This window comes from Rahnella sp. RcJ3 (genome assembly GCF_009498575.1).
In the GTDB taxonomy this organism is placed as follows: Bacteria; Pseudomonadota; Gammaproteobacteria; order Enterobacterales; family Enterobacteriaceae; genus Rahnella; species Rahnella aceris.
Genome location: NZ_QSNX01000004.1, coordinates 1 through 48,295, shown reverse-complemented (window position 1 = coordinate 48,295; position 48,295 = coordinate 1). Strand labels below are relative to the sequence as shown.

The following is a 48,295-nucleotide window of genomic DNA, read 5'->3' as shown; positions in this document are numbered from 1 at the left end:
CAGGTGTCGCTGTCGTCTTCATTAATTTTTTTGCAGTTAGCCACCAGATCGCGGATATCGCAGAGCTGATCCACAAAAGGGATCATGGAAATCACCGTCCCTGTGACGACCTGTCCGGTAGTTTGTCCGGTATTGAAATCTCCCTGCAGGGTTTCCCAAATCCATTGGCCTGCGGCCTCAATTTTTCTTTGTCCGCTGCAGACCCAGCTGTCAGGTGGCGGGGTGAAAAATGCCAGCGCCTTTTCGAAATTGTCATCCATTGGTGATTGTCCCTGTTATTTCGTTAAAAGGCTGTCCGTTGCCGCATCAAGTGAGGTGTAGCGTTCCCAGTCCGGATCCGGTACAGGGTTTCGTCGGCGGAGGTGGACAGGCGCTGAAAGTCACGGATAACGCCGTACACGACGCGTTCAGGCTGGAAAGGCGTGCCCAGGGTAAAGCAGGTGAACTGGCGCAGCATCTGCGCGGCACCGATATCCGGTTCGGGGCAGGTGACGTCAACGGTGTAGGAAAAAGTCTCGCTGAGATGTTCCTCGCCGCGAAAGCTCAGCACGTCCAGATGGTACGGGCTGTTCCAGATATCGAGAGAATAGCGGGAAAGTGTGTTCATTCCGGTCCCTGGCTGACATGTGAAAAGCATCCTGCTTTTCGGGGTGTGAGGAAACTGTATTCACATGGTGAAATTGTGGGAATAGAGTTTACTCAGAATTGGGAATTCGGGAAGTGTTAATAATAAGAGGTACCAGACAAAAGCTAGTGAAGCCCTTCTGTTATCTGACCACAACAGAGGCTCTTTAGACCCGCCCCCCGGTTACGCCCTGCGGGTAAACGCAATCATCAGGGAAAGGGCATAGACGACGCTGCCCAGAAATACAGCGGGGGCGAGACTGTCAAACAGATGTCCGGGTTGGGCATCTGAGTACAATACCAGCGCGACGACGGAAATCCCCATCATAGCGCCGGGTATGTGGATCCAGCGGGTCAGGCGTTCTTTTTGCTTTTTGTAGGCAGCAAATTCCTGATTTGTTCTTTCCAGCGCATTACTGAGCCGTTCGCAGTCTTCTTCGTTATCACACAAGCGTTCGGCCAGGCGGCTGTTTTCATCTTCCAGCTCGGCCATCTGCTTCTTCAGTTTTGCCTTTTCGGTCTTCGCGTTCTGCCCTTCATACTCTTCGAGTTTCAGGCTGGCACGAAGCTGCGTGATTTTACGGTTCGCCTCAGCCGTCAGTTCTTTCTGCTGTCCGAGCAGGGCGTAATTCCCGTCAGCACGGCGGTTGGCGGCATGGCGTTTATCTTCTTCCTCACGCACCCGGCGTTCCGACTCGGTTTCCAGCCGGGTTAAACGCTGTTGCAGCGCATCACGCGCCGCCGCCATCGCGGTCATCTGACTGCCGGTATACGCAATCAGGCTGTTGGCGGCATCGAGTTCTGCGGAGTTTGAATGGCCGTCTGCACGCTGGCGCGAACGCAACAATGCCAGTTCATCGGCGTGCTGCTTTTTCTGTATGTCAGATTGTCGAAGCAGTTCGCTGATGCGGGTGTTAAGACGCAACAACTCCCCTTTCATCCGCTCAGCGTCTTCTGTATTGCCTTTGCCTGTTTGGTTACGCGCAACGGCCAGTTCATTCTTCAGGCTGTACACCTGTTTTTCCAGTGAGGCGAGCTTTTCGAGCGTGACGGCGGTGTCTTTATAAACAGTTTTTACTTTTGCCTTATCTGTCTCGGCGCGGCTGAAACTGATGCCTCTGAGCGCGCTTTCCACTTCGCGGGCGATGGTTGTTTTATCCATGGCTTTCATCCGGTTGCACGCACTGGCCAGGAAAGTGGCTGCTTCGTTGCTGTTACCGGTTCCAAATGCTTGTTTGATAAGGCTCTGTATCACGCTCATGGTTGCCGCACTCACTTGCCGTAAAAAGTCAGGGCACGCCCGTTGTGCACCCGTTTACTGATTGTATCAGATAGGATTTATTTTATTTACAGGAGTTATTTTAAGCGGGATGAGTACAGCAGGATCCGTGGGTTTTCGGACTTAAAGCGCGATCACCCGCAGGCTTTGGACGCCTTTGGCACCCAGCATCAGCGCACTTTCGCTGTCGGCCATCGCCGCCGGGCCGGTGATCATAATGGTGTAGCGGGCATTGAAAGGTTGCGGCTGACGGTGGGCGAGATGCAGATGTTCGATGATGTGGTTAACGTCGAGCAGCACGACCAGGTTTTTAGCCATCGCGCTGAGGGTGTTCACACAAAGTTGCGGATCACTGAGAAAGACGGCGCCGGTTTCTGCGACACCAAAACAGGCACGGACCACGCCGACATCAACATCTTTCAGCGATGCCGCCTGAGTACGGGCGTCGAGACTCCTCTCTGCGATAATCTCCGGCGTGGCGGAGCAAAACAGCGAGTCTGCCGGATATAACCCGCGCAGATAGGCATTCAGCGTGGTGTAGCCATTTTGCGGTGCCCGCAGGAACCGGTCATCCCAGATACCGCCCATCAGGGTCAGCGCACGGCCAAATTCTTGCTGCGGATGGGATTTTTCAGCCGGTGGCGGGAACAGCGTTTGCATGAATTTATGCTGACGAATGCCGGTCAGGAAATCGTTGCGGCTCATGGGGTTTCCTTGTCAGGTGAAAGTCAGCAAAACCGGAGTCAGGTTCCCCTGCTCCGGTCACAGTGTGTTAATTAATGGAACTGCAGGTACGCGACATGCGTTTGCAGATATTCCTGCAAGCCATGTTTACCGTCGGCACCACCGACGCCCGACTTACGCCAGCCCGCATGGAAGCCCTGCATGGCTTCGAAGTTTTCACGGTTGATGTAGGTCTCGCCGAATTTCAGTTGTTTCAGCGCTTTCATCGCCGTATTTATATTGCTGGTGTAAATCGATGACGTCAGGCCATATTCGCTGTCGTTTGCCATGGCAATCGCCTCATCCAGCGTTTTGAACGTGGCGACCGGCAGCACCGGACCAAACACTTCTTCATGCATGATCGGCATGTCCTGCTTCACATCCACCAGCACCGTCGGCTGATAGAAGAAACCTTTGTCGCCATGACGTTTGCCGCCCAGCAGCACTTTTGCGCCCTGTGACACGGCTTTCGCCACTTTATCTTCCACACGCTGCAATGCCGCCGCGCTGATCAGCGGCCCCATATCCAGCTCTTTTTGCTCGGCGGTATTGCCGAACGTCACTTTTCTCATCGCTTCGCTGATGCGCGAAATGAATTCGTCGTATACGCCTTCCTGCACGTAAACACGCTCCGCGCAGTTACACACCTGCCCGGTATTGATGACGCGCGAGCTCACGATGGCTTTCACCGCCAGATCCAAATCGGCGTCATTCATCACGATGGCTGGTGCTTTACCGCCCAGTTCCAGTGAGACTTTAGTGACGTTCTGTGCCGCCGCAGTCATGGTGGCGATACCTGCAGCCACGCTCCCGGTCAGACTGACCATGCCGACTTTAGGATTCGCCGCCAGTTCCTGCCCGACGGTCGGGCCATAGCCGGTGACAATATTCAGCACACCTTTTGGCAGGCCAATTTTGTGAATAATTTCCGCGAAAATCACCGCGTTGTTTGGCGTGATTTCACTCGGTTTGATGACGATGGTATTGCCGGTGATCAGCGCCGGGGCGGCTTTACGGGCGATCAGGAAGAACGGGAAGTTCCACGGCAGAATACCGGTGGTCACGCCGATGGCTTTGCGGAACACAAAGATGTTTTCATTTGGCCGGTCACTCTGAATGATTTCGCCTTCGTAACGGCGTGCCCATTCCGCCATGTAATCAAGGTAGTCGGCGGTGAACAGTACTTCGGTTTGCGCCAGGCCGTAGGTTTTGCCGCCTTCCGCAATAATGGTTTCCGTCAGTTCGGCTTCGCGCTCACGAATACCGTCGGCGATTTTATGCAGCCACACGCCGCGCTCTACCGCAGGTAACGCTTCCCAGCCCGGCTGCGCCGCTTCTGCTGCATCAATGGCTTTTCTGGCGTCTTCTGCTGAGCCTTCAGGGATCTGCGAAATCACCTGTTCTGTCGCCGGGTTCACAACGTCGATCCACTTACCGCCGGTGTTTTCAACGAACTCGCCGTTGATGTACATACGTTTCTGAACTGTGCTCATGTAAGGGTCTCCAAAATACGGATAGAGTTGATGAACGAGTTGTTAATAAAAAAGTTCTTTTTTGTGAAGTTTTAACAGCCTGTTCTATCCGTCTGGTTTTTACCTTTCCGTGATTGCCACTTAATTTTAAGAAATGGCAAAAATGTCATGGTCGGACGGCCCGACATAACAATTTTGCAAAATACAGGGTTCCGCTTACTGATACTGACGAACACTTCTGGGTGCATAGCCAAATTCACGTTTAAACAATGTGGAGAAGTAATTGCTGTCGCAGAAACCACAGTTGTGGGCAATCTCGGTGATCGGGCTGTCGCTGAAACGCAGCATGTTGCGCGCATTGAGCAGACGCAGGCGGTTGAGGTAATTGAGCGGTGTGCAGCCGGTTTGTTGTTTCATCTGACGATGCAAGGTACGCAGCGACATTGAGAACTGCGCGGCCAGTGCCGGCCAGTCGATTTCCTCATCATAATGCTCATTCATCCAGTCCAGCACATTGTTCAGGTCACCGCCCTGCCCGCGATATCCGACATCACGGCTGCCTTTGCGCAGCAATAATAAGAGCTGCATAAAATATAATTCCTGCTGAGCCTGAGATTCCGGCGATTGCGTGGCGGGTTGTCGCGCCAGCAAATTAATCAGCGTTTTGGCCTGCACAATCTGAGTCGGGCTGATGCGCCAGTGCGCCGGATACACCCCGTCCACTTCCTGCGGCAATAAATCACCGACGCCATTAAGGAAACGAAACGCGTTCGGGCTGCGATACAGCACGTTGGTCAGATGCAGGTTTTCGGTATCTTCATAAAGATGATGGTCGCTGTGACGCACAAAACAGACGCTCCCCGCGCTGAGGATCAGCGGCTGGTCATTAAAAACGTGCGTGCCGGTACCTTGCTCGACCAGGACAATTTCATTGAAATCCTGATGATGATGTTCAGGAAAAGTTTCCTGCGGATAACGGGGTTCAATGGCGACCGGGAAATCTCCTGAGGGGAAATACTCACTACTGCGTAACACGGTCATTTCCGACTCCTTATTAACACTATCGTAATATCTTAGTCGCCGCCGGGGCAGCCATCGGGCTGAAACTGTGATCCGCCAGCCGCTTTTGAACAAAACATTTCCCGCCTGATGAAATCCGGTGCAATCCGGCGTACTGCGTAGCTTTATGCCTTATTTCAGTGCGGTCTTCTGAAACCGGTAATGTGTGTTTTTCTGACCGTTTAGCCTGCCTGAAATAAGATTGTTATCAAATTGTGAGGTTGTTCGCTCAAACCTTTGCGTCTTTGCCATAGTTCGCACTGAACTGGCACTCGCGGAAAGGTGAGGCTGTCAGCAACCTCCTAGAGTCGTGATCATGCGCCTGGCGCGTCGGCAACTTTTTGGTCGTTAAACTTTATGCGGACTTATGCGGAGTACAAAAAATGAAATTAAAACACGTACTGAGCCTTACCCTGATGGCGAGCAGCATCCTGCTGGCAGGCGCGGCATCGGCAGAAGTGAAAATCGCCCTGGTAGCAAAATCGCTGGGTAATGGTTTTTTTGAAGCAGCAAACGTTGGCGCACAGCAGGCAGCTAAAGAACTGGGCGATGTGAAAGTGATTTATACCGGCCCGACCACCACCACCGCCGAGGCGCAAATAGAAGTGCTCAATGGCCTGATCGCCCAGGGCGTCGATGCCATTGCTGTCTCCGCCAATGACCCGGATGCGCTGGTGCCGGTGCTGAAAAAAGCCATGCAACGCGGCATTAAAGTCGTGTCGTGGGATTCCGGTGTCGCCAAAGAGGGCCGCCAGATCCACCTTAATCCGTCTAACAACGCGCTGATTGGCGAAACCAACGTCAAACTGGCCGCCGATGCGCTGAAAGCCCTGAACGTAGAAAAAGGCGATGTAGCCATCCTGAGCGCCACGCCAACCTCCACCAACCAGAATCTGTGGATTGCGGAAATGAAAAAAGTGCTGCCGAAATACCCTTCGGTGAATCTGGTAACGGTCGCTTATGGCGATGATCTGTCAGATAAAAGCTACCGCGAAACCATTGGCCTGCTGAAATCCTATCCGGACCTGAAAGTGATTATTTCCCCTTCTTCCGTGGGTATCGTGGCGGCCGCACAGGCAGTGAAAGATCAGGGCAAAATCGGCAAGGTTTACGTAACGGGACTGGGTCTGCCGTCTGAAATGGCGGGCGCAGTAAAATCGGGCGCCACCAAAAGTTTTGCCATCTGGAACCCGATTGATCTGGGTTACGCCGCCACTTATCTGGCTGATGATTTAGTGAAAGGCACCGCCACTAAAACCGAAGCCAGCATGGGCCGTTTAGGCAAAGTGAAACTCGATGCAGACGGCAGCGGCGCCATGGCTGAACCGTTTGTCTACGACGCCAGCAACATCGATAAATTCTCTAAAATCTTCTGATCCTGAATGCGGCTGACCGGGTTACCGTTCAGCCGTTTTGTTGTACTTAGCCAGACAGGGGAAACTCCATGAGTGATTCAGCGACACCGTTGTTGTCATTGAAGGGCATCAGCAAAGTCTTTCCGGGTGTCAGGGCGTTAAATAACGTTCATGTGGATTTGTATCCGGGAAAAGTAACCGCCCTGATTGGCGAAAACGGCGCGGGGAAATCGACGCTGGTGAAAGTCATGACCGGCATTTATCAGCCGGAAGAAGGCGAGTTGCACTATAAAGCCATTCCGATAAAACTGCCGAATCCGGAATCCGCACACAAAATCGGCATCACCGCCATTCATCAGGAAACCGTGCTGTTTGACGAGCTTTCCGTGACCGAGAATATCTTCGTCGGTCACTATCTTTACCGCGGCATTTTTAAACGTCTGAACTGGCCGGCGATGCATCAGCAGGCACGCGATATTCTGACGCGTCTGGAAGTAAACATTGATCCGCATGCCATTCTGAAAGAGTTAAGCATTGCGCAGCGCCATATGGTGGCCATCGCCCGTGCGCTGTCGTTTGATGCGCAGGTGGTCATTCTCGACGAACCCACCGCCGCCCTGTCTCAGCATGAAATCGTTGAGTTTTATCAGATTGTCGAACGCCTGAAACAGGAGGGTAAAGCGATTCTGTTTATCTCGCACAAATTCGACGAGATCTTCTCCATTTCCGATTACTACACCGTTTTGCGCGACGGCAGCTATGTCGGATCCGGCAAAATCAGCGACATCAGCGAACAGCAGATGGTGACCATGATGGTAGGACGTGAAGTCAGTCAGGCTTACCCGAAAGTGAACTGCAAACCGGGCGACACGGTACTGGAAGTGCAAAACCTCAGCCATCCGACCGAATTCGCAGGCATTAACTTCTCACTGCGCAAAGGCGAAATCCTCGGTTTTTACGGGCTGGTCGGTGCGGGAAGAACCGAACTGATGCAGGCGTTATTTGGCGTCACGCAACCGAACGGCGGCAAAATTCTGATCAACGGCAAAGAACACCATTTTTCCCGCCCTTCTCAGGCCATCCGCGCGGGGATTGTGTATGTGCCGGAAGAGCGCCAGAAACAAGGCGCGATTATTGATTTGCCCATCAGCCAGAACATCAGCCTGCCGCAGCTCAGCCAGCTTAATCCGCGCGGCGTGCTCAACGACAAAAAAGAGTGGGCGCTGGCCGATGATTACGCCAGACGGTTGCAGGTGAAAGCGTCAAGCTGGAAACAGGCCGTCGGCACGCTGTCGGGCGGAAATCAGCAGAAAGTGGTGATCGCCAAATGGCTGGCGACCAAACCGGACATCATCATTCTCGATGAACCGACCAAAGGCATTGATATCGGCTCGAAAGCGGCAGTGCATCAGTTTATGTCTGAACTGGTCGGGCGCGGGCTGGCAGTGATTATGGTGTCTTCCGAATTACCGGAAGTCATGGGCATGGCCGATCGCATCATCGTGATGCACGAAGGACTGATGGTCGCCGAATTCAACGCCGGTGAAGCCAGCGCAGAAATGATTGTCAGTGCCGCCAGCGGCGCGGGCGAGGAGGCAGCATGATCAGAAACCTGCTGAAATACCGCGAGCTGCTGCTGGCGGTGGTGATAGTGCTGATGGTGCTGGGCGTCGGCGTGCGCTCGCCGGAGTTTATCGGTGCCGGAAACCTGCTGGAGATGTTTAACGATACCTCGATTCTGATCATCCTGGCGCTCGGGCAGATGATGGTTTTGCTGACCAAAGGTATCGATTTGTCGATGGCCGCCAATCTGGCGCTGACCGGCATGATCGTCGCGCTGATTAACTTCCATCATCCGGATATTCCGGTGTGGTCACTGGTATTACTGGCAACCGTACTCGGGCTGGTGATGGGCGCAATTAATGGCCTCCTGGTATGGAAAGTCGGTATTCCGCCGATTGTGGTGACGCTCGGCACCATGAGCATTTATCGCGGCATTATCTTCCTGCTTTCCAACGGCGGCTGGATCAATGCCCATCAGATGAGCCCGGAATTCCTCAGTCTGCCACGCGCCACCTTTATTGGTCTGCCGCTGCTTGGCTGGTGTGCGATTGCCGCGCTGATTCTGGTGGCGTATTTCCTGCGTTACAGCCGGACCGGACGGGCACTTTACACGGCTGGCGGCAACGCCACGGCGGCGTATTACACCGGCATCAACGCAGGCAAAATGCAGTTCGTCAGCTTCTGCCTTTCCGGCGCGCTGGCGGGTTTCTGCGGCTATCTGTGGATCTCACGCTTCGCCGTGGCTTACGTGGACGTCGCCAACGGCTTTGAATTACAAATTGTTGCAGCCTGCGTCATTGGCGGGATCAGCACCATGGGCGGCATCGGCTCGGTGGTCGGTTGCCTGCTGGGCGCGCTGTTCCTCGGCGTCATCAACAATGCCCTGCCGGTGATTGAAGTGTCGCCGTTCTGGCAGATGGCGATTTCTGGCGGCGTGATTGTCATTGCCGTCATCCTCAACGAACGTGCCAACAAACGTAAAGGACGGCTGATTCTGCGCCACTCTCCCGCCGTCCAGCCTGTGCGAACTGAAACCGGGGTAAGATCATGAACAAGACCTTAACGTCGCGCAACACGCCGCATTCCGCTGCCGGAGAAAACACCACCATGGCTGTCACGCCGTTTTTCCGCCGCCTGATGTGCTGGGAAGGATTTTTACTGCTGGTGACGCTGCTGGTATTTGTGGTGAATGCGTTCGCCTCGCCGTATTTCCTCAATATATGGAACCTGTCGGACGCAACGTTTAACTTCACCGAAAAAGCCATCATTGTGCTGCCGATGGCGATGCTGATTATCGCCCGGGAAATCGATTTGTCGGTCGCTTCAACCATGGCGCTGAGTTCCACCATTATGGGATTCTGCGCGCAGGCCGGTTTGCCAACACCGGCGCTGGTGGGTGTCGGATTGAGCGTCGGCCTGTTGTGCGGGCTGATTAACGGCCTGCTGGTCACCCGGCTGAATCTGTCGTCTATCGTGATTACCATCGGCACCATGAGCTTGTTCCGTGGCATCACCTACGTGCTACTGGGCGATCAGTCGCTGAATAAATATCCCGCCAGTTTCGCGTGGTTTGGTCAGGGCTATGTCTGGGGGCCCTTGTCGTTTGAATTCGCGCTGTTCCTGGTGCTGGGCGCGGTGTTTTATTTCCTGCTGCACAAAACTAACTTTGGACGCCGCACCTATGCCATCGGCAACAATCCGGTCGCCGCGTGGTACTCCGGGATTAACGTGAAACGCCATAATCTGACGCTGTTCGTGCTGGTCGGCGTGATGTCCGGACTGGCGGCCGTTTTGCTGACGTCACGCCTCGGCAGTACGCGGCCAACACTGGCTCTCGGCTGGGAACTGAGCGTGATTACCATGGCCGTGCTCGGCGGTGTCAGCGTGCTCGGTGGTTCCGGCAGCATGACCGGCGTAATTATTGCCGCGTTTCTGATGGGGCTGCTGACTTTCGGCCTCAGTCTGCTGAATGTGCCGGGCATCGTGATGTCGGTGATTGTCGGTGCGATGTTGATCGTGGTGATTTCACTGCCGGTGCTGTACCGCAAGGTTCTGGCGCGGGGGAAATAGCGGTGTAACTCCCCCGTCTTCGGGCGGGGGGTGTCGAATGAGTCATTGACGTTCAGTGTGAGGATTGCGTTTCAATGCCTTCACGTAATGCTTCCGCCAGTTTATCGAGCATAAAACTGATAAATGCCGTGCAGTCACTGGCACGATCGCATTCGCCAAGAATGCGGTAGTAATCCTGCTGCTGATTATGGATCAGCGTTTCTACCGGCAGCCAGGCGAGCTCTGAACGCCACTGGCTGAGGATCAGCGTCTGCCATAAGCGCCCCATCCTGCCGTTACCGTCGGCAAACGGGTGAATAAATTCAAACTCATAATGGAAAATCGAACTGGCGATGAGCGGGTGGATATCCGTTTCCTTCAGCCAGTTCAGCAAATCTGATATCAGACGCGGGAGTTGCCCGGCCGGTGGTGCCATATGAATCAGCCGATTGTCACGATACACACCCACATTGCCGCTGCGCAGGTGGCCGGGCGCATCCACCAGTCCGAGCATCAGCGTCTGGTGAGCTTTCAGAACATCCTCAAGACGATGACTTTTCAATGCCGGTAACTGTTCGTACGTCAGAATGGCGTTACGCACTTCCTGAATATCTTTTTGCGGCGCCAGCACGCGTTTGCCTTCCATAATGGCGGTCACCTGCGGTGTCGACAGGCTGTTGTGTTCGATAGCGAGTGAAGCCTGAATCGTGCGGATACGGTTTTCTTTTCGCAGCAGCACAGATGACTGTTCAGCATGCGCAGCCCAACGCCCCAGCAATTCCCCGACGTCCACAACCCGGTTGAGGATCTGCGGTGTGATACTGTACGGAGGCTGATAACCTGCCATTCAGTGCTCCTTGTTGAAATAGTGATGGGGCATAGTATCACGCGGCAAAATCTTCAAAAATCCCTCATTCATCATGGCTCTTGATCCCTGCCGCCCTCCTCCCGTAGTTTAAACAAACACAGGGTTTCTGAATGTCTTGATAAAAAAGGATAACGCATGAGAATTTTAGTGGTGGGAGCTGGCGCGACCGGCGGATATTTTGGTGCGCGGCTGGCGCAGGCCGGGCAGGATGTGACGTTTCTTTTACGTGAAAAGCGCGCGCTTGTGGTTGAGCAAAACGGGCTGACGATTCACAGTCCGCACGGTGATTTCCATTTCCAGCCCAATGTCTTACAGGCATCGCAGCTGACCGGGCCTTATGATCTGATTTTACTGACTGTAAAAAGTTTCGGGCTGGAAGCGGCAATGAAAGATATCGCACCGGTTGTCGGTGAAAACACCATGGTGATGCCGGTACTTAACGGGATGAAACATATGGAGACGCTGAGTCTGCGTTTCGGTGAACACGCCCTGATCGGCGGCTTATGTAAAATCAACGCGACGCTGGATACTGACGGACATATTCACCAGATGACGCCAATGCATCAGATTATTTACGGTGAACTCTCCGGCGAAAAAACCGAACGTATTCTGAAAGTCGACGAGGCATTTCAACGTGCCGATATCGACGCCGTGCTGTCTGAAACGATTATCACGGATTTGTGGGAGAAATGGCTGCTGCTCTCGAGCTTCGGCGCGATCACCTGCTCCATGCGCGGCAATATCGGTCAGGTGGCTTCTGCGCCGGGCGGGACGGAGTTTGCGAATGCCATCGTCACCGAGGCGCTGACCACCATGAAAGCCTTTGGCTACGCGGAACGCGCGGCGGCCGTGGCAAAAGTCAGGGAAGCGGTAACCGATAAAAGCTCGCCGCAAACCTCTTCCATGTACCGCGATATGATGCAGGGTTACCCCATCGAAGCTGAGCAGATTATTGGCGATCTGGTTGAGCGCGCAACGCGTGTGGGGATTACTATTCCGCTGTTACAGGCGGCGTATACGCATTTGTGTGTTTATCAGAAGAACGGCGTAAAACAGTAAAGTTTTTGCGCCTGTTTATGCAAATTAAAATGCTGAACGGGCGCATTCAACATTCATCCCAATGATAACCCGCCATGAATAATAAACATCTGAAAATCAGTCTATTACAACAGTCGCTAATTGTGCCTGGCTGAACAAAGGAATAATTTTAAGCCTCACTTTTAAAAAGGAATTTTCGGAAATGGCAATCCCGGCATATTTATGGCTTAAAGACGACGGCGGAGCACTGATTAAAGGCGGTGTGGATGTTAAAGATCGGGAATACAGTATTGAGGTTCGAGGTTTTCACCACAACTTAATGATTCCCACTGATAACGCTACGGGCAAAGTGACGGGTACACGGATGCACTCACCATTGCTTGTGGTTAAAGAGTTCGATTTGTCCAGCCCATACATCTACAAGGCAGTGGCAACGGGTCAATGCCTTGCTTCAGCTGAAATCAAATGGTATCGGATAAATGATGCTGGTCAGGAAGTGGAGTATTTCAACATGCTGTTGCAAAAGGTGCGTATCGTTTCGATTACACCAGCAATGGCCGCAGCCAGCAATCCGAATGAAAATCATATGGAAACTGTTGAGTTGCGTTACGAGAAAATCACCTGGAAGCATAATGATGGGAACATTATCTTTGCTGACTCGTGGAATGATCGCCAAACCGCATGATTAAAAAAGGGGCTAAAGCCCCTTAATCATAAAGCCATTTACCCGCCTTAGCCGATTCTGCGAACATTCTTACAGTTAAGGGCTTTCTGGTCTTTTCTATGTCCTTACGCTTAACCTTAAACCAGCGAGTGAAAAACGGAAGGTTTTCCCAGGGAAAGTAGAAGGACCAATTTACGACTGACAGGTCCACTTTAAAGGTTTTTTCATAAGCTTCGAGGGCATATACGAAATCATCACCTGGAGCAAAATCTTGTAGCTCGGTATCAAACTCAAGCGGAACCTCTCTTTTCAAATCGAAATCGTAGTAGCCAGGTATTTCCTCGCGGAACATTGATAAGACTTTTTCTTCCATTAAAAGTATGTCCATGCAATACGATCTTCTGGACGGGCTATTAAATTATATTTTGATCTGGTTTCGGCGGCCACCTGCTGGATTAATATGACCGCCATTGCATATCCAACAAAGGGGACATATCTATCTATCAGCGCAGCCCATTTTGTGGTTTTTCGCATAGTCAAGGTATTGAACGACTTACCAACCGGCGTCCACGCTTTAAGGCCAAAGGGCAGTTTCGCTTGCTTTAAAAGGGCCCTCGATAGCTTTAACGCCACGCTTGTTCCCGGTATTGCAGTTACCATCTTGCCCGGAACCGGAATGTAAGGCTGCCCTGTAATAATGAGAACTGTAGCCGTAGTATCTAACCCGAGGTGATTTGATAAGCTTTCAATAAAAATTAGACCAAATAACTCTTGATTACTCAGATTGGCGTGGCCGTGATAAAAGTACGTTCCGTTTAGCTCTTCAATAGTATCCATTTCAATATCCTTTTGATTAGAAGGGCTTTAGGATACTGCCGCATTTATTAGCAGGCAATATGCCCCCTCGCACTGGATATCATCATTGTTCCTTCCGTCACGTTAATCGCTCCGTTGATACCAGAAACTGGCAACGGTTTCTCAGACCCACGCACCCGCGGGTTATTTTCGCGAAGGTAACATCCGGATTAGCGTGTTATCGCGCCGGCGATAGTGATGCCAGAGGGCAGCCAGAGCATGTAATCCGATAAGATAATACCCGGCGTTCGCGAGCCATTCATGCAGCGTTTTAAACTGTTTCTGTAAAGGGAGATCCGGAAAAACACTTTTAGGCATAAGGATGTTAAACATCGTCCAGTCATGGCCGCCATAATAACGTGACAAGATGCCCAGCACCGGCAAGCTTAAAAACATCAGATATATAAGTACATGAGCCGAACCTGACAAATAATGCTGCCAGCGCGGCAACGCGGGTTTAACCGGCGGCGTGACATACATTGCGCGAACAAACAGACGCATACACATCAGGAATAATACGCAAAATCCCAGGCTGTAATGCGTAAGGGCTAATAACTCCCTCGCTGGCGTGCCTTTTGCAAACCACCCTTTTATATCCATCGTGGCATAGGTCAGTACGACTAACACAAACACCAGCCAGTGGAGCATAATTTGAACGAAAGAATATCGGGTACGCATAGAAGTTCCGGTAAACGAAGAGACGTTAACCTTACTTGTGCAGACTTAAGCTTACCTTAAGAACAATGACGGAGAGTAATGAAAAGGAAAAAATCCCCAGAAACGCGAGAATTTTTAAAAGGGGGAACAGCAGAATAAAAACTGGCGGTGAAGTACGTTTTTCTGCCCGGCTAAAAAGCGGGGCAGAAAAGCGCAGCACATCAGCCGTGAGGTCAGCGCGCGATCAGGAAGCTTTCAAGTGTCGCGCCGCCATCCAGCGCTGCTTTAATGGCAGAAGGCGTGCGACCCTGACCCGTCCAGGTCTTTTTAGAACCGTCAGTGTCTGTGTACTCATAAATGGCCGGACGTGGCTTACGTTTGGCTTTAGTGGTTTCTTTCGCGCTCTGGTGGCCCAACAGGTCATCAATCGCGATGCCATCGTTTGCCAACATTTCGCGGTATTTCAGTAATTTTTCGTCGCGCTCTTGTTGCTGCGCACTGCGCGCTTTGGCATTTTCGCGAGTTTCTTCAACAATGGCAGTCAGTTTCTCAAGAATTTCTTCCAGAGTACTCAAAGGCATTTCGCGAGCCTGAGCCCGAAGTGTACGGATATTATTCAAAACGTTTAATGCGTTGTCCATGATGTGCTCACTTTAGATATGTGCCATTAAATTAGTGACTCTGATTCTACACAAACCAATATTGATATCAATTGCGTCAGGATAATATTACAACCTATTACACAATTCCTGCGTGAGCCTCTTTGGTTTATTGCGTTTTAATGCGTTAGTTTTATAAGTAATTATTGACTCTGGGTTAATAAATTTTCAGCGCACAAATCACCTGCAGAACTTCAAAATAAGCAGGAAAACATTATTAAGCTAAATTTACCTCTCTTTATAAGAGTATCAGTGCGTGAATAACATATGTTGCTATTATGTACAAATCGGGCCAGTTCTTTTCTTTTGATGCGGATCTCACGCTTACTCTTATTCATTTCGCTAAAAATTTTCCTGCCGGAAATCGACGAAAAGCATCTTCTGCACAAAAAATTTAAAGCGGTTTACGCAGCATCGCTTTAAAATGTGACTCACGTCACACATGATGTTTATTTACCCTATGTTTAAGACCATTTTTATTGTTTGCGCCGCGTGTGTGGCGCTGAAGCTCGCACTGGACTGGCAGATTATTTTGCAGGTGGCGGAAGGTTAACCGTTAACTGAGAGGCCAGAGCCGCAAATTCTGTCAGATTGCGGGTTAATGCGCCGCGCCGCCATATCAGCCACGTTGTCAAAAAACGATAATTGTCGGCCAGCGGCCAGATGCTCACCGTGCTGCTGCCCGGCATACTTTCCAGCATACTGCGCGGCATCAGCGCCAGCCCGCCGCCGGCTATCACACAAGCCAGCATGCCGTGATAAGACTCCATTTCGTAGATTTTCCCCGGCGCAGCGCCATCATCCGCAAACCAGCTTTCGAAATGGCGACGATAAGAGCAGTTCGACCGGAACGCATACAGAATCTCCCCGTTAACCTCCTGCCCACGAGTCACAGGCGCGTGATGTAAGGGGGCGACAATCACCATTTCTTCTTTATACACTGGCACGCCATCCAGAACCGGATGCAGCACAGGGCCGTCGACAAACGTCGCTTCCAGCGCCCCTTCCAGCAATTTATCCAGCAATTCCCCTGAAGGGCCAGTGCTCAGCGCCAGTTCAACCTTGCTGAATTGCTGGTGATAACGCGCCAGTAAAGTGGGGATCCGCACCGCTGCAGTGCTTTCCAGCGCGCCCAACGCAAATATCCCCTGCGGTTCTGTGCCCGCCACGGACACCCGCGCTTCTTCGACTAAATCGAGAATACGGTTGTTGTAACTGAGAAAGTTTCGCCCTGCTGGCGAAAGGCGCAGACGCTGATTCTCGCGGATGAATAATTCGACGCCCAGTTCCGCCTCAAGCTGTTTAATGCGTGTTGTCAGATTCGACGGGACACGATGCACCCGCTGGGCGGCGGCGCTGATACTGCCGGTTTCAGCAACGGCGCGAAACATCTCGAGCTGTGACAGATTCATAGTCTTTCTCAAAAAGTGAACGGTTTACTTATTTTTATTCATTTTTATTCATCTTCGCAAGTCTCTATGCTGAACGGACTGGATAAATGAGGAGCACATAATGACAACGCCCGACACGCACGCAATTTCGCTCAACCCGTTCAACGGTCAGCGTATCGCAGAGTATCCTTTCGACACCGCACTGACTCTTGAGATGGCAGTCACACAAGGCAGCGCGGCCTATAAGCAGTGGCGCAAAACGGATATCACTCAGCGCGCATCCCATCTGCATAATCTGGCGACTGAACTTCGCAAAGCCAGTGAAGACATCTCCCGCATGATCAGCCGCGAAATGGGTAAACCCATTAAACAGGCGCGCGCTGAAGTGGAGAAATCCGCAAGCCTGTGCGAATGGTATGCCCTGCAGGGCCCGGCGATGCTCGCACCTGAACCCACCATGGTCGATAACGGCGTAGCGCATATTCATTACCGCCCTTCCGGTATGATCCTGGCGGTTATGCCGTGGAATTTCCCGGTCTGGCAGATCCTGCGCGGCGCGGTACCTGCGTTACTGGCGGGAAATACGTTCCTGCTTAAACCTGCCCCTAACGTGATGGGCACGACCCGTCTGGTGAAACAGGCTGCGCTGAAAGCCGGTTTCCCGGCAGGGGCCTTTGGCGTAATTAACGTCGGGAATGCAGATGTTGCCGGGTTGATTGCTGATCCGCGTATTGTTGCCGTCACGGTAACCGGCAGCGTGCGTGCCGGTGGTGCTATTGCGGAGCTGGCAGGTAAATCACTGAAGAAATGTGTGCTGGAGCTGGGCGGCTCTGATCCATTTATCGTGCTCAATGACGCCAACCTCGATGAAGCGGTGAAGGCGGCTGTTGCGGGCCGCTATCAGAATACCGGACAGGTTTGCGCCGCCGCGAAACGTATGATTGTTGAAGAAGGTGTGCTGGAAGCCTTTACCGAGAAATTTGTGGCCGCCACGCGGGCACTGGTCATCGGCGACCCGCAGGACGACGACACCTACATCGGCCCGATGGCACGCTACGACCTGCGCGATGAGCTGGACAGGCAGGTTCAGGAAACGCTGTCAGAAGGCGCAACGCTGTTGCTCGGTGGTGAGAAAATTGCTGGCGAAGGTAACTTCTATGCCCCCACTATTCTGAGCAACGTGACGCCACAAATGACCGCATTCCGTCAGGAGTTATTTGGCCCGGTCGCAGCGATTACGGTTGCACGCGATGCTGAGCATGCGGTCGAACTGGCGAATGACAGTGATTTTGGTCTGAGCGCGACGATTTATACCGCCGACCTGGCACGGGCAGAACAGATGACTGGCGAGCTGGAAACCGGCGGCGTATTTATTAACGGCTACAGTGCGTCAGACCCGCGCGTAGCGTTCGGTGGCGTGAAAAAAAGCGGCTATGGTCGTGAGCTTTCACACTTCGGTTTACGCGAGTTCTGTAACGTGCAGACCGTGTGGAGCAACCGTAAATAACCGTTAACCGGTGGAGGTTTAAACTAATCACAGGATTTTATAATCCTGTGATTATTATTTTTTGCCAGCCTGTGAGTGAGGCCGGGCATCAATCGCCGTGACGGCCTGCTGATAACGAGACGCCTTTGTGGTTACTTAAACAGCCCCATCAGATGGTCCAGAATCAGCGAAGAGAGGGTGAAATCAGGGTCAGCAAATGTGACACCCTGCGCACCAAGATGTGAGAATAATGGCAACGTCAGTGCAGGTAACACACATAACAGCAGTCCGTTGATACCACTGGCAATAATCGCGCCACGGAAACCGCCGGTGGCGTTACCGAAGATGGCCGCCGCGCCTCCCGTAATAAAGCTCGCCATAATGCCCGGAACAATAATGGGCAATCCGACAAACGGGAAAATGAGAATACAGGCCAGTTCCACAGAGAAGCTCACCAGAAAACCAATCAACGTGGCATTTGGCGCTTTAGTGAAAAGCACCATGACATCCACCGCCGGGACCGCGCCAGGTGCGAAAACTCGTGAGAATCCTTTAAACGCCGGTACGATTTCCGCCGTAAATAAATTGACGCCTGCTTTGGCGAGATACAGACCGCAAGCAAACACAGCCGACTGCTCAAGAATAAAAATAATCGTATTTTTATCTGCCGCACCGGCGCCATACACAAGCGTCATCGCCGTTTTGATCTGCGGTTGCGTAGCGAATACACAGGATATCAGCAGAAGAACCAGCATCGTTAAAAGCGTGGCGATATTGGGTTCACGCAGGAAATCAAACTTGTTACTGATTTTGAGATGTTCTGTATCGGTCTTTTTATTACCGAACCATTTCCCCATATATGAACCGATGATATATGAAGATATGGCTGCGTGAGAAATGGCATATTCGTCAGAACCGATGATTTCACGGCTAAATCTGTTCAGGAAAAACGGAGAAGCGGCCATATAAAGACCGATGAAAATCGACGAGATGATAATAATGGGATAATAGCTATAACCCAGTTGCATCAGCACTGCTGTTAATGCAAAGGACATAAACAGGACAAGATGCAGCGAGAGATAGATAAATTTCAGACGCGTAAAGCGGGCCAGAAGAATATTAATCACCATAGAGAACAACAGAATTATCGCTGCCGTTGAACCAATCTGATCGATGGTTGCTGCCATGATGGCTTCATTACTCGGCACCACACCAACAATGTTAAAGGCGTTAGAAAACAAGGTGCTAAAAGCCGTTAACACTTTCATTAAGATTGAACCACCGACCTTTATCATGGTAAATCCGATAAAAGAAAGTGCCGTTCCGGTGATGATTCTTGATACCGATGCTTTTTGAAAAACCAATCCCAGAAATGCGATAATCGCAATGATAACAGCCGGTGTTTTAACCAAACTCAGAAATATTTCCATCTTCCCCTCTTTCATTGAATTTATATTGATTGAAAGTTGCGGCCTTTTTATAAGAAACTTTATCGTTACATTTTTTCAACATTCCTCATTCATCCTTGCTCAGACGTCATTCGAAATTTGTTTTTATGAAACAATGTTTCTTTTTATTTGGCACGGTGTTTTATATAGAGTTCGTGAAAGGGATGATGTGAAGTGACTCGCAATTAGTGGAGCAGAAGGCATTTTTTAACGTGTTTTGGAATGGACATAACAAGAGGACACCGGTCTGGCGCTAGCGCAATGCTGGCCGCCGCTTCCCGCGCCGTGGGTCTGAATCCTTCGACGCTATCCAGCGCACTCTCCGGACCGTGGACGAAAGGTGAAATGCGCATACTGCAGACAGGGCGTGAAATGTGCCCCTTCTTGCACTCATTTCAAAAATACATGACCTGTAACCAGGTGAAAATATCCTCTGTTACTTTCGTGTTAATTGTGGCGGGAGGTTGCCTAACAAAGAATTAGCAATTAAAGCTAAAGGTCATTACATGAAAAGGTATTTATTAACCTCACGCCCGTTAAATATCTCAGATGCGTCATCACAACGATCGATTAACGGTGCGGCTTAATATCCGATTTAGAAAAATGACCTGATGAGGAGTAAATCCATGAAAGGCTTAGTGAATGATGTCTTATCCATATTCTCACCCAAAGCGGTTAAGCCTGTTTTGGTCCGCTCAGGGTTATCACATCGCGAGATCGCCTCGCTGCAAGCTGTCGGCGTGAGCACGGTGTCCTGGGCTACCTCCATGGAAGAACTCAACAATGCATTTGTTAAAAAAGCACTGGATGCAGGCGCTGTCGGCTACCACATTACCAATGTGGAATCGCACAAACCGGGTAAAGAGCAGCAACACGTTATGGCTGCCACCGCGACCTTTTACCATATCAATCACAAAGTGGCCTATGGCTGATGTGCAGAGCAGAGTGTCATGAAATAAGAACGCCGCAGGCTTTAGGGTTTGCGGCGTTATTTATTGATGAGAAAGCATATTGAAGACCATTCATTAGCCGCGCGGTACACGGGTGGAGCGCCGCCCCATCAGCCTGGAGCATCATCATTCTCTTTTTCTTAATGATAATTACGGGTAAGATTAGTCCGAATAATAACATGTAAGGAAATAGAAATGGGATCTATGGTTTTTTGTAGAGGATGCGGAAAGGAGATCCACGAGTCGGCTAAATCATGCCCTCATTGTGGCGCCACTCAAAGTATTAATCCTCAGGGGACTAAAAGCAGGGTTGCTGCAGCGTTGTTAGCTTTCTTCCTGGGTGGTTTTGGTGTTCATAAGTTCTATCTGGGTAAAATCGGGCAAGGGTTCTTATACCTCATCTTCTGCTGGACGTTTATTCCTTCAATAATTGCATTCATTGAATTCATTATTTATCTGTGCGATTCAGATGAAAACTTCGCCAAAAAATACGGTTGAGTTTAGCTATCTGATTATAAAAGCCGCTTTCAAAGTGGCTTTTTGAAATCTACCAAACATTAAAAAACCCACACCCACCTTTCGGCAGATGCGGGTTCGCATAATCTCTGTACGCTAAATCAGATTACATCTGAATCAGATGTTTGATTTTCACGTCAGGATTGGTGTCGGCAGCATAATCAACACCGTTCAGGCCAAAGCCGAACAGACGCATAAATTCGCTTTTGTAGCCTGCAAAATCAGTCAGTTCCGCGATGTTATCGTTGGTGACTTCATTCCACAGTTTACCCACTTCAGCCTGCACTTCTGGCGCGATCTCTTTCAGGTCAGCGCGCAGACGGCCTTCGTTGTCGACCAGCGGCTCAGCGCCGTACAGGCTGTCTTTGTACAGACCGTAAACCTGCTCGATACAACCTTCGTGCGTGCCCTTCTCTTTCATCACTTTGAACAGCAGTGACAGGTACAGTGGCATCACAGGAATAGCAGAACTCGCCTGCGTCACAACGGCTTTCAGTACGGAAACGCGTGCGTCGCCGCCCTGCTCTGCCAGTGTGCTACGGATATCCAGAACACGTTTGTCCAGATCCTTCTTGGCTTCACCGATAGAACCGTTCCAGTAAATGTCCTGCGTCACTTCTTCACCCAGATAGGTGAACGCGGTAGTTTTCGCGCCTTCAGCCAGCACACCGGCAGCCTTCAGATCGTCGATCCACATCTGCCAGTCTTCGCCACCCATCACTGCCACGGTGCCCGCGATTTCTTCAGGCGTTGCCGGTTCCAGCGTGGTTTCGTTGATGGTTTCTTTGTCGGTGTTGATGCCACGAATAGTGACTTGCTTACCGATTGGTTTCAGGGTGGAGTTGAACACTTCACCGGTTTTAGGATGGGTGCGACGTGGCGCAGCCAGGCTGTAAACCACCAGATCAACCTGACCCAAATCTTGTTTGATCAGCTCAATGGTCTTTTGCTTCACTTCGTCAGAGAACGCATCGCCGTTGATGCTTTTTGCGTACAGACCTTTGGCATTAGCAAATTCTTCGAATGCGGCTGAGTTATACCAGCCCGCAGTGGCGGTTTTGGATTCATCGCCCGGACGTTCGAAGAAGATACCCAGCGTTGCTGCGTCAGAACCAAAAGCAGCTGAGATGCGGGCAGCGAGGCCGTAACCGGTAGAAGCGCCGATCACCAGGACTTTTTTAGGACCGCCTGCGATTTTGCCTTGCGCGGTAACGTAGTCGATTTGTTCTTTAACGTTCGCCTTGCAACCTTCCGGATGGGCAGTAACACAGATAAAGCCACGGATGCGTGGTTTGATAATCATATAGACCTCATTGCAACTGTCTCAGTAAATTGGCCGATAGAATATAGGTTTGCGCCGTTTCAGGCAAAACCTGACGCTTCTTCGCCGTGTAAACAGAGTTCTCTGACCCGAAAACAGGCTCTTTTTCGGCAGAAAGCATAAAATTTGAGCCAAAAATTATCTCTGTAGTGTAACGCAGTCCCGCCGGGATGTTCATTTCAGGCCTCACGCATTCCAAAAGCATGGCGGCGGCATACCGCACATTCATTATCCTGCGCAGACCAGGCGGGAAATATGCAGCCACACACCCGGCATTGTGCTTGTTCAAGCCTGGAAACGGTTAACGTACTTTCACTGTTTTCACGCGCGGATACGGAGATAGCGCCATCAAAGCACACCGCCTCGCAGTTGCCACAACCGGTACATTTCACAGGATCCAGCGTTAATGCCAGATTATCCAGGCGGATGGCTTGTTCGGGACAGACACGGCTACAGGCGCCGCAGAGTACGCAACGGTGTTTATCGAGATCAACGTGATATTCACTGATCTGTGTAAAACGGGCGCGCCTGAACCGACGCCCGACAGGTACGTTACCGGCAGAAGCGCCTTCGTTTTTAAGATGCAACCACCGGCGGCGTGAACCGTTCATCGTTTGCCGGGACGGTGGCACAATATTCCACAGCGGTTCCTGCATTCGTTTCAGGCGAACATTCAGCGTGGCGATGGCCTTAAACCAGCCAGCCGCGCTTTCCGCTTTCATCTCAACAAAACGGATGCCGTATTCGCTGTGCCACATCAGCAATTCTTCAGTACAGGGCGCAAGGGTGCTGAGCGGCATCACCAGCCGGTCAGCGCGATAATGCCTTTGCGGCGGTGCAATGCCCTCCGGCGCACCGGTGGGGCAGTTAAAAAGACAATAACCGCAGCCGATACAGGCCTGCGGATCCATCTCTATCATGCCTTCTTCATTGAGCGTAACGGCCCCTGTCGGGCAAACATCTGCACAGGCCACGCAGCGGCTATTTTTCACCGTATTGCGCACGCATGCCCGTCCGGCGCACATCATGCGCGGACTGGCATGAAGCGAAAACACACGCATCAGTGAATGCTGAAGAAGTTAAAACGCAGCATGATTTCTGCCAGTAACACCGCCGTCCCGCCCGTCACCAGCAGTAAGCGGCCAATACGGTGCGTTTGCAGGCTGCACGCCGTGATAATCGTGCCTACAGTCAGTATCACCCACGCCATCAACCGCAACGTGCCGGACTGAGCGAAAGCCACCAGCGGCTGATGCGGGAATGTCACCGCATCGCGGCTCACACCGTTCAGAGACTCAAGGTAGATCGGTTGTTCCAGCAGGCGCGCCAGCGTAACGGCGATCAGCGCGCCACCGCAGATAACCGAGATCCTCCTCGCCTGTTTCCAGGGCAGCCACGGGCAGCGGGAAAGCCGCCACAGCGCGGTGATGGCCCCCAGACTCAGCGCGGTTGCGTAAAACATCACGTAAGTATTGATGTGCATCCAGGTCGCGACAGACGCATGGACGTAAATCGCGCTCATGCAGAAGAGATCAATCAGGCCCAAAAGAGAAGCGAGCAGCATAAGAGAAGTCGCGACGCGTTTTGCTACCAGCCCAATCAGCGTGGTCAACCCCAGAATACCGAGATAAAGACTGGCGAAAACGATTTCCCGGCTCAGCCAGGAACTGCTGATATGACTCAGCGCATGAAAGGCATTCAGCGGATAGCCCAGATGCGCGGTTGAAGCGACAAGGCCCAGCGCACCGGCGACAAAAGCCAGCAACATGGCAGGTACTGCAACGCGCCATTTTTCCTGCGTATTCAGGCTGTCAGCGGCATACATCAGGATAAATGTGGTGAAAAGCGTGCTGCCTACGGAAAGCTGGATCAGCAACGTAAAGACGATCAGTGGCCATTCCTGCATGATTATTGACTCCCTTTTTCTGCACCCTGGTGCGGTTTGATGACCAGATTGGGGTGAGTGAGCGCTGAATCTGGCAATCCCTGAACATCACAGAGGCTGCCGTATTTCGTCCGTAATTCATCGATCGGACCAAATTTGATCGCACCTAACGGACAGGTTGAGACGCATACCGGCTGCTGACCGCTTGCCTGCAAATCGACACAGAAATCACATTTCGACATCTGACCGGTCTGCGTATTCAGCTGAGGAGCACCGTACGGGCAAGACCACGCACAGTATCCGCAACCGACGCATTTATCGGTATTCACCCGCACAATGCCGTCACCAGGACGTTTATGCATGGCCGTGGTCGGGCAATTTTTAGTACAAACCGGGTCTTTGCAGTGATTGCAGGAAATAGACAGCGTATAGGCGTACACGTTGTTGATCATTCCGCCCATGCCTGTGGGGATGAAACCGCCCCCTTTGATTTCATAGATACGGCGAAAACGCCTGCCCACTTCAAGATTGTTTTTATCTTTGCAGGCGACCTGACAGGCTTTACAGCCGGAACAACGTGAGGAATCGATAAAGAAGCCGAGCTGGCGGCCGCTGACCGGTGGATAATCAATAAACTGGCTCATGCCTTAACAACCTCCACAAGCATGGTTTGATGGGAATTCCCTTTCGCCAGCGCGGTAATACGCGCCGAACTGAGTACGTTGGCGCAACCGCCGTGATCGACACCGCTGGCATCCGGCTGCCACCAGGCACCAGCCTGCATCGCCACCACACCGGGCATAATCCGCTGAGTCACTTCCGCCGGAATTTGCGTCACACCACGGTCATTGTGAATACGTACGCTGTCGCCCTGCGCGATACCGCGCCGTTGGGCATCCAGCGGATTGATCCACAGTTTTTGTGTCTGCACTTCCTGCAACCACGGGTTGGCATACTGCGTCGAGTTCGCCCGGTTTTTGCCTTTCCAGGTAATCAGCTGCAATGGGAATCGCGCCGACAGTGCATCCTCCGGCCCTTCGTGAGCGGGCACATAGTGCGATAACGCCGGGATTTCCGGGTGATTCATGTCATAAAGCCTGCGCGAGAAAATCTCGATTTTGCCGGAAGGTGTCTGGAAAGGATGGTTTTTCGGGTCGCGGATATTATCTTCAAACGCCACATGCGGCGCGCTTTTGAAAAGATGTCGGCGGGTGACCTGCAATTGTTCAAAGGTCGGCAGTTCCTCCTGCGGCATCGCCTGACGGGTTTTCTCCCAGATGTGGACAATCCATTCTTTCTCCGTACGCCCCTGACTGAATTCCTGTTCGACGCCCAGTTTTGCTGCCACCTCGCGTAACCAGTCGTAATCCGACCGGCTTTCAAATGGGGGTTCAATCAGTTTTTCAGACAACATCAGATAATTGCCGGTGCCCCAGGTTTCACCGATATTCCAGCGTTCCATAAAGCTGGTTTCCGGCAGCAGCAGATCGACATATTTAGCGCTTGGCGTGAGGTAAAGATCGCTGGCAACAATGAATTCAATTTTCGATTCATCTTCGAGCACCTTTACGGCCTGATGGATATCCGGGTTCTGGTTAGCCAGATAATTACCCGCGAGAGAGAAAAGAATGCGGATATTGCTGTCGAGTTTTCCCCCGCCGGTCAGCCCGTCCTTTGGTGTGACAAGGCTCGCGTCATCGGCTGCCTGTACCCAGTTCATCACCGAGATTTTTTGTTTCACCGGATTGTCCGGCATCTCCGGCCCCGTGGTGAATTTACGGTTGCCAATGCCGCCGTAACCGCCCGCCCAGCCGCCTTTGACCCCAACATTCCCGGTAAGGGTGGCCAGCAGCGTCGAGCCGCGCGCGGTACGTTCGCCACAATTATGCCGCTGTGGCCCCCAGCCCTGGATCAGTGCGGCAGGTTTGGTTGTTGCATACTCTCTGGCCAGCCGGCGGATGGTCTGAGCAGGAACATGGGTGATCACTTCTGCCCATTCTGGCGTTTTTTTCACGCCATCTTTAGCACCTGTCAGATACGCCATCAGCGATTCGTTCGGCGGCACGCCTTCCGGCATTGAGCTTTCATCAAATCCGAGCGTATAGCGCGCAATGAAGGCTTTATCGTGCAGATTTTCGCTGACGATGACGTACATCATCGCATCCATAAGCGCGTTATCTGTTGAAGGACGCAGCGGGATCCATTCATCCGCCAGCGAAGAAGCGGTATCTGAATAGCGCGGATCTACCACAATGAAGCGCGTGCCGTTTTGCTTCATCTGCTGAAAATAGTGATTGGTGTGACCAAAAATGGTTTCAGTCGGATTATGCCCCCACAGGATCACCAGCGGCGTATCTGCCAGCGTATCCAGCGTGTTACCGCTCGCCGCCGTGCCGTAGGTGTAGGGCGTCGCCGCCGCCGTATTTCCCATACTGACAGAATGGTAGGAACTGAGATGACCGCCGGTCAGATTCAATAACCGGCGGGCCATAGTATCGCCGGAGAAGGCACCGCCGCTGACTGCGGTCCCGACATGCACGTAGCGCGATGACGGGCCGTATTTTGCAGTAATACGTTGCAGATTTTCAGCGATAAGCGTCGTCGCCTCATCCCAGCTTATCCGGACAAATTTGCCTTCACCGCGTTTGCCAACGCGCTTCATCGGATATTTCAGACGATCAGGATGATAGACAAACTTCCGGTAACTCCGTCCACGGACACAGGCACGCATCACCGGCATGGCCGGGTCAAGTTCTGCGTCAGGCCGCGTGGTAATTTGAATAACTGCGCCGTCCTGAACATGCGCCCGGATATCACATTTTCCACCGCAGTCAAACGTACTACATGTCGCCACCACGTTGACCGGAGATGGCGCTAATCCTGAAGGGGTAACAGAAGATTTATCGACGGCATGACTGAATTTGAATCCGGCCAGAGGAAGCGCAGCCACCATGCTGCTGACCTTGACGAAATCACGCCGGGTAATATTTGAAATTATGTCACATTTATTTTTCATAACATTGGCTCAAAAAGGAAAAGATCTTCCCACGCTTAACTCAAATTATTCCTTGTGGGATATCAAACCAATGCGCGCTGTGCCTCACTTTTAGGTAAGAATAGAGGCCTCATCATCGTTTGATGGAGCCTGACATTTTTGATGTTTATTTGTTAAGCATTACTAATCACTTTTACGAATATCTCGTCACAAAAAAGTAATATTTCCCCCGTTAAATTCAGCGCCACCAGCCTTCGTTTCCCTTCATTTTTCCCGTTTCCTTTCAATATCCGGATTATGCGTTAGATTTATAATGTGTGACATGAGTCACACAAAAACCATAATAAAAGTAATGATTAGGGAGCATCTGTGAGTGAGAAAATAAACAGTGGCGGTCGGGATGATGCGGCGAAAGCCTCGCAACCGACCGAACCGCTGGTGAAAGTAATTGCCTTTATTGCCACCCTGGGTGGCTTACTTTTTGGCTACGATACCGGGGTGATTGCCGGTGCTTTGCTGTTCATGAAGCACGATCTGCATCTGACATCGTTAACAACCGGGATGGTCACCAGCTTCCTGATACTGGGTTCGGCTGTGGGTGCAGTCTGTGCTGGTCGCGTGGCTGACCGTTTCGGGCGTAAGAAAGTCATTCTGGTGATGGCACTGATCTTTATGGCCGGTTCGCTCGGTTGTGCCACGGCGCCCAACGTCGTGATTATGATTATCTGCCGGTTTATTCTGGGGCTGGCAGTCGGTGGCGCGGCAGCGATTGTGCCCATCTATATCGCGGAAATCGTCCCCTCTCATCGCCGCTGGCAGTTCGTTACATTACAGGAACTGATGATCGTCTCCGGCCAGCTGATTGCGTATACCAGTAATGCGGCCATCAACGAAGTGTGGGGTGGCGAAACCACCTGGCGCTGGATGCTGGGTGTCGCCTGCGTTCCGGCGGTGGTGTTGTGGGTCGGGATGCTTTTCCTGCCTGATACTCCGCGCTGGTATGCCATGCACGGCCGCTATCGCGAAGCGCGTGACGTGCTGGAGCGTACCCGTAAGGCAGGCAGAGTAGAGAAAGAGCTGAGCGAGATCCGCAGTTCCATGAGTTCCAAAAGCGAGAAGCATTCCCGCCGCCAGAAGACTATCTCCGTGTGGATGAAACGTCTGGTGTTTCTGGGGATTGGTATCGCCATGCTGCAACAACTCTCCGGCGTGAATACCATTATGTTCTACGCACCGACCATGTTGCAGGCCACGGGGTTAAGCACTAATGCGTCTCTGATGGCGACTATCGCCAACGGGGTCATCTCAGTGATCATGACGTTTGTGGGCATCATGCTGCTCAGCCGTTTCGGGCGCCGTCCGCTGCTGCTGACCGGTCAGATCGGCTGTACCCTGACGCTGCTTGCCATCGGATTAGTCACCTGGCTGATGCCGGAAACTGTCAACGGTCATCCCGATGCGGTTCGCAGCTATCTGGTACTTGGCGGTATGCTGATTTTCCTGTGCTTCCAGCAGGGCGCGTTGTCGCCTGTTACCTGGCTGCTGCTGTCGGAAATGTTCCCGATGCGCATCCGCGGCATGGCTAACGGCGTATCGGTATTTGCCATGCAGATGACCAACTTCTCCATCGCCTTTATGTTCCCGATCATGCTGGAGTCTATCGGGCTGACGATGTCATTCTTCTGCTTTGCCGCCATCGGTGTCGCAGGCGGAATATTTGCCATTATCTTTGCGCCTGAAACGCAGGGTAAAACGTTAGAACAGATTGAGAAACACTTTAAAAAGCACTTGCAGGATGACCCTGCTCCGCAGGAAGCAGGAAGTTAAGCTGGTCATGTAATAACCCTGCCTGGTCAGCATGATATCTGGCCAGGCAGTCGCTTCAAAAGAAAGAAAAGGCTGCCCCCGCCATCCTCACATTTGATGCATCATGTTGTATAATCGTTTTCCACGGCCTCTTCCCAACTCCGGGTATGCGCACTCTCATTGCTACGGTGAACTTTTGAATTATCCCATCAACTCAATTAATCACGCCTATCTGGGCAGCAGCGTTTACGCCACCTTGCGCGAGGCACTGATTACCGGCCGCCTGAAACCTAATGATCGTTTACGTATCCGCGAACTGGCCGAACAGGTGGGTACCAGTGTCACGCCGGTGCGGGATGCGATTTTACAGCTGGCCAAAGAACAGGCGCTGGAAATGCGTACCCCGAAAGACATCCGCGTACCGCAGCTCGATGAACAGCAATATCAGGAAATTCGCACCTTACGGCTGGAACTGGAAGGTCTCGGGGCGGAGAAAGCAGCGCAATCGGTAACGGAATATGAGTTGCAACGGATTACGCAGAATATTAAAGATAACCGCAAAGCCATCAGCAGCGAAGATTTGCCCGAAGCACTGCGCCTCAACAGCGAGTTCCATCTGATGCTCTCACAAAGTGCGCGGATGCCCCTTTTAAGCAATTTCATCGACAGTTTATGGATGCGCACCGGCCCGCTGATTGCACAGGCTTATGCTCATTTCTCACAACGTATGGCCATTGAACATCACGAAGAGATTTTGATTGCACTGCGTAAAGGCGACGGCGCAACCGCCAGGCGTGCCATTCAGGAAGACATTCTCGACGGCAGCCAGAAGATGGTCGAGTTTCTGAGCGTAAGTCGCGAAGTCCTGTAGCGTGCGTGCTAACGTATGCGCTGAGAAAAAAGGGTATTCAGGGGGTCTGAGATTATCTCGCGGACTCTTTTTAATGTATTAAGTGAAATCGCATTTATTTGACACATAGAAGAAAACATCAGCCAGCAGTATCTGGCATACTGTAACAACAGAAATTACCTGAGGATATTATTTTCAAAAACAACTTCATTTCTCTGACGCTTTGCCAGATAGAGATTCGTATCGGCTTTAGAAATGATTTCTTGTAATGTTGCATTCTGTTTCTCACACTGAGAGATACCGATACTTACCGATAAAGATAAATCATCAAGTTTTAAACTCTTCACTGAATGACGGATCCTGTTTGCGATTAATAATGCATCTGCAGGTGTGGTATCTTTAAGTATAACGATAAATTCATCGCCTCCCACCCTGCCAACAAAGTCAGTTCCACGTAAGCTCTTAAGTATTGTTTCAGCAATCAGAGAAATAGCCGTATCACCTTTGGCATGGCCATAGGTGTTATTCACGTCTCTTAAATGATCGAGGTCGATCACTAAAACACTAAAAGGCACGTTATTTTTCTTGGATTTTTCTAATTCGTAACTTGCTTTCGCGTAAAATGCCTCCCTTCGTAAACATCCTGTTAATCCATCTTTAGATGCATATTCATTGAGGACCCGGAGATATCCTCCTGCTATTAATGACAGTAAGTAGCTAATAACCATTGATAAAATGATAATAATTAATGCAGGCCAGACGTTCGAAAAATTCATTATAGATTTCGAGAAAGCGGGTTTTCCCAGAATGGAGTATTTACGTATTTTAACCCCGACTAAACTGTAGCCTTTATCATGCAAGGGTAAAATAGAAATGATGGTATTCTCATCAGCAAACCTTCCGATAGCAAATCCACGATTAGCACACACTCTATTTAATACAACGGGAATATTATGAGGCTGTATTTTTTTGACTGAAGTTAAAAACTCTCGGATTTTGGCGTTACATTCTTGCGGATTTCCTGACTTAGAGAACAGTAAAGTCTTAACTTGCACCTCAGTGTATTGTGAAGGATTCCTGATATAGTTTCCTGCTGAGATATCTCCTTGCAAATTATCTGAATCATAAAAGCTGCCCATATTTTGAATGTTATTAATATTGCCTTTCCACTCCTGAACATCCTGGCTGTACAATAAAGGGAAAATAATAAGTGAAGAAACCACACCACCAAATAAAACAAATGAAACAGGTTTTGTAAGTAACGGGAGTAATACTACCCACTTCCAACTTGAATAAATCATTCTTTACTCCCTGAGTAACCATCACATTCTTAATACATTCAAGTAATTTATAATTCCCTCATGTGATTTTAAAATACCACTCACCAGGTCTTCAACAAAGATCTTTTTGATAAAGAGTTAACTCTGTTTTTGTTATGAATTGACTAAGATTTTTAAATCGCTACATTCAAGACCCGACATTCAGTACCTCATCAGCTAAAGGCGCATACATTACGCGGATAGCCGATGTTCCTGAATTCTATAGCACATTCGGTTTCGCAAATGTGCGTTCCTTATCCCGGCATCTCCGCCAGCACGCTTGCCAGTGTTTGCAGCAACAGCGTCGCGTGTTCCGGCTGGAAGACCAGCGGCGGGCGAATTTTCAGGACATTCGCCGCCGGTCCCGTAGCACTAATCAAAACCTGTTTCTGGCGCATTTCATTGACGATAAATGCCGCCAGTTCCGGCGCAGGCGTATTGCGCTGATCGCTCACCAGTTCCACACCGATAAACAAACCGTCGCCGCGTACATCGCCGATGACCGGATAACGTTGCGCCAGTTTTTGTAGCCCTTCACGCAAGATTGCGCCGGTCATCTGCGCATTCTGCTGCAACTCTTCACGACGTAAAATCTGTAAAACGGCATGCGCGGCGCGGCAGGAAACCGGGTTACCGCCGAAAGTATTGAAATAGCGCTGACGGCGGCCAAATTCCGCAAACAGTTCCGGTCTGCCGACCAGCCCGGCGACCGGATGACCGTTACCCATCGGTTTGCCCAGACTGACCAGGTCAGGCGTCACGCCGTAGCGGGCGAAGCCCCAGCGCTGGCTGCCGGTACGGCCAAAACCGGGCTGCACTTCGTCTGCGATAAATAATCCACCTGCCGCACGCACCAGCCCGACGGCGCGCTGCATGTCCAGCGGGTCCGGGCTGAATACACCATCACTGGAGAAAATCGTGTCCACTAACAACGCCGCCGGTTTCACGCCCGCGTGTTTCATTTCTTCCAGCGCGCGCTCCACGCCCGCAGAGAATACGCCGGGATGGCGGAACGTGTCCGGCGCATCAGTCAGCCAGACATTTTTGCCTTGCTCAAACCCGTCACCAAGCGAGGGGGAAAGTTCTGCCAGCGCGCTGGTCACACCGTGATACGCCCAGCTCGTCACAATAACGCCCTGCCCGCCGGTAATTTGTCGTGCGACACGCAGCGCCAGATCGTTGGCTTCGCTGCCGGTGCAGGTCATGGTCAGGTTGCGCAGCTCAGGAGGAAACTCGGTCAGGAAATCTTCAGCAAATTCGACAATCGCATCATTCAGATAACGCGTGTGTGTATTGAGTTGCGCGGCCTGCGTGGTGATGGCTTCAACCACCGCCGGATGGCAATGACCGGCAGACGCAACATTATTGTAAGCATCCAGATAGCGCCGTCCTTCGCTGTCATATAACCAGACGCCTTCGCCGCGCACCACATGCAGCGGTTCCTGATAAAACAGCCGGTAACCGCCGCCAAGAAATTGCTGACGACCTTCTAAAACCTGTTTCGGAGTGAGCATATAACGGCCTCTTATTTCTGTTCAAACGCGCATGACTGACGAAATATCAGGTCAGTCTGCGAAAACGGCAGCGCCATCAGACGCGATAAACTTCCCCATGCATGCACCTGATTACGCAAAATATAATCACGGTTTTGCGGATACAGCACCGCACGATGCTGGGCAATCAGCAGACTCAGCGCCAGTCGTGACGCCACCAGTTCCGGTAAAACATCCAGCTCGGCACCGGTGAGTTGCAAACGCGCGGTATACGCAGCAATCATCGGACGGCAATAAAGGAAAAGATCGTCGCCGTCGCTGTCGAGCTGATAAGCCAGGGCGGTAGCCAGTTCGTTAATCAGGGGCGCGTGAAGGGCGTCACCGAAATCAATAATGCCCGCGAGACGCTGCGGATCAGCGCTGTTTACCAGAACGTTATGGGCATTCAGGTCATTGTGGATCACTTGTCTGCGCAACCGCTGGCTGGCCGGAACCACTTTTTGCCGGTGGGTTTCCAGCACGCGGGTAATGGTGCGGCGCTGCTCAGGGTCAGTGAGCTGCGTTAACCAGCCCTCGAGGCGTGACATGTCGCTGATGTCCCACAGCAGATCACGCTGTGCGCCGGGATGGTTAAAATCGCTCAGCGCGATATCCAGCCGTGCCAGCGTGTCGCCAATTTCCCGCATCAGCACCGCTGAACGCGACACCTGATATTGCGCGATACCGGGCAGATAACTGACGGCACGCAGCGTCAGCATTTGTCCGTCAACCATCACTTGCGGCGTAAGTTCACCGTGGCGACTTTCCTGCAACCGAGGCACCGGCAACTGGCTGTCGCGTATCGCCAGATGGCTGAGAATGGCGGTCTGGAAAGCCACTTCTGCGGGCACTTCCGCCGGATTAACAAACCGCAACATGTAAGCGTGGCCAGGCCCCGTGGTCAGGCAAAAATTGCTGTCGCGTTCGCCGCCCAGCACCTCCGCTTTGCCTTCCAGCCCGTAAACCTGCGCAGCAATATTTTCTGCCTGCGACCTGCTGACACGCGGTACCTCCGTGGTGAGCAATGACGGCGCTTCAGACATGCTGACCGCCGTTCACATGTATTTCAGCGCCGTTCACGTAAGAAGCGCCCGATGTGCACAGAAAATGGATCAGTGAAGCGACTTCTTCAGCCTTACCCAGTCGCTGCAACGGCACGCTGCGCTCGACAATTTCCTGCGTGCCCGGCGAGAGGATCGCGGTATCAATTTCCCCCGGCGCAATGGCATTTACCCGTATGCCGTGCGGGCCGAATTCGTGTGCCATTTCGCGGGTCAGCGTCGAAAGCGCCGCTTTAGAACAGGCATAGGCCACACCGGCAAACGGATGCACTTTGCTGCCCGCAATCGAGGTTACGTTGATAATGCTGCCCTGCGCGGTTTTCAGTTCATCAAATAATCCGGTTGCCAGAATGGCGGTTGAAAACAGGTTGACGTTAAACACCTGCAACCAGGTGGCGTAATCACTGTCGAGCACACCGAGACGGCCACCGGTGGGGGTTTTCGGTGAAATACCCGCGTTATCGACCAGCGCATCCAGCCGCCCGCCGAGGCGTTCTTTGATCATCGGCAGGGCTTTCTGCACGCTGTCGATGTCTTCCAGATCCAGGTGAATATGATTGAGAAATCCCTCTGCCCACGGACATTCATCCACCCAGTTCTGCCGCGATGCGGTGAAAATCCGCCACCCCGCAGCATAGAAATGTTTGACTGTCGCGTGACCAATGCCACGGCTTGCGCCGGTCAGCAAAAGCGTTTTTTTCTGAGTTGTGTCAGTCATGAGAAATGGCTCCCGTTACTTTTGATATTTGATGCATCAGGAATAATCAAAAAAAGAGGACCTGTAAAGTCCTCTGATGAATTTAACGTCAGTGTGTTGTCGGCGAATGACGCAGGCGTTCGCCACGGCGGCGCAGCAGTTCCATCACCAGCAGCAAAATCAGCGATGCACCGACCATCAGCGACGCCGCCGCCGCAATGGTCGGGTCGAGGTTTTCACGAATACCGGCAAACATCTGGATAGGCAGCGTGCGCTGACGCGGGCTGGCAAGAAATAACGTCACCACCACTTCGTCGAATGACGCCGCAAACGCAAACAGCGCTCCTGAGAAAACACCCGGCGCAATCAGCGGCAGCGTAACTTTACGGAATACGGTCCACGGCGACGCGCCGAGGCTGGCGGCGGCGCGGGATAAATTGCGGTCGTAATTTTTGAGTATCGCCACTACCGTGATCACCACAAACGGCACGCCAAGTAATGCATGTGCCAGCACCAGCCCGAGATAACTGTTGAGCAGCGATACGCGGGCAAAGAAGAAGAACATGCCAACGGCGATAATCACTACCGGCGCGATCATCGGCGAAATCAGAATGGCCATCACCAGTGATTTACCGCGAAATTCACCGCGCACCAGCCCGACCGCAGCCAGAACGCCGAGAAGAGTGGCGAGCAAAGTCGCCAGTGGCGCAATCAGCAGGCTGTTACCCAGTGAACTCAGCCATTCATTGGAATGGAAAAACGTCTGATACCAGCGCAGCGAAAACCCTGTCAGCGGATAGCTGAGAAACGAACCGGCGTTAAATGACAGCGGCACGATGATCAGCACCGGCACAATCAGAAACAGCAGGACCGCCGCACTGTAGAAATTAAAACACCAGCGCCATAACCGCAGGATTAACGCCCCTTTTTGTCTCATTGCGTGTTTCATCTTCGGGCTCCTTAATGCGCTGCAATTTCAGCTTTGGTGCGCGTAACGCGGATGTAAACGATGTACAGCAGCACCACAATCACCAGCAACTGACTGCCCAGCGCTGCGGCCATGCCCCAGTTCATGGTCGTATTGGTAAAGAACGCCACGAAGTAACTGACCATCTGATCGCCCGGACCGCCCAGCAACGCAGGCGTGATGTAGTAACCAATCGCCATCATAAACACCAGCAATGCACCGGCAGTGACACCCGCGTAGGTTTGCGGCACGTACACCCGCCAGAAGGCGGAGAAAGGATGCGCACCCAGTGAAATCGCGGCGCGAACATAATTAGGCGAAATGCTTTTCATCACCGCATATAAAGGAAGGACGATAAACGGCAGCATGATGTGCGTCATCGAGATATAAACGCCGAGGCGGTTGAACACCATCACCAGCGGGTGATCGATAATGCCGGTGGAAAGTAACGCGCGGTTAATCAGGCCGCCCGATTGCAACAGCACAATCCAGCTGGCTGTGCGGACAATCAACGACGTCCAGAACGGCAGCAACACCAGAATCATCAGCAAATTCGCGCGTCCGGAAGGTTGTTTTGCCAGCCAGTACGCCAGCGGATAACCCAGCACGACGCAGCAAATCGTCACCACCAGCGCCATCCACAATGTGCGCAGCAGCACGTTGACGTACAGCGCCTGATCCGGTGGCAGTGCGACAATTTTGCCAGTATCCACGTCTACCTTCCGGTCGAACGCCGACAATAAATAGAGAGAAGTCACCGGCCCCGAAGCACGTTGCAGCGTCTGCCAGGTGCTGAGTTCACCCCACAGCGGCATGCTCTGGATTAACGGTTCACGGATCGCGCCCCCTCCCGCGGGTACTTGACGTAATGTGCCAGTGATCAGGCTGCGGTAACGGTTATCTTCGTAGCTTAAACGCTTGGCAATGGTTGCCATCTGACCGCTGCTGCGGGCATGACGCAAATCGGTGACCAGTGCAGTAAACGTCGCTTCATCCGGCACGGTTTTGCCGTCCCAGTGTGCAAGCTGCGCCACAGTTTCCGGCAGGGTTGCGCCCAGTTCCGGATTAGTCACACTCTTGCCCAGAATGGACGCAATCGGGAACAGAAAACTGACAATAACAAACAGCAACAGCGGCGCGATCAGCAATAAAGAACGACGCGTATACGCCGCTTCCACTTTACGCAGACGCTGACGCAATGTTGGCCCTTCTGCTGATCCCTCCGTCACCGGTGTGGTCAACATTTCGGTTTGACTCATGTTTTTCTCCCGCTGCGAGGTTTTTATGCTTTTATCGGGCTCACAGCCCAAAATCATTCGAGTTGCAGCAAGGCGGCGAACGAGACGGATCCCCGGGAGCATACTTGAGTATGTGACCGGGGTTCACGAGTGAAGCCAGCGCAGGTGCAGCTTGAAGGATGAAGGACCGACTACTTAGAAGACCAGGCGTTGAACCGTTGCTCGAGATCTTCACCATGCTCAATCCAGAAGTGAGTATCTACCTGCAAAGCGCCTGCCAGATTTTTCTCAGCAGTTGGCAGATTCTGAGCATATTTCGCGTCTATCATGCCGGTGACCGACTTCTCGGTCGGGCCATAGGGGATGGTTTCGGCAAAGACTTTCTGGTTTTCAGGTTTGTTGGCGAAGGCTATAAACTGTTCGGCCAGATCTTTGTGTTTGGAACCTTTGACAATGGCCCAGCTGTCGAGGTCGTAGAGACTGTTGTCCCAGACCATTTTGAAATCGTGGCCTTCACCTTGCGCGGCGCTGACGCGGCCATTATACGCAGAGGTCATGACCACATCGCCGGACACCAGCCATTGCAACGGCTGTGCACCGGATTCCCACCACTGAATGTTCGGTTTGATCTGATCAAGTTTTTTGAAAGCACGTTCAACGCCCGCAGGGGTTGCCAGGACTTTGTAAATATCTTCACGTTTCACACCGTCTGCCAGTAAGGCGATTTCCAGCGTGAATTTGGCGCTCTTGCGCAGTGCGCGTTTGCCCGGAAAATCTTTCACGTCCCAGAAGTCGGCCCAGCTGGTTGGCGCTTTTTTCAGTTTACTGGCGTCATAAGTCAGCACGGTTGACCACAGGAAGATGCCCGCACCACATTCGGTGACCGCGCCCGGCACGTACTGCGTTTTGTCGCCCAGCTTGTTCCAGTCCAGCGGTTCGAACAGCCCTTCATCACAGCCGCGGATAAGCTCCGGGCTTTCCACTTCCACGACGTCCCAGCCAACCTGTTTGGTTTCAACCATGGCACGGATGCGCGCCATTTCGCCATTGTATTCTCCTGGCTCAATCGTGCCTTTTCCTGCTGCCGCAAAAGGTTTGTAAAATGCTTTGTCCTGGGCGTCCTTATTCAGGCCACCAAAAGAAATCACGGTCAGGGATTCCGCCTGAGCCTGAAACACCAACCCTGCAAGAAGCGTGGTAAGGGCTATTTTCTTGAACATGCTGTGACTCCTGGGTTAACGAAAAAGTAAGGAAAAACGCTAAGAGAACGGCCTTGCTAAAAATATGATGCATCATATTTTATAATGAAGCATAAACCATGCCATTCCGGTTGAGTCCATCCGCCACGCACAGAACGGCGGGCGGACAGGGATTGAAGAGGCGTTATGTGATTTTTTTATGCCTCATGACACTCAGTTTCTTATTATTGGCACTGCTTTCGTGCATCTGTGCACTCTGTCTGAACGGCTAATCACTCAGCCCGATGCACAGGTTTCCTCAGTCAGCCAGCACACGGGACAAAATTGCCAGGGCTTCTTTAAACTGCACATCAGGAATGGTCAGCGGATAAAGGAAACGGATCACGTTGCCATGCACACCGCAACTGAGCATCAGCAATCCGGCGTCCAGCGCTTTGCGCAGATACTGTTTGGTCAGTTCAGAAGAAGGTTTTCCGGTCACGGGATCGTTAAATTCGGCCGCCACCATTGAACCACGCGCACGGACATCCACCAGTGCCGCACAATTCGCTTTGGCTTTCCCGAGTACTTCAGTCAGCTCTGCACCGAGACGATTTGCGCGCTCGCACAATTTTTCTTCTTCGATGATATCCAGCACTGCCAGCGCAGAGGCCACGGCCAGCGGATTACCCGCGTAAGTACCGCCAAGGCCGCCCGGCTCCGGTGCGTCCATCAGCCCGGCGCGCCCGGTTACGCCCGAGATCGGCAAACCGCCGCCGAGGCTTTTCGCCATCGTGACGATGTCCGGTTTGGCATCGGGATAGTATTCTGACGCGAACATTTTACCGGTACGCGCAAAGCCGCTCTGTACTTCGTCGGCAATCATCACGATGCCGTGACGGTCACAGATTTCGCGCAGCCCTTTCACGAAATCTTCCGGCGCGATATTGAAACCGCCCTCGCCTTGTACCGGCTCATACAGGATCGCAGCAATCTGCTGCGGCGCGATATCGCTGCGAAAAATACGTTCAATACTGTCGAGTGCCATTTCAGTGGTGACACCGTGAACGGCGTTGGGATATTGGGCGTGGAAGACCGAGGCCGGGAACGGCCCGAAGCCCACTTTGTAAGGCACTACTTTGCCGGTCAACGCCATGGTCAGCAGCGTGCGGCCATGAAATGCACCGGAGAAAGTGATGATGCCCGGGCGACCGGTGGCGGAGCGGGCAATTTTCACCGCGTTTTCGACAGCTTCCGCGCCGGTACTGAAGAAAGTGGTTTTCGCTTTGCCGCTCACCGGAGAAATCGCGTTGATGCGTTCAGCCAGATTCACAAAGCTGGCATAAGGCACAATCTGGTAGGAAGTGTGTGTGAACAGGTCGAGCTGGTTGCGGATGGCTTCAACGATTTTCGGGTGACGATGTCCGGTGTTCAGAACCGCAATCCCGGCAGTGAAATCGATGTATTCCCGCCCGTGTTCATCCCACAGCGTGGCATTTTCTGCTTTTGCCGCATAGAAATCACACATGACACCTACACCACGCGGCGTCGCTTCTTTACGGCGTTTTTCCAGTTCACTGTGACTCATCTTTCGCTCCTGCCTTCAGGTTGATGTTTTATAGATTGCCGGTTGCGAGATGAACAATTTGTCGAATTAGCAATCTGTACTTGTTTTTTATCCCGCCAGCGGCTCTATAATCCAGAGCCAGTTTCATTTATTTTGAGGATCCACTTTTGCGTTCATTGCTTTCAGACCTCATTTTGCAACGTCTCACTGAGCTTTCAGATGCCCGGCCCGGCACGCTGAACAAGCGGGTTTATCAGGCATTACAACAGGCTATATTTGATGGCAGTATTGCGCCTGGCAGCCGCTTGCCCGCCTCAAGAGACCTTGCCAAAGAACTGGATATTTCGCGCAATACGGTGCTGGCTGCCTACGAGCAGTTACAGGCCGAAGGCTACATTCAGACCCGCACCGGAAGCGGAACCTTCGTTCCCGCAGATTTACCGAAAGACGGCGTGATCGCCGATAAAACACCTCTGCGCTGCGCACCGGTTCGCAGCCACGTGTCACTTTCCAAGCGCGGTTCTCAACTGCTGACGCGTACCGGCGTTGCCTCGCATCAGTGGGGCGCGTTTATGCCCGGGGTTCCGGACGTCACAAAATTTCCGCATGACATCTGGCGTAAGTTGCAGAACCGTCTGAGCCGTCGTCTGCCGCCCGAATTCCTCACCTACTCCCGCCATGGTGGCTGCCCGCAACTGCAACATGCGCTGGCAGATTATTTGCGTATAGCGCGTTCTGTTGACTGCACGGCAGATCAGATCCTGATCACCGCCGGCACCCACCAGGCGCTGGATTTGCTGGCGAAAATGCTCTGTGACCCGGGCGATGTTGCCTGGATTGAGGAACCGAGCTACTGGGGAATACGCAATGTGCTGACCATCAACGGCGTGGATATTCAGCCGGTGCCGGTGGATGAAAACGGGCTGAACCCGCCTGACAGCCCGCCACAGGACCGCGCACCTAAACTGATATGCGTGACACCGTCACATCACTATCCGCTCGGTTCAGTGATGAGCCTGGCCCGACGGCAAAAAATTCTTGCCATCGCCAGCCAGCAAGGTAGCTGGGTAGTGGAAGATGATTACGACAGCGAATTTCGCTATTCGGGCAGTCCGATCCCCGCGTTGCAGGGACTGAGCAGCGATGCGCCGGTGATTTACATCGGTACGTTCAGTAAGACATTGTATCCGGCAATGCGGATAAGTTATGTCGTCCTGCCGCGTCCGCTGGCCTCGCGCCTCAAAATTGCGCACTCCGAGTTGTACCGTGCCGGTAACGGACTGACGCAACTTACGCTTGCGGAATTTATTCGCGAAGGGCATTACGCCGCCCACATCCGCCGGATGCGATTGCTTTACGGCAGACGACGTAATGCCCTGATACGGCTTATCGGACAGGAACTCGGTCCGGAATTCCTGTGTGAAAACAGCAATGCCGGTTTGCATCTGATTTTGTCACTGCCTGATTCGATTGATGATGTGGCGCTGAGCGCAGAGCTGGAGCAGAAAAAAATTCTCACACGCCCGCTGTCGGCATATTACCTGCGCCCTGCCCCGCGGCGCGGGCTTTTGCTCGGTTACGGTTGCGTTCCTGAAGAAGAAATTGAAACGGCTTTCGGGCACATCGTGGAGTGTTTACGACACAGGCTGCAAGCCGGTGGTGCAATCCCGGGGGCTGACAATAGGGTGCTGGCCCTGCAAGGTGATTTGCCTGATCCTGCGTAAAACACAGATCTTACTGCTAGCAATAAACTCTTTTAAAATAAAAATAACAATAAGATTCATAAGCCTGCGAGATTTCTCTCAGGCTTATTTTTTGTGTTATTTTGTCAAAAAATGCTTGTTAGCGTCAGAAGCGGATGGTAAAGATTTTTAATAACGCCAGACAAACAATCCTTCTGAGGATGTTTTATGCACAAATTGTGCCGTGTCGCGTCATCCCATTTTCGATAATTTTATTTGCGGAGTGCCTGTGATGAGAACGTATGTCAGCTTCAAAAATATCAAAAAGAGTTACGACGGGGACAAGCTGGTAGTCAAAAACCTCAATCTTGATGTGCACGAAGGAGAATTTCTGACGCTGTTGGGCCCTTCCGGTTCCGGCAAAACCACCAGTCTGATGATGCTTGCAGGTTTTGAAACGCCTACCCAGGGTGAAATCTTATTACGCGATAAACCTCTGCATAATTTGCCACCACATCAGCGAGATATCGGCATGGTGTTCCAGAACTATGCGCTTTTCCCTCACATGACCGTGGCGGAAAATCTGGCATTTCCACTGACCATTCGACGGCTTAATAAATCTGATATCAAAGAGAAAGTTGACCGCATTCTGGACATGGTCAAACTCAAATCTCTGGCTGACCGCTACCCTGCCCAAATGTCGGGCGGTCAGCAGCAACGTGTTGCGCTAGCCCGCGCACTGGTGTTTGAACCTAAGCTGGTGCTGATGGACGAACCCCTTGGTGCGCTGGATAAACAATTGCGCGAACATATGCAGATGGAAATTAAGCAACTTCATAAAATGTTGGATCTGACGATTGTTTATGTAACGCATGACCAGAGCGAAGCAATGACGATGTCTGACCGTGTTGCGGTGTTCAATGATGGTGTGATCCAGCAGATGGACAGCCCGAATGTGATTTATGAAAAACCGGATAATGCATTCGTGGCTCAGTTCATCGGCGAGAATAACAGCCTGCTGGCCACCAACAATGCTGCCGAAGGCGACTATTACCGCGCATCACTCGATGACGGCACTCAACTGCGTGCAGTAAAAATTCGCCCAAGCTCGCCGGGCAAAAAGATTTTGCTCTCTATTCGCCCTGAGCGTATTCACGTAAATAATCCGCAACCCGGAATGGAACAGGTGAAGGCAAGAATTCAGCAATTCATTTATCTGGGTGATCACGTACGCATGATGACGGAAGTGGCCGGTCAGGATAATTTTATGGTTAAACTTTCTGCGGCTGCAATGAATCCTGGCTGGAAGCCAGGTTCCGAAGTGCTACTTTCCTGGCAACCTGAACATCTCCGGGCACTTGATGTTGTCACGCATTAATCACCTGATTGTATGATTGTATGATTGTATGATTGTATGATTGTTGAATCCTAAGATTCTTTATCTTGGGATTCAATGATTACCAGATGTCAGGATTCACTATACCTATATTCTACTATCTCCTCATCTTGCACTCTCAGAATCCTGAAATCCCTGCATCTTCGAATCCGGTGATTTGCTATTCCCACTATCTTTTAATCCCAATATCTCTGAATCATTTGTACAGGTGAATGACCAATCATAATCTCAGGATTGTATAATCTCAGAATAACCAGAATCACAGGATTCTATCGAGACACTAACCACATGGTATCCTGCAATCGAAGATCCACCACAGAATCCTGTAATCATACAATCCTCAATGGGAATCTCAGGATTATGTAATCCTTTAATATAATCCTGTAATCACAGAATCATAACATTAAATAAAATCACTACAACTGACTTAACTGCATGTAAAACATCAACTAATCATTAAATCCTGTAATCCTACCTGCGATTTTAATCCTGAAATCCTGTAATCACATAAGCATCCTGGCATTCCAGGATTCTCTCAATTGCATCTTATGATAGCCAGACAGCAGTGTGTTTAATTAATGTAATCCTGAAATCCTATAATCTTAACGAGGATTCTATTATCCTGTAATCATAGAATACCTGGAGGCTGGTACAGGATAATCTGAGCCCGTCTTTCATCCTAAGATAGCAGCCTTGCAGGATTTAGAGATTCCAGGATTCAAAGATATTTAGCCGCTGGTTCATGATAATCACAGGATTCCAATACTTCCAGGATTAAGAGATCATGCCCGGTTGAATGAAATCCTGAGACTGGAAAAATCCTGTAATCAAACAATCCTGCCACTCCTGAAATCACGAAATCCGAAGATGGTGAGATGGTGAGATGGTGAGATGGTGAGATGGTGAGATGGTGAGATGGTGAGATGGTGAGATGGTGAGATGGTGAGATTTTATAGCAGGATGTTCATATGTCTGGCGTAAAACTGTATGTACTTAAGACATGCAAAACTCATAAGGAATCATTGCATCCTGAAATCCTAAGATTTAAAAATCCTAAAATCCGGAGATGTACATTGATGACTCTGCTTTTGCCCGACTTGCTTTGACATCCCAACTGCGTTCCAACCGGAATCACTGAATCATATAATCACAGGCTTTAATCATCCTGGAATCACAAGATTTACTACTTATTGGCTCCACGCATCATAATCTCATAATCTTGAGATTTCATAATCACAAGATATTATAATTCGATAATCCTAAAATATTGAAATCCCCGGATGCAAACTTTATAGTAGCAGCACAATCCTGTGATTCATGGATTTAAAAATCTCAGAATCCTATGATTATAAAGTTTATGAATCCTGAAATCTTATGATTTTAGAATCATGTTATCTTCACTGAACGCTTCATCAGAGGTTGTCATGGCAGCGAAAATTATTTCTTTCCTGAACGGGAAGGGCGGAGTAGGGAAAACCACGACGTCTATAAACATAGCAACCTGTCTTGCCCGGCAAGGGCACAAGGTCGTAATGGTGGATACCGACCCGCAGGGGAGTATCAGCAACTGGTATGACGAAAGCAAATGCCTGTTCGATCTTGCAGAAGCGGCTTCAGAAAAAGAAGTCTATACCGTCCGTAAGCAACTGAAAGAATACGATTACGTGGTGATCGATGGTGCGGCTGCAATATCAGCTATTTCTTCCGCGGCGGTAATGGTGAGTGACCTGGTACTCATCCCCGTGACACCGTCACCTTTAGATTTTGCTGCCTGTGGCGCTATTCTGGCCGTCGTGGAAGCTCGCGAAAACTTGCAGCCGGTGATTGCCCGTTTTCTTATCACCAAAAAAGTCGCGTCAGCTAAAATGCTTGAAGTGTTGAAAGAATCCATAGCCGATACCGGCGTTCCCGCATTGCGTACTGGTACGACACAGCGCCAGGTTTACATCCGCACAATGATGGATGGCGGCACCGTTTTCGATACGACAGACGGAAACGCGAAAGGTGAAATTGAAATTATGACCAAAGAAATTACGGAGTTGCTGAAATGAAAATGAAACTTGGCCAGCACAGACAACTGACGACTGCACTGGAAGCGGTATCTAAACCACCCGCATCAGTGAAGAAATTGCAGACCAATATCGATGAAGAGCTACATCGCCGCTTTAAAACCAGTTGCTTCCTGCAAGATCGCGAAATGAAAGACGTCCTGACAGAGCTGATCGAAGCCTGGCTCATCACCAACGAACGGTCATAATGTGCTGATTACTGGCTGGATCGGGTCTCCCAAGGCCCGTTTCTGATGACATCTTGCCTGAGAACATTGCTCTGTCTGCCTTCAACGCTAACTTATCCCTTCTTGAATTATCTACTCCGGGGTGATCAGATCCCAAGATCAAATAATGTTTTGTTTATTTTTTAAGTTTAGATCTTTCTCTTTAGAGACGGTTTTTACTATTTATTATCAATAGGTTACTACCCGTATTGTGGAGGTATTTCCTGCTTCAGGTGGAGATCCTTCCTGTTGGATGTGGATCCTTTTCATGCCAAATGTAGAGTCTTTTTCTGTGGATAATTTCTTTACGGATCAATCTATTATCTATGTGGAATGATTTTCTGTGGATATCTCGGTTACCCGCCAGTCAACAGCCACAGTAAGCTTAACACCTGCCTAACCGACTGTCACAACAGGCGTTTCTCATAAGTGGAAGGATTTCCTGATCCCATAGCTAACATTAATATGTGGAACAATTTCCTGTGACAGCGTCACGTTATGTCACGTACTCCGATAACGGATCCCAAATACCTGCAGACAGGGCAGACCCATTCTCTTTGAGGCGGTCAGGGAAGGGGATATGTGGAAGCTTTTCCTGATCCTGAACCTCCCTATGTGGAAACATTATCTGATCCCTTGAAAGCATCTTCTCATCGCTACTGCATAATAATTGTTATAAATCAGCATATTAAAATAACTGTGACAACGTCACGTCTCGATATGTGGAATGTTTTCCTGATCAAAGATGATGATATTCACGATGCTTACCCGACGAAAAACCACATTGCATGACTTTAGGTGGAGAAATTTCCTGATCCCATCCCGGTCTGTATGTGGAAACATTTTCTGTGAGCGCCATCGGGCTTCTTATGTGGAGTAATTTCCTGCTGACGCGATCATTGCCTCTTAATGTGGAGACATTTTCTGATCCCCATGCTGGCTATACGTGGAAAGTTTTCCTGTGCATCAGCTCAGGGTGAGAAACCCTGGACCGGAACGAAGTGAGAAGGGGATCACAAAGGTAACTTTGATGGTTTTATGTGCATGAGCGCTTCAAATGTGGAATGATTTTCTGATCGCGGTTAGGGTCTGGTTGCGCATTGCTGATAAAATTAAGCGAAGGTCATCACCCGCATATGTGGAATAATTTCCTGTAAAAAACCCGACGATCCAACGTATTAGAAAAAGGATCCCTGGAAGCGCTGAAAACAATATGTGGAGATTTTTCCTGATCATGTTTTTTGGATCATTGTTTAAGCCGTTGATTGTAAAAGAATAAATAACCCTTGTTTTTACTTTACGTCGGTATTTTTTATGTGGAATAATTTACCTACTTTCCACTTATGGATCCTGCTACATGGAACTGAATAAACTCACCGTAGTTCAGGGGAATGATCTTCTTGAAGGCGCTTACAGCGTCACTCTGGATGAAATGCGCCTGCTAAATCTGGCGCTGGCACAAATTGATAGCAGGAAACCTCAGCCAGATACGCTTTATCGACTTTTCCCTCAGGACTATCAGCGGATCTACGGGGTAAACCCGACCAGCAGCCACCGCCAGTTGCGCGAAGCCGCTGAAAGCCTGATGAAAAAGCCGGTCACCATCTACAAACCGGACGTAAAAACCGGCAAGGTTCGCACTGTACAACTCTCCTGGTTTTCACGTCTTGAGTATGTGAGCAGTGACGATCACAGCGCAGTGGTTCTGCGATTCGGACAGGATGTTGCCCCGTATCTTTATGAACTTAAAGAATCTTTTACCAAATTGAATTTTGCTAATATCGCAAAACTTGATACGCCGTTCTCCGTAAGGCTGTATGGCTGGCTCATCAAAGCTAAGAACCTCTACGGGCGTCGCAGCGGTAAAGCCATAGAAGTGACGCTGGATCTCAACTGGATGCGCGAGAAGGCCGGTTTGGCGGGCAAATACGAGGACTATCGTGACTTCCGTCAGAAACTCCTTGAGCCGACGATCAACCGGATCAACGCCAATACCGATATTTCGGTGGTCTGGGAGCCAGTAAAGCAGGGCAGAACCGTGGTATCCATCAAGTTTGCCTATGTGGATGAATCCGCGCCAGAAGCCAGCAAACCACTGCGCCCGCGCTTACCGCGACGTCCGCGAGCTGTTGCCGGATCGGCGCTGGAAGGCGAGTGGGCGCGCCGTTGCATCACGATCTTCGAAGAATATCTCGACAAGCTAAGCGCTTACGATGTGGATGAGAAGGCTACCTTGCCGGACCTGCGTAAGCTTTCGGGATGGTATAAGCTGATCGGCGAGAAGAGTAAGCATAAAGCGATCCTGGCAGAAGTCAGTTCGCGTAGCAAAAAAGTCGCTGCCTGATTCCCCTGAAGCAGAAATAAAAATAAACGGCGTATCTTTCACGAGATACGCCGTTTTTCTTTTGTCCAAAATGCAAGCATTCACCGCACATATCCTTCTGAATAAGGCTTAATGGGTTAGTAAGCGCTTACTGGGTGATATCAGGAAATCTTTCCACATTAGCCGTTTTGGCGACTTTTTCTGCGTACTGTTTAAAAGCTATAAGCCATACGTTCTAAAAAAGTAGCATATGAGGCATAAAACCCAGGGCGGAAGCCTGTTTCTAACGTATATGCAGGCTTGAAGTGTAAGTGGGTACTGACATTACCGGCCACGTTTGCCCTTTAATTGCCACCATGCACCATTTGCACCGCCATTTTATCGCCATTTAAGCCAGAGGGTTTAGCCTCACTGCTTCCTCAAGATGCTCGGGTGCAAAGTGGGCATAACGCATTGTCATTTTGATATCGGTGTGGCCTAGAACACGCTGCAAAACGAGAATGTTCCTCCCCTTCATCATGAAGTGAGAAGCGAACGTGTGGCGGAGCACATGCGATGATTGACCGGCTGGTAACTGTATATCGGTGCGTTGCAGGGCAGAGCGAAATCAAGATTGATCGTTTGTGGGGTGATCTTCTTCACTCTGTTGCCGCGTGAAAAATCTCCTAAAAGTCTCTTTTCCCGATACCGGGAAAACATCTTTGCATCGAATTCCCTGGCAATCGCCGGTATGGCACAGGCTTTTAATGTCACGCAGATGTACTGGACAATATTGCAAAGGCAAGCTGGATGCCGTTTCCGCGATCGCTGCCATGTCGCGCCCGGTTAATCCGGACTGGTGGTTACGCCAACTGAAAGGCCAGCGCACACGCTGGCGTGAATCTTTACGGATCGCCATCGGCAAAGTGAACCGCGACGCTTCACCTTATGCCAGTAAGCAGGCTAGCGCCTCGGAGTCCTGTCAATAACTGTGGGTTAGGTGGAAAGAAACAACTTACAAATTGGCATTACAGGCAGGCTGGGAGCACTGCTACGGCGTCCACTTCTGACAACCTGCGAGTTTTGACTGGACAGACACTGCCGCCGTGAGGGCGTTTGTGGCGCGTATACGGGAAGAAACACCGAAGGTGAGTAGGTGACAGCGAAGTTTTGACCTAACAAAGGGACGCAATGTTGCTCCATCAGCAAGATTAACGCCTGAAGAACGGGCGCGATTGCCTGAAATTGAGCGAGAATTGATGAAAAGCAAAATCATTGCTGCGCGCTGGGAGTTGGAGGTGTAAGTATCCCACCAAAACGGCCCATTCATTTTTAGAGATCTTCCGACATACTGATTATGTCCCCTGAGGAGATCGCTATGCGTAAGATCCGATTCACTGAGCACCAGATCATCGCCGTCCTGAAATCAGTCGAGGCTGGCAGTACCGTCAAAGATGTGTGCCGCGAGGCTGCTATTTCTGAAGCCAGCTATACAACTGGAAAGCAAAATATGGCGGGATGGAAGCCGCTGATATCAAAAAAATCAAAGACCTTGAGGACGAGAATCG

Annotated in this window: 43 protein-coding genes and 4 pseudogenes; 20 read left to right on the top strand and 27 right to left on the bottom strand. The window is 51.1% G+C overall.

The genetic code is table 11. The features are described from left to right. The 6 genes and pseudogenes from DXU84_RS25070 to rhaS (DXU84_RS06690) all read right to left on the bottom strand — a co-directional run. Nucleotides 1–260 (bottom strand): annotated as a pseudogene (locus DXU84_RS25070) (hypothetical protein); the annotation flags it as partial. A 74-nt stretch (nt 261–334) separates the two neighbouring features. Continuing rightward, nucleotides 335–607 (bottom strand): annotated as a pseudogene (locus DXU84_RS06710) (contractile injection system protein, VgrG/Pvc8 family); the annotation flags it as partial. Nucleotides 608–808: 201 nt separating this feature from the next. After that, entirely contained in the window at nt 809–1,786 is a 978-nt protein-coding gene (locus DXU84_RS06705) for a hypothetical protein (RefSeq protein WP_228388960.1), read from the bottom strand. A 240-nt stretch (nt 1,787–2,026) separates the two neighbouring features. Continuing rightward, the gene (locus DXU84_RS06700; protein ID WP_037032739.1) at nt 2,027–2,608 is read right to left on the bottom strand and encodes an LUD domain-containing protein; all 582 of its coding nucleotides are present in this window, start codon (nt 2,606–2,608) and stop codon (nt 2,027–2,029) included. 71 nt (nt 2,609–2,679) lie between these two features. After that, nucleotides 2,680–4,119: an aldehyde dehydrogenase gene (aldA, locus tag DXU84_RS06695; RefSeq protein WP_121019863.1), complete on the bottom strand. Its 1,440-nt coding sequence runs from the start codon at nt 4,117–4,119 to the stop codon at nt 2,680–2,682. 195 nt (nt 4,120–4,314) lie between these two features. Further along, nucleotides 4,315–5,139: an HTH-type transcriptional activator RhaS gene (gene rhaS, locus DXU84_RS06690; protein ID WP_013578030.1), complete on the bottom strand. Its 825-nt coding sequence runs from the start codon at nt 5,137–5,139 to the stop codon at nt 4,315–4,317. A gap of 401 nt (nt 5,140–5,540) precedes the next feature. On the opposite strand from rhaS (DXU84_RS06690), the gene rhaS (DXU84_RS06685) reads away from it, so the two are divergent. From rhaS (DXU84_RS06685) to DXU84_RS06670, 4 genes are all read left to right on the top strand, one after another. Continuing rightward, nucleotides 5,541–6,533: a rhamnose ABC transporter substrate-binding protein gene (rhaS, locus tag DXU84_RS06685; RefSeq protein WP_013578029.1), complete on the top strand. Its 993-nt coding sequence runs from the start codon at nt 5,541–5,543 to the stop codon at nt 6,531–6,533. Nucleotides 6,534–6,601: 68 nt separating this feature from the next. Further along, the gene (locus DXU84_RS06680; protein ID WP_134705309.1) at nt 6,602–8,116 is read left to right on the top strand and encodes a sugar ABC transporter ATP-binding protein; all 1,515 of its coding nucleotides are present in this window, start codon (nt 6,602–6,604) and stop codon (nt 8,114–8,116) included. Next, complete coding sequence (locus tag DXU84_RS06675; protein WP_013578027.1) at nt 8,113–9,126, top strand: ABC transporter permease; 1,014 nt, start codon at nt 8,113–8,115, stop codon at nt 9,124–9,126. Before DXU84_RS06680 ends, DXU84_RS06675 begins: the two co-directional genes overlap by 4 nt. Before the next feature lie 56 nt (nt 9,127–9,182). Continuing rightward, complete coding sequence (locus DXU84_RS06670; protein WP_099049221.1) at nt 9,183–10,145, top strand: ABC transporter permease; 963 nt, start codon at nt 9,183–9,185, stop codon at nt 10,143–10,145. Between the two features lie 55 nt (nt 10,146–10,200). On the opposite strand, the pseudogene DXU84_RS06665 reads toward DXU84_RS06670, so the two are convergent. Continuing rightward, nucleotides 10,201–10,971: pseudogene (locus DXU84_RS06665) on the bottom strand (Fic family protein); the annotation flags it as partial. A 156-nt stretch (nt 10,972–11,127) separates the two neighbouring features. Here DXU84_RS06665 and panE point away from each other — a divergent pair. Both panE and DXU84_RS06655 read left to right on the top strand, forming a co-directional pair. Beyond that, nucleotides 11,128–12,051 (top strand): 2-dehydropantoate 2-reductase, encoded by a 924-nt coding sequence (gene panE / locus DXU84_RS06660; RefSeq protein ID WP_153375160.1) that lies wholly within the window; start codon nt 11,128–11,130, stop codon nt 12,049–12,051. Between the two features lie 181 nt (nt 12,052–12,232). Beyond that, the gene (locus DXU84_RS06655; RefSeq protein ID WP_153375158.1) at nt 12,233–12,715 is read left to right on the top strand and encodes an Hcp family type VI secretion system effector; all 483 of its coding nucleotides are present in this window, start codon (nt 12,233–12,235) and stop codon (nt 12,713–12,715) included. A gap of 22 nt (nt 12,716–12,737) precedes the next feature. On the opposite strand, the gene DXU84_RS06650 is transcribed toward DXU84_RS06655, so the two are convergent. The 5 genes from DXU84_RS06650 to DXU84_RS06630 all read right to left on the bottom strand — a co-directional run bounded on the left by DXU84_RS06650 (nt 12,738) and on the right by DXU84_RS06630 (nt 16,277). Next, nucleotides 12,738–13,082: a DUF1493 family protein gene (locus DXU84_RS06650; protein WP_037032727.1), complete on the bottom strand. Its 345-nt coding sequence runs from the start codon at nt 13,080–13,082 to the stop codon at nt 12,738–12,740. Further along, complete coding sequence (locus DXU84_RS06645) at nt 13,067–13,531, bottom strand: STM2901 family protein (RefSeq protein ID WP_153375156.1); 465 nt, start codon at nt 13,529–13,531, stop codon at nt 13,067–13,069. Before DXU84_RS06645 ends, DXU84_RS06650 begins: the two co-directional genes overlap by 16 nt. Before the next feature lie 162 nt (nt 13,532–13,693). After that, complete coding sequence (locus DXU84_RS06640; protein WP_013578020.1) at nt 13,694–14,227, bottom strand: cytochrome b; 534 nt, start codon at nt 14,225–14,227, stop codon at nt 13,694–13,696. 212 nt (nt 14,228–14,439) lie between these two features. Beyond that, entirely contained in the window at nt 14,440–14,847 is a 408-nt protein-coding gene (locus DXU84_RS06635) for an H-NS family nucleoid-associated regulatory protein (RefSeq protein WP_013578019.1), read from the bottom strand. Nucleotides 14,848–15,392: 545 nt separating this feature from the next. After that, complete coding sequence (locus DXU84_RS06630; protein WP_013578018.1) at nt 15,393–16,277, bottom strand: LysR family transcriptional regulator; 885 nt, start codon at nt 16,275–16,277, stop codon at nt 15,393–15,395. A 97-nt stretch (nt 16,278–16,374) separates the two neighbouring features. Between DXU84_RS06630 and DXU84_RS06625 the strand changes: the two genes are divergently transcribed. After that, the gene (locus DXU84_RS06625; protein ID WP_314522333.1) at nt 16,375–17,763 is read left to right on the top strand and encodes an aldehyde dehydrogenase family protein; all 1,389 of its coding nucleotides are present in this window, start codon (nt 16,375–16,377) and stop codon (nt 17,761–17,763) included. 131 nt (nt 17,764–17,894) lie between these two features. Here DXU84_RS06625 and DXU84_RS06620 read toward each other — a convergent pair whose 3' ends face one another. After that, on the bottom strand, nt 17,895–19,172 hold the full coding sequence (locus DXU84_RS06620) for a PTS ascorbate transporter subunit IIC (protein ID WP_013578016.1): 1,278 nt from the start codon (nt 19,170–19,172) through the stop codon (nt 17,895–17,897). A 240-nt stretch (nt 19,173–19,412) separates the two neighbouring features. Here DXU84_RS06620 and DXU84_RS06615 point away from each other — a divergent pair, with 240 nt between their 5' ends. From DXU84_RS06615 to DXU84_RS06605, 3 genes are all read left to right on the top strand, one after another. Continuing rightward, on the top strand, nt 19,413–19,673 hold the full coding sequence (locus DXU84_RS06615; RefSeq protein WP_081481120.1) for a helix-turn-helix domain-containing protein: 261 nt from the start codon (nt 19,413–19,415) through the stop codon (nt 19,671–19,673). A 143-nt stretch (nt 19,674–19,816) separates the two neighbouring features. Further along, nucleotides 19,817–20,122 carry a DUF1471 domain-containing protein gene (locus DXU84_RS06610; RefSeq protein WP_014416631.1) on the top strand — a complete coding sequence of 102 codons (306 nt, stop codon included), beginning with the start codon at nt 19,817–19,819 and terminating at the stop codon, nt 20,120–20,122. 213 nt (nt 20,123–20,335) lie between these two features. Then, the gene (locus tag DXU84_RS06605; RefSeq protein ID WP_013578013.1) at nt 20,336–20,638 is read left to right on the top strand and encodes a TM2 domain-containing protein; all 303 of its coding nucleotides are present in this window, start codon (nt 20,336–20,338) and stop codon (nt 20,636–20,638) included. A gap of 124 nt (nt 20,639–20,762) precedes the next feature. On the opposite strand, the gene fabV is transcribed toward DXU84_RS06605, so the two are convergent. From fabV to DXU84_RS06580, 5 genes are all read right to left on the bottom strand, one after another. After that, nucleotides 20,763–21,959, bottom strand: a complete 1,197-nt coding sequence (gene fabV / locus DXU84_RS06600) for an enoyl-ACP reductase FabV (RefSeq protein WP_153375154.1) — start codon at nt 21,957–21,959, stop codon at nt 20,763–20,765. Between the two features lie 197 nt (nt 21,960–22,156). Next, complete coding sequence (locus tag DXU84_RS06595) at nt 22,157–23,038, bottom strand: 4Fe-4S binding protein (protein WP_014416628.1); 882 nt, start codon at nt 23,036–23,038, stop codon at nt 22,157–22,159. Beyond that, a complete protein-coding gene (locus DXU84_RS06590; protein ID WP_153375152.1) occupies nt 23,038–23,883 on the bottom strand; it encodes a DmsC/YnfH family molybdoenzyme membrane anchor subunit in 846 nt (281 codons plus the stop codon). The genes DXU84_RS06595 and DXU84_RS06590 overlap by 1 nt, the downstream gene beginning before the upstream one ends. A 2-nt stretch (nt 23,884–23,885) precedes the next feature. Then, nucleotides 23,886–24,506 (bottom strand): DMSO/selenate family reductase complex B subunit, encoded by a 621-nt coding sequence (locus DXU84_RS06585; protein ID WP_014416626.1) that lies wholly within the window; start codon nt 24,504–24,506, stop codon nt 23,886–23,888. Beyond that, the gene (locus tag DXU84_RS06580) at nt 24,503–26,878 is read right to left on the bottom strand and encodes a DMSO/selenate family reductase complex A subunit (protein ID WP_153375150.1); all 2,376 of its coding nucleotides are present in this window, start codon (nt 26,876–26,878) and stop codon (nt 24,503–24,505) included. Before DXU84_RS06580 ends, DXU84_RS06585 begins: the two co-directional genes overlap by 4 nt. 348 nt (nt 26,879–27,226) lie before the next feature. Between DXU84_RS06580 and DXU84_RS06575 the strand changes: the two genes are divergently transcribed. Continuing rightward, complete coding sequence (locus DXU84_RS06575; RefSeq protein WP_013578006.1) at nt 27,227–28,684, top strand: sugar porter family MFS transporter; 1,458 nt, start codon at nt 27,227–27,229, stop codon at nt 28,682–28,684. Nucleotides 28,685–28,859: 175 nt separating this feature from the next. Continuing rightward, complete coding sequence (locus DXU84_RS06570) at nt 28,860–29,534, top strand: GntR family transcriptional regulator (protein ID WP_153375148.1); 675 nt, start codon at nt 28,860–28,862, stop codon at nt 29,532–29,534. Nucleotides 29,535–29,689: 155 nt separating this feature from the next. Here the strand turns inward: DXU84_RS06570 and DXU84_RS06565 are convergent, their stop codons facing one another. From DXU84_RS06565 to DXU84_RS06530, 8 genes are all read right to left on the bottom strand, one after another. Continuing rightward, on the bottom strand, nt 29,690–30,814 hold the full coding sequence (locus tag DXU84_RS06565; protein ID WP_112151475.1) for a GGDEF domain-containing protein: 1,125 nt from the start codon (nt 30,812–30,814) through the stop codon (nt 29,690–29,692). 272 nt (nt 30,815–31,086) lie between these two features. Next, a complete protein-coding gene (locus DXU84_RS06560; protein WP_112197646.1) occupies nt 31,087–32,346 on the bottom strand; it encodes an aspartate aminotransferase family protein in 1,260 nt (419 codons plus the stop codon). An 11-nt stretch (nt 32,347–32,357) separates the two neighbouring features. Continuing rightward, the gene (locus DXU84_RS06555; protein ID WP_131637391.1) at nt 32,358–33,407 is read right to left on the bottom strand and encodes a phosphotransferase; all 1,050 of its coding nucleotides are present in this window, start codon (nt 33,405–33,407) and stop codon (nt 32,358–32,360) included. Continuing rightward, the gene (locus tag DXU84_RS06550) at nt 33,400–34,143 is read right to left on the bottom strand and encodes an SDR family NAD(P)-dependent oxidoreductase (protein WP_014416620.1); all 744 of its coding nucleotides are present in this window, start codon (nt 34,141–34,143) and stop codon (nt 33,400–33,402) included. Before DXU84_RS06550 ends, DXU84_RS06555 begins: the two co-directional genes overlap by 8 nt. 88 nt (nt 34,144–34,231) lie before the next feature. Next, nucleotides 34,232–35,059: an ABC transporter permease gene (locus DXU84_RS06545; RefSeq protein WP_014416619.1), complete on the bottom strand. Its 828-nt coding sequence runs from the start codon at nt 35,057–35,059 to the stop codon at nt 34,232–34,234. Nucleotides 35,060–35,082: 23 nt separating this feature from the next. Further along, complete coding sequence (locus DXU84_RS06540; protein WP_013577999.1) at nt 35,083–36,348, bottom strand: ABC transporter permease; 1,266 nt, start codon at nt 36,346–36,348, stop codon at nt 35,083–35,085. A 170-nt stretch (nt 36,349–36,518) separates the two neighbouring features. Further along, a complete protein-coding gene (locus tag DXU84_RS06535) occupies nt 36,519–37,547 on the bottom strand; it encodes an ABC transporter substrate-binding protein (protein WP_013577998.1) in 1,029 nt (342 codons plus the stop codon). Nucleotides 37,548–37,824: 277 nt separating this feature from the next. Next, complete coding sequence (locus DXU84_RS06530; RefSeq protein WP_013577997.1) at nt 37,825–39,093, bottom strand: 4-aminobutyrate--2-oxoglutarate transaminase; 1,269 nt, start codon at nt 39,091–39,093, stop codon at nt 37,825–37,827. Between the two features lie 146 nt (nt 39,094–39,239). Here DXU84_RS06530 and DXU84_RS06525 point away from each other — a divergent pair, with 146 nt between their 5' ends. The 6 genes from DXU84_RS06525 to DXU84_RS06500 all read left to right on the top strand — a co-directional run bounded on the left by DXU84_RS06525 (nt 39,240) and on the right by DXU84_RS06500 (nt 46,769). Next, the gene (locus tag DXU84_RS06525) at nt 39,240–40,796 is read left to right on the top strand and encodes a PLP-dependent aminotransferase family protein (protein WP_153375146.1); all 1,557 of its coding nucleotides are present in this window, start codon (nt 39,240–39,242) and stop codon (nt 40,794–40,796) included. A 250-nt stretch (nt 40,797–41,046) separates the two neighbouring features. Beyond that, nucleotides 41,047–42,132, top strand: coding sequence for an ABC transporter ATP-binding protein (locus DXU84_RS06520; protein WP_134705457.1), 1,086 nt, complete (start codon nt 41,047–41,049; stop codon nt 42,130–42,132). A gap of 1,442 nt (nt 42,133–43,574) precedes the next feature. Then, a complete protein-coding gene (gene parA, locus DXU84_RS06515; RefSeq protein WP_013577994.1) occupies nt 43,575–44,201 on the top strand; it encodes a ParA family partition ATPase in 627 nt (208 codons plus the stop codon). Further along, nucleotides 44,198–44,407, top strand: coding sequence for a plasmid partition protein ParG (locus DXU84_RS06510; RefSeq protein WP_013577993.1), 210 nt, complete (start codon nt 44,198–44,200; stop codon nt 44,405–44,407). Before parA ends, DXU84_RS06510 begins: the two co-directional genes overlap by 4 nt. A 600-nt stretch (nt 44,408–45,007) precedes the next feature. Further along, the gene (locus DXU84_RS06505) at nt 45,008–45,217 is read left to right on the top strand and encodes a hypothetical protein (RefSeq protein ID WP_131637387.1); all 210 of its coding nucleotides are present in this window, start codon (nt 45,008–45,010) and stop codon (nt 45,215–45,217) included. A 565-nt stretch (nt 45,218–45,782) separates the two neighbouring features. Next, complete coding sequence (locus tag DXU84_RS06500) at nt 45,783–46,769, top strand: replication initiation protein (protein WP_013577992.1); 987 nt, start codon at nt 45,783–45,785, stop codon at nt 46,767–46,769. A 323-nt stretch (nt 46,770–47,092) separates the two neighbouring features. Here DXU84_RS06500 and DXU84_RS06495 read toward each other — a convergent pair. Then, nucleotides 47,093–47,355 (bottom strand): annotated as a pseudogene (locus tag DXU84_RS06495) (tyrosine-type recombinase/integrase); the annotation flags it as partial. Nucleotides 47,356–47,494: 139 nt separating this feature from the next. On the opposite strand from DXU84_RS06495, the gene DXU84_RS25385 reads away from it, so the two are divergent. Together DXU84_RS25385 and DXU84_RS06485 are read left to right on the top strand one after the other, a co-directional pair. Further along, nucleotides 47,495–47,716: a replication endonuclease gene (locus tag DXU84_RS25385; RefSeq protein ID WP_309247398.1), complete on the top strand. Its 222-nt coding sequence runs from the start codon at nt 47,495–47,497 to the stop codon at nt 47,714–47,716. Nucleotides 47,717–48,105: 389 nt separating this feature from the next. Beyond that, on the top strand, nt 48,106–48,295 hold a 190-nt coding region (locus DXU84_RS06485), incomplete at its 3' end, for a transposase (protein ID WP_370461737.1).

Excerpts from the sequence above, each read along its gene's own strand:
- DXU84_RS06595 (WP_014416628.1), bottom strand. The coding sequence starts at position 23,038 with ATGCGTGTGTTTTCGCTTCATGCCAGTCCGCGCATGATGTGCGCCGGA.
- fabV (WP_153375154.1), bottom strand. The coding sequence starts at position 21,959 with ATGATTATCAAACCACGCATCCGTGGCTTTATCTGTGTTACTGCCCAT.
- DXU84_RS06630 (WP_013578018.1), bottom strand. The coding sequence starts at position 16,277 with ATGAATCTGTCACAGCTCGAGATGTTTCGCGCCGTTGCTGAAACCGGC.
- DXU84_RS06555 (WP_131637391.1), bottom strand. The coding sequence starts at position 33,407 with ATGTCTGAAGCGCCGTCATTGCTCACCACGGAGGTACCGCGTGTCAGC.
- DXU84_RS06540 (WP_013577999.1), bottom strand. The coding sequence starts at position 36,348 with ATGAGTCAAACCGAAATGTTGACCACACCGGTGACGGAGGGATCAGCA.
- DXU84_RS06610 (WP_014416631.1), top strand. The coding sequence starts at position 19,817 with ATGAAAGGCTTAGTGAATGATGTCTTATCCATATTCTCACCCAAAGCG.
- DXU84_RS06615 (WP_081481120.1), top strand. The coding sequence starts at position 19,413 with ATGGACATAACAAGAGGACACCGGTCTGGCGCTAGCGCAATGCTGGCC.
- DXU84_RS06535 (WP_013577998.1), bottom strand. The coding sequence starts at position 37,547 with ATGTTCAAGAAAATAGCCCTTACCACGCTTCTTGCAGGGTTGGTGTTT.
- DXU84_RS06545 (WP_014416619.1), bottom strand. The coding sequence starts at position 35,059 with ATGAGACAAAAAGGGGCGTTAATCCTGCGGTTATGGCGCTGGTGTTTT.
- rhaS (WP_013578029.1), top strand. The coding sequence starts at position 5,541 with ATGAAATTAAAACACGTACTGAGCCTTACCCTGATGGCGAGCAGCATC.
- DXU84_RS06620 (WP_013578016.1), bottom strand. The coding sequence starts at position 19,172 with ATGGAAATATTTCTGAGTTTGGTTAAAACACCGGCTGTTATCATTGCG.
- DXU84_RS06655 (WP_153375158.1), top strand. The coding sequence starts at position 12,233 with ATGGCAATCCCGGCATATTTATGGCTTAAAGACGACGGCGGAGCACTG.
- rhaS (WP_013578030.1), bottom strand. The coding sequence starts at position 5,139 with ATGACCGTGTTACGCAGTAGTGAGTATTTCCCCTCAGGAGATTTCCCG.
- DXU84_RS06580 (WP_153375150.1), bottom strand. The coding sequence starts at position 26,878 with ATGAAAAATAAATGTGACATAATTTCAAATATTACCCGGCGTGATTTC.
- DXU84_RS06645 (WP_153375156.1), bottom strand. The coding sequence starts at position 13,531 with ATGGATACTATTGAAGAGCTAAACGGAACGTACTTTTATCACGGCCAC.
- DXU84_RS06680 (WP_134705309.1), top strand. The coding sequence starts at position 6,602 with ATGAGTGATTCAGCGACACCGTTGTTGTCATTGAAGGGCATCAGCAAA.
- DXU84_RS06605 (WP_013578013.1), top strand. The coding sequence starts at position 20,336 with ATGGGATCTATGGTTTTTTGTAGAGGATGCGGAAAGGAGATCCACGAG.
- DXU84_RS06560 (WP_112197646.1), bottom strand. The coding sequence starts at position 32,346 with ATGCTCACTCCGAAACAGGTTTTAGAAGGTCGTCAGCAATTTCTTGGC.
- DXU84_RS06705 (WP_228388960.1), bottom strand. The coding sequence starts at position 1,786 with ATGGATAAAACAACCATCGCCCGCGAAGTGGAAAGCGCGCTCAGAGGC.
- DXU84_RS25385 (WP_309247398.1), top strand. The coding sequence starts at position 47,495 with ATGTCACGCAGATGTACTGGACAATATTGCAAAGGCAAGCTGGATGCC.
- DXU84_RS06550 (WP_014416620.1), bottom strand. The coding sequence starts at position 34,143 with ATGACTGACACAACTCAGAAAAAAACGCTTTTGCTGACCGGCGCAAGC.
- panE (WP_153375160.1), top strand. The coding sequence starts at position 11,128 with ATGAGAATTTTAGTGGTGGGAGCTGGCGCGACCGGCGGATATTTTGGT.
- DXU84_RS06565 (WP_112151475.1), bottom strand. The coding sequence starts at position 30,814 with ATGATTTATTCAAGTTGGAAGTGGGTAGTATTACTCCCGTTACTTACA.
- DXU84_RS06585 (WP_014416626.1), bottom strand. The coding sequence starts at position 24,506 with ATGAGCCAGTTTATTGATTATCCACCGGTCAGCGGCCGCCAGCTCGGC.
- aldA (WP_121019863.1), bottom strand. The coding sequence starts at position 4,119 with ATGAGCACAGTTCAGAAACGTATGTACATCAACGGCGAGTTCGTTGAA.
- DXU84_RS06700 (WP_037032739.1), bottom strand. The coding sequence starts at position 2,608 with ATGAGCCGCAACGATTTCCTGACCGGCATTCGTCAGCATAAATTCATG.
- DXU84_RS06670 (WP_099049221.1), top strand. The coding sequence starts at position 9,183 with ATGGCTGTCACGCCGTTTTTCCGCCGCCTGATGTGCTGGGAAGGATTT.
- DXU84_RS06510 (WP_013577993.1), top strand. The coding sequence starts at position 44,198 with ATGAAAATGAAACTTGGCCAGCACAGACAACTGACGACTGCACTGGAA.
- DXU84_RS06650 (WP_037032727.1), bottom strand. The coding sequence starts at position 13,082 with ATGGACATACTTTTAATGGAAGAAAAAGTCTTATCAATGTTCCGCGAG.
- DXU84_RS06520 (WP_134705457.1), top strand. The coding sequence starts at position 41,047 with ATGAGAACGTATGTCAGCTTCAAAAATATCAAAAAGAGTTACGACGGG.
- DXU84_RS06530 (WP_013577997.1), bottom strand. The coding sequence starts at position 39,093 with ATGAGTCACAGTGAACTGGAAAAACGCCGTAAAGAAGCGACGCCGCGT.
- DXU84_RS06500 (WP_013577992.1), top strand. The coding sequence starts at position 45,783 with ATGGAACTGAATAAACTCACCGTAGTTCAGGGGAATGATCTTCTTGAA.
- DXU84_RS06640 (WP_013578020.1), bottom strand. The coding sequence starts at position 14,227 with ATGCGTACCCGATATTCTTTCGTTCAAATTATGCTCCACTGGCTGGTG.
- DXU84_RS06590 (WP_153375152.1), bottom strand. The coding sequence starts at position 23,883 with ATGCAGGAATGGCCACTGATCGTCTTTACGTTGCTGATCCAGCTTTCC.
- DXU84_RS06635 (WP_013578019.1), bottom strand. The coding sequence starts at position 14,847 with ATGGACAACGCATTAAACGTTTTGAATAATATCCGTACACTTCGGGCT.
- DXU84_RS06675 (WP_013578027.1), top strand. The coding sequence starts at position 8,113 with ATGATCAGAAACCTGCTGAAATACCGCGAGCTGCTGCTGGCGGTGGTG.
- parA (WP_013577994.1), top strand. The coding sequence starts at position 43,575 with ATGGCAGCGAAAATTATTTCTTTCCTGAACGGGAAGGGCGGAGTAGGG.